The sequence below is a fragment of the Legionella sp. JM-2024 genome (genome assembly GCF_055389095.1).
This window is the reverse complement of the sequence record NZ_AP039388.1, coordinates 3,257,714-3,314,778: the sequence shown is the minus strand read 5'-3', so window position 1 is coordinate 3,314,778 and position 57,065 is coordinate 3,257,714. Positions and strand designations below refer to the sequence as shown.

Below are 57,065 nucleotides of genomic sequence, written 5' to 3'. Positions count from 1 at the left end.
CCCGCGGCTAGACGGAAAGACCCCGTGAACCTTTACTATAGTTTTGCACTGGACTTTGATGATGACTGTGTAGGATAGGTGGGAGGCTGTGAAGTGAGGACGCTAGTTCTCATGGAGCCACCCTTGAAATACCACCCTGTTGTTATTGAGGTTCTAACTTGGTCCAGTAATCCTGGATGAGGACAGTGTATGATGGGTAGTTTGACTGGGGCGGTCTCCTCCCAAAGAGTAACGGAGGAGCACAAAGGTACCCTCGGTACGGTCGGACATCGTACCAAGAGTGTAAAGGCATAAGGGTGCTTGACTGCGAGAGTGACGGCTCGAGCAGGAACGAAAGTTGGTCTTAGTGATCCGGTGGTTCTGAATGGAAGGGCCATCGCTCAACGGATAAAAGGTACTCCGGGGATAACAGGCTGATACCGCCCAAGAGTTCATATCGACGGCGGTGTTTGGCACCTCGATGTCGGCTCATCACATCCTGGGGCTGAAGCAGGTCCCAAGGGTATGGCTGTTCGCCATTTAAAGTGGTACGCGAGCTGGGTTTAGAACGTCGTGAGACAGTTCGGTCCCTATCTGCCGTGGGCGTAGGAAAATTGAGAGGAGCTGCTCCTAGTACGAGAGGACCGGAGTGGACGAACCTCTGGTGTACCGGTTGTCACGCCAGTGGCATTGCCGGGTAGCTAAGTTCGGACGGGATAACCGCTGAAAGCATCTAAGCGGGAAGCCTCCCTCAAGATGAGTTTTCCCATGAAGCCCGTTGAAGACTACGACGTTGATAGGCAAGGTGTGGAAGCGTAGTAATGCGTGAAGCTAACTTGTACTAATTGGCTGATTGTCTTGACCATATAATCTGAGTGACTTCAGATTGTAGTAAGCGAACTGAATACCTAAACAAAATGTGTGACTCGAATTCTTTACCAGACCAAAGGCTTATTGAAAATAATTAATACATAAGCCAATGGCAACCAGTTTTCCTGGCGACTATAGCGATTTGGAACCACCTGATCCCTTCTCGAACTCAGTAGTGAAACAAATCCGCGCCAATGATAGTGTGAGGTCTCCTCATGCGAAAGTAGGTCATCGCCAGGGTTTTATTCCTAAAAGCGGCTTTTATGCCGCTTTTTTTTTATCTATTCAAGATTGTCGTTACACCAACAACTTATTGAATAATTTATAAAAATAAAATTATTATGTAACACACCTGTTTAATGTATTATTGTTCAACGCATTTTTGTTGGAAATGCTTATAGATTCAATTTTGGTTTAAGGATAGGCTGAAGATTGTAATGTTAGTACAACACATTCGTAAATTTATTAAAGAATTAGGGGAATCGAAATCCCCCATCCCCTGCGATAAAAAATTCGTAACTATTTTGTCAGAACGTTTTAGTCACAGGGATGATCCGGAGACATTAACTCATGATGATATTCAATTCATTTTGCAGTGTTTTAGAGAGCGATGGATCGCAGATACTGATACTGATTATCTGATTAATCCTTCTGCTGTAAATCAAATATGGATTAAATTCGCTCATGAATTGGAGCCATTTTCAGAAAAAAATTATTTGCAAATCTTGCTGCCTCATATAACCAATCAAGTTGATTTTAATAATTTAACTCCACTGAGTGAAACAGTTCGATTGGAAAATTTTTATCTTGGCTATGATAGTAAAACTTTATATAGAAAAAGAGGATTATGTGAACATTTACTTGATAATCAATTTGAATTGTCAACTTGTAGAACCTTATCAATTAAAAAATTTGAACCCTTTACTATTGAGGAGTTAACGAGATTATATAGAAGCAGCCAATCTAAAGCCGAATTTTCTATTAGTGAGGAAAGGTTTGATAATTTTTGGGATTTTTTAAAGAAAAAGGTTTTTCCTCGTATGCAATCGAAGGGGCAAGTTCCATTGGAAATATTGCCACAGTTATTTGGGTTAATTGAAAATTATTATTCTTTAAAAACTTCTCATGCTGATATTCAATTTTTTAAAATGGAAGTGCAAAAATTTTTTAAAGCATTGTATCAGTTCGATCTGGAGAGTATTAATTTTCTTTATGGGACTAAAATTCCATACCAGGGTAGAGATTATTATCTATTAGAATTGCTTATTTCAATTAATATGATGCAATCCTATGATGTGGATGAACAAATTGAAGCCATTGCTGGTTGGATGTTTCAATTTAATCCCAGATTGAAATCTGCAAGGAAAGAGTTAATACCTTTTTATCATGAATTAAAAGCTGTGAACTTGCAGGAGAATAGTGTAGCAAGTAATAGAGATAATTTATTATATCGGGTTAAAACTTTGCTGGTTTCATTGTTGGTTGTACCATTCGAAATTTTTCCTTTTTCGGGGAAAGTAATTAGCCTGTGGGATATCAAAAATACAGTTTTTTCAGAAGCTCAAGAGATATATAACCAGTTTGCTCCTTATTTGATTTCAAATAGGGTTGAAGAGTTGCTATCAGTCTATAACAAAGTATTGAAAGAAAGTATTAAACACAGCCAAAAGGACAAAGATATTTATACTTGGCTGACACATTACAAATCAACACTTGATTGGTATCAGCTTGTTGAAGTCGGTGATCTATCTAAAATGGATGTTTATTGGTTTGAACCTGAATTGCTATTACATGTTTTGTCACACCTTAAAGTGGTTAATAAATCATTGAACGCTAAAATCGTTAATTTTTTGGATGAATTGATACATACTTGTTCTCAAAACAATAATGAGTTGCTGATTCAACTAAGAGTTAATATTTTATTTACTAAGTTTTTAAAAAGTCTTAATGAGCAACAGAAAAGAAATTTAATTTTAACCCTTCAAATGTTTGATCAAGTCGATGCTAAAAATAAATTCTTAGCTAATTGTATTGATTATGTGGCAAACCGCTTATTGTACATTAGTACGTATCTGACGGAGACTTCAAATAATTTTTTTGGAGCTTACCGGAGCATTGAGAGTAAGAAACTTTTCATTAATAAAGCAGATGTAAAGCAAGTAAGCGATATTTTAGAGAGTTTTAAAGAAATATTGCACTCATTAAAAGAGAGTTACAAGGGAGAACAACTGGAAAATATGCTTATTTATCTAAGAAAAATAAGTCGCCCTATTTTAACTGTAGCAGAAGTGGAGGAAGCACAGCAATCTGCAAGAACGTTAGACTATATTGGTTCTCCAACTTAAACCAGGTAATAAAGGGCAGACTAATATTGCCCAGGCATGGCAATTAGATTATAATTAGTCCAATTTGATAATTATTTGTTTTCTGAAGTGCAGTTGTAATATGCCTAATATAAGAGATCTAGCCTTAAGAAATGCGGTTCTTGATAGAACAAAACTTTTGAGTCATGCACAAAAAATTAAATTTTTAAATCATTATGATGAAACATTTGTTGAGGGATTAACATCGTTAGATATGATAAACGAGATTGATAGTTATGTCGCTTCCTTAACCTATCTTGAAATGACTGATAAATACACTCAGGAAGAAAAGAGGCAATTAGTAGGCATAATCTTATCAATTCACAATGATCGTTTTATTTCATGCAAACATTTACATCCTCAGTTATATCAAAAATTGATGAAAGAAAGATTTTTATCAATTTTCTTTTCAAATCTGTACATACTTCCCGACATCACTGCAGGATCTGAAAAGCTGGCCTATGTGACTGTAAGTACCAACAATAAAATGAAAATGGAGCCATCAAAGTTATATGGCCATTATGAATATTATCAATGTTCTATAGCACTAGTAACAAAAGTTGATGGCTCTCAATATTTTTATCATTTGAATCCTAATCGTATTTTTGGTGATTATATGGGTAGCATACCCTTGGAATTATCCGGTAAGGAACTTAACGACATACGTGATGTTGTATTCATCCTCCATCCACGCAGTATGATTGCCTATCGAGAATTTCAAGAATTGCAAGAGAAGAGTATTCCATTTAAGACAATTCGCCTACCTGTTGGATCAATGTCAGTGTCACTTAGTTATGATACAGGTAAAGACGTATTAATCATTAATAATATTGAGGGAGGGCAAATGGTAACTTATAACAATTTGTTGCAGCCTCCTAAATATAATAGATATCAATGCACTCCTGAACAATATTTTATTAGTCAACTAAATAATGGCAGAACTTGGTCTGAAGCACTTGATTGTGCTCTGGATAAATATATTGCTACAAGGAAAGAAGGAGCAACGTGGTGGGATCTTAGACCATTATTTTTTAATACGACCACTACAAAAGCCAATATGATTGCTGCAGCGAGAATCAAAAAGGAAATTAAGGCAGGAGCTACAGAGTTTGATTTTGGAGAAGTAACCAAGAATGGATTGTTGAATCAATTATTATCAACAGCACTTGGATATCAGTCAGAGTATCGGAAACTCATGCTAAATGATGAAGCTCTAACTATAGCTCCGTATATGAGAACTTCATTGCACTGATAGTATCTCATTAGCTTGATGGGAATCCTCGGATTTTCTCTTTTACTTTATTAAATTGCGTACATAATTTTATAAAATTTTCATATCTGTGGATTGAAATTTCCCCTTTGCTTACAGCAGTAATAACACCGCATTGAGGAGTATCGATATGTGTACAATTACGGAATTTGCAAAGAGATAAATAGGGTTTGAATTCTTTATATCCCTGAGCAATTGTGGAGTAATCAATATCCCATAGGCTAAATTCCCGAACCCCCGGCGAATCTATCAAGGCACCACCACTAGGTAAATGATAATAACGTGAATTTCTTGTGGTGTGTTTACCTAATTCAGAACCAGTTGATATTTTATTGATTGTTATATTTTGTTCATGAGGTAATAGGCTTGAAATTAGTGAAGATTTTCCTACCCCGGACTGACCAACAAAAACACTAATTTGGTTATCTAAGGCTTTTTTTAATGGCTCTATAGTATCCGGTATTTGATTACTGGCCATAATGACAGGGTAGCCTAACGAATGATAATCTGTTGTTAGTCGTTCCTGAAGTACTTGACCAGGGAGATCGATTTTATTAAGGATGATCACCACATGCAATTGAAGTATCTCAGCCATGATCAAATAACTATCAAGTAGTGGCCAACTGACTTCAGGTTTTGGGGCAATTACTACAACCATTTGAGTGATGTTTGCTGCTATTGGTTTCTTTAGACCTTTTTGACTCGGCCTTGCGAGAACACTTCCTCTGGGGTAGATGCTTACAACCACACCTTGTGCCTCTCCTTCCATCTGCCAAATTATTCTATCACCAGCAACCAGCGTATTGAGATTAGGCCGGATAGAACAAAGAATTCGCTTTCCTTCGTTGTCTTCAATCTCTACATGTCGACTGAATCGAGTAATTACCAAACCATCAGCTAAACTATCAGAGTTGTTTTCCATGTTGTCATGATAGGTTTTCTGGATTTTGGCTATACGGGCAGATTGCTGCTTATTGATTCGTCTTTTACTCATAGTGTCAATCTATACTATAATTGATGCGATTAATAATACAGTATGAAGGTAAATCTTATTTAATGAAAGTCTACTTAGTCGGTGGTGCAGTTCGTGATCAATTATTGGGAATTCCTGTTCTGGAACGGGACTGGGTAGTTGTTGGGGCAACACCAGAAGAGTTATTAAAGAAAAAATACAGACAGGTAGGCCGCGACTTCCCTGTTTTTTTGCATCCTGAAACCAACGAAGAATACGCATTAGCGCGGACAGAACGTAAATCTGCACCTGGATATTATGGTTTTACTTGTGATTTTAGTAAATCAGTTACCTTGGAGGAAGATTTAGCAAGACGGGACTTAACAATTAATGCAATGGCGATGGATGAGCGAGGGCATTTAATTGATCCTTATCAGGGACGTCGTGATATTAAAGAGAAATTATTACGTCATGTATCTCCAGCTTTTATTGAAGATCCGGTTCGAGTTTTACGTGTTGCTCGTTTTGCCAGCAGATTCCACCATCTTGGGTTTAGAATAGCGAAAGAGACTCGTTTATTAATGTATTCTATGGTAAAGCGAGGTGAGTTATCTCATTTAGTCCCTGAGCGTGTCTGGCTGGAATGGCAAAAAAGCCTTGTAGAGAAGAATCCAGAACAATTCATTCTTTCTTTACGGTCTTGTGATGCCTTAAGAGTGGTTTTACCTGAACTTAATTCATTATTTGGAGTGCCTAATCCTTATCGATATCACCAGGAAATAGATAGCGGCATTCATTCTCTAATGGCATTACAAGTCTCATCCAAGCTAAGCCAAGACCCATTAATACGATTTGCTACTTTAGTTCATGATTTAGGCAAAGCGTCCACACCAATGCAATCATGGCCTAAACATCATGAGCATGAAGAGAAAGGTGTTAAACTAATTCAGACTTTATGCTCTCGTTTGCATATCCCTAATGATTATCGTGATTTAGCAATTATTGTGTCACGGGCTCATTTAAATATTCATAGAATATCCGAGTTACGTCCTAATACTGTTGTTAAGATTTTGGAACAGGTAGATGCTTTTAGACGACCGCAATTATTTTATAAATTATTAATCGCCTGTCAGGCAGATGCCGAGAGCTGTGGAAAAACGGTTACGTATCACCAGAATCGTTTATGGAATGAAATATTATCTCAATGTGTTAAAGTGTCACCACAGACATTTATAGCGCAGGGTTTCGAAGGGAAAGCCATTAAGGAGGCCATGCATCAAAGTCGCGTGGCTTGTGTAGAGCAAATTTTGACTTCTTGGAAATCAAATGAAAAATAATCAAAATTTAATTTGGATTGATTTAGAAATGACGGGCCTTGATCCAGAACAAGATAGAATTATAGAAATTGCTACGATTGTAACTGATCCACAGCTAAATATTATTGCAGAGGGGCCAGTATTAGCAGTATCACAATCTAAAGTTCTTCTTGGTAGTATGGATGCATGGAATACAAAACAGCACAATCAATCAGGCTTGGTCAAACGAGTGTTGGAAAGTGACGTCAGTGAGTCTCAGGCAGAACAATTAACAATTGAATTTTTAAGACAGCATATTGATAAAGGAAAATCCCCTATGTGTGGTAATAGCATTTGCCAAGACAGGAGATTCTTATATAAATATATGCCCGAGTTAGCGGCCTATTTTCATTATCGGAATTTGGATGTCAGTACATTGAAGGAACTAGCGCTGCGCTGGCGCCCAGAATTAATGAGTGGAGTAGTTAAGGAGTCAAAACATCTTGCCCTGGATGATATAAAAGATTCCATTAATGAGTTGGGTTATTACCGCCAACATTTTATTAATTTGCCGGAAGTAAAAAAATGACATTTAGAGAACGGTTAGAATTACCTAATGGTGCAAAAAAATTATTACTACATTCCTGTTGTGCCCCTTGCTCAGGCGAAGTGATGGAGGCACTAATTTTTTCCGAGATTGAATTTGCCATATTTTTCTATAATCCCAATATTCATCCTCTTCAAGAATATGAAATAAGAAAAGAAGAAAATATTAAATTTGCAAAAAAACATGGTGTCTCCTTTATCGATGCTGATTACGATAAAGAAAATTGGTTTGAACGAGCTAAGGGATTAGAGTGGGAGCCTGAACGAGGAAAGCGTTGCACCATGTGTTTTGATATGAGATTTGAACGGACAGCATTATATGCTCATGAGCATGGGTTTCCCGTTATCAGCAGTTCTCTAGGTATTTCCCGTTGGAAAGATATGAACCAGATAAATGATTGTGGGGTACGAGCTGCAAGTCATTACCCAGAGTTGACATATTGGACCTATAACTGGCGTAAAAATGGTGGTTCCGAACGAATGTATGAAATTGCCAAAAGAGAAGAGTTTTATAAACAAGAATATTGCGGATGTGTTTATTCTTTACGAGATACAAACGTCTGGCGTAAACAAAAGGCACGAGATCGAATTAAAATTGGAATAAATTATTATTCTGAAGGTAAAAACGAAGGAGAGCTATGAGTAAGCATTCGCATGATGGTTCGCATCATCATGATCATGGCGAAGTGACTTATGATAAAGCTTTTATAATTGCAATTACTGCAAATGGCCTTTTTGTTGTGATGCAAATTATTTTTGCTTCGTTGGCGAACTCTACCAGCTTATTAGCAGATGCTTTTCATAATTTGGGTGATGTATTGGGACTGATTTTAGCATGGATAGCAACAGGGCTAATGAAGAGAAAACCTACCCCAAAAGCGACTTATGGGTTTAAAAAAACCACCATTTTAGCGGCATTGATGAATGGTGCACTGTTAGTATTTACTTGTGGAGTAATTGCCACTGATGCTATGTATAAGTTATTTGCACCCGTTGAAATTAAAGCAGTATCTGTGATGATTGTTGCCGGGATTGGTATAGTTATAAATTCTGCGACTGCGGTTCTGTTTATGAGAGGTTCGGATGATCTCAATATTCGTGGGGCCTATTTGCATTTATTTTATGATGCATTGATATCAGTAGGAGTAGTTTTATCAGCTGCCATTTTATATGTAACAGGATGGATATGGATAGATCCGGTTGTCGGCTTATTAATTGCAATAATCATTTTAAAAGGCACTTGGTCATTATTTGCAGATAGTTTCAGATTAATTATTGACGGTGTTCCTCGCGATATTTCATGGATTAATGTGAGTAATTTCCTCTTGGGTATACCAGGTGTAAAATCTATACATGATTTACATATTTGGGCAATAAGTACGAAAGAAAATGCACTTTCGGTTCATTTGTATATGCCTGGGGAAACCTTAACCGATGCTTTGCGCAGAGAGTTGGTTGAGAAACTGAAAAAAGATTTTAGTATCCAGCATGTAACCATCCAGGTTGAAAAAACAGAAACGGAATGTAACGACGCATGCCATAATCCAAGAATAATAATTTAATCAGGGCTCAAAGACTTCTTTCGAAACTCTGCTGCAGCGAATTTCGAAGTAGTCATTCACGAGCTTAATGTTAGCATTAACTAATTTATTAGATTAATTATGCCATATGGGATTCATCAGGCCGCGACCATAAGGAAACGGATATAGTTGACACGTAAAATAACCGGTTATGTTGCACAGTATATGAACTCTATTTTTAAACACGGCCTGTGAACGATTACATTTCGAAAGAGGTATAATTCCCTTGCTTCCCCCCTCCATTAATTTGCTTTTTGAGATAATTCATCTTTTGTTATTAATTCCAGACCTTTTTTATAGCAGACTCCCCCAGATAAGGGGTCATTCAGTTTCTCATGCAGATTACCAAGCGCTATAAACGCTGTGGGGGTTGGGTTAAGCTCAATGGACTGTTCAAGATAGTGCTTGGCTTTTCCCCACAAATGCCGAGCAAGGCAGATACGTCCTAAACATAAATACAATGCTGCAGAGTGAGGATTTTTTTTAAGTAATGATTCAGCAAACAATAATTGATTTTCTTCACACGGAAGCAGGCTATAAAGTTCAATTAACTTATTATCAAATTCCTTGCGAAGACATCGTCTTAGATTATATTCAGCTTCCTCAAACTCCTGGTTCTTAATTAAAAAACGAGTATATTCTGCAACAATTTTTGCATTATTAACCAGGGATTTGGGTAGAGAGTGATAAAGATTGGTAATGTTCTCTGATTGGTTGTGTTTTTCTAAATCAATCATGGCGTGCAAATAAGTGTTTTGTTGTAGTTGTTCAAAAGCTTGATCAGAAATTATATGGTTTCTTTTTAAATCTGGTAAAAGAGCAATGAGTTGTTGCCAGTCTTTGATTTCTTCGTAAAGACTCATTAATAATTTTAATACATAAGGATGGCGAGGCGCCAAATCTTGAAGATGTTTTAATGTGGCCAATGCTTGTTCCCATTGGTGATTGGCAAGTTGTAATTGCGCTTGGGTTAATTCGACAGCAATTTTTGCTTCTGGCATGGATTGTTGTGCTTCTCGAAGATAATGATCGCGAAGTTTACTATCCCCCATTTTTTGAGCAGCCCTGGCTGCTGTTAAATAATTTAGCAAAGGGGTGTCGGTATTGGGTAGGGCTTGTATTAAATGATTTTTTGCTTTTTGCCAATAACCTTCACTGTATTCTATTAAGCCCTTACGAGTAGTGGCTTGGGCTTTTTGTGTTAAGCGACGAGAATGCCATTTGTTTATCATACTGGGGGTTCTTGTAATTTTATTACAAAATTGGACAAAACCATAAGTTAAAACAAACAGAAAAAGTAAGCCAAAAACAGCAATCCATAAGGTAGTTTCTATAGTCCAATTATTAATGGCTATTAATACATAGCCCGGATCCTTATTAAGTTGGATACCCAGAAAGACAGAGAGCAGTAAAATAATAAAAGCTAACAGAACACGTATCATTCTCAATTTTCTCCTTTCCCACTGTTTATTTGATCGACAGGTAATTCCTTATTATCAATCATTTGATTGAGCAGTGAGATTGCTTGCCCAATGACAGGTTTTTCTTGAGTTAATTTTATATTTTGGAGGTCATTCAATTGCTTAATTAAAGCAGCAGTGTTATGAGAAGTTACATTAAATGCTCTTTTAATGTTAGTAATAGCCTGATTTAACGCAAGCTGATAGACTGCGGGATTATTGTTTAGAACTGCCCATTGTGCTTCCTGAAGATTAAGACGAATACTTTCCTTTAATGCAGATTCATACAAAGGAGATATTAAAGGTTGGATATTTTCATTGTTACGGCGAATAACAACTAATTTCTCCAAAAAGCTCATACTATCTTGCATTCGACGACGCCACCCGGTTTTGCTGGACTTTTCTGGCGTTGAATTATTGTTTTTTACTTCATGCTGTTCAACAAGGGATTGGATAGACAGAGTATTAATACTCAATTGAGCAGCATCTAATTGACTCAGGATCCCTGCAATATCAATGATAGGGATAGACTTTAATTGAGCAATTTCTTTGGCAATGGCTTGGCGAATTGTAAATATTTTGGAGGCGTTTATGTGCTTTAAAAGTTCATCAGCTTGCTGTAAAAGTGCTACAGTAGTGTTAAAATTGTCACTCCAATGGGCATTAATTTGAGCCAGTTCAAGGCAATATCGTACCTTAAGAAGTAGCCAATCATTATTTTGATAAAGTTTTTGCTTCATGGCGGTTTGCAATTCTTTATTTAAGCCATCAATTTTTTTTATGAAATCATTTTGGACTTGTTGTAGGCTATTGGCATTCGTATCTACCATCTTTTGAACATTGTTTTGCTCTTCTTTTACTTTATTTAATTCAGAAGCTAATTCTTTGTTTTCAATAATCAGGTAATTTTGAAATTGTTTGTTAAATTGAATGGAATAAATAGAAGTGGCGATAGCAATAATGGCAAGAAGTAATGCCAATCCGGTTATCAAGGATTTATTTTTATCAACAGAAGAAGGAGTCGTAGTTTGCGATTGGATACTGGTCTCCACTTTAGGTGTTTGTTTCGTTTGAGTAGTTTTTTTTTGTTCTTCATTGCTATTGGCCATGGATTAATCCTTATAGTCAAATAACGTACTTATCATCCTTTCTGGATGGCTAATGAGAATCTTTTTAATGCCGAATAAAGTAGCGACTTTAGCAAGACGGTCACTAATGACCAGGCAAGGTTTGTTTTGTAACCATTCTTGCCTTTCACTGCCAAACATTTTAAAAAGATTATGTATGGATTGCTCACTTGTTAACAGTATAATGTCCACCAAGTCATCGCGCCACAAAGAATTAATAAATTCTTTGTCGATTATTGGCATGGCACGCTTATATACTGATAGAATACATGCCTTTGCTCCTTTAAGCATTAAATATTCCTCAACCAGTTTTCTTCCTCCTTCTCCTTTTACTAAAAGGATTTCCTGGTTTTTTATTTGCTGCAACGAATCAAGAGTCAATAAATGCTCACTGTCAGGTAACTCAGGCACATCATTAACTTGAATATTTAACTCATTGAGTACTCTAGCAGTCCCTTTACCAATAGCAATCACTCGGATGCTATTGGGCCAATTAATTCCTCTTGATGTCAGTTCCTTCATGCAACAGCGAACTGCGTTTGGGCTGATGAAAATCGCTTGGGTTACTGAATTTAAGTCAGGTAATTTGTCTATCCAATTGGTTTGAGAAGGGATTATTTCCAAGGTAGGGCAATCAATAGGCATACCACCAGCCTCAATAATTTTTTTATTAAGTAATTGGGCTTGTTCTTTTGGTCTTGTGTTTAAGATACGCAAACCATTCAGTGTTTCAGTCATGATGATATAGTATCGAGTAGATTTGTTGCTCCTTTGGCGAGTAAGGCTTGAGTACATTTATCTGCAATGCTTTCAGCTTCCTCTATATTTCCTTGTTGCTTATCATAAATTATTTGGGTTCCATCCAGATTAAGTATTTTTGCTCTTAAAAAAAGTTGGTTTTCTGCAGTAAGCGAGCAATAAACAGCAAGGGGGACATGGCAATTACCGCCTAATTTGGCATTGACTCGTCTTTCTGTGTGGACACAAAGAGCGGAGAGAGGGTCATTTAAACCATTAATGAGCGCCTGAATCTCTATGTTGTCAGTTCGGCATTCTATGCATAAAGCGCCCTGGCCACAGGTCGGCAGCATAATGCCATCGGGTATGACTTCAGTAATGAGATGTTCTAACCCCATTCTTTCCAAGCCTGCGGCAGCAAGAATAATGGCTTGGTATTCTCCAGATTCTAGTTTGCTCAATCTGGTGTTGATGTTTCCTCGTAAGGTTTTGATTTGCAGATCTGGTCTAAATGCTAATAATTGAGACTGGCGTCTAAGGCTTGATGTGCCAATAATTGCATTTTGAGGTAAAGTTTCCAGATTTTTAAACTCTTTACTTATTAAAGCATCAAAAGGATTGTGTCTTTTGCAAATTGCAGCTAAGGAAAGGCCATCTGGAAGCTCTGCAGGCATGTCTTTAGTCGAATGGACTGCTAAATCAGCTCTTTTATCTAATAATGCCTCTTCTAGCTCCTTAACAAATAATCCTTTTCCTCCAGCGGCTAATAATTTGTCTTTAAGAAATTGGTCGCCTGAGGTTATCATGGGTAACAACTCAATGGTTAGATTTGGCCATAGCTTTAAAAGCATTTCCCGTACATGATTGGCTTGCCATAAAGCGAGTGGGCTTTGTCTTGTTGCAATGCGTATGATTTTTGAACTCATGGAATACAGGGTATTTGTTGAATAATTAAGAATCATAACATTGATTCCGCTTTAAAAAGAACCCTGTAAGGAAAGATACTGTAATTTGGCCTGATGATTGGTTTTATAGGATTAAGCCGTATCGTTTTGACAAGATCAAAGTATCCTATAATTATTACTCATAAATTTTATGATAGGTTCTCTTGGATATATGTTAAGGATTAAAAATGTGGCAACTAAAAAAATAGTGAAGCATTTAGACGAATCAATGCAGCGTAGTTTGTCCAATTCGGCTCATCAATTGGTTGCAGTCGGAGCCATAGCCTTTGTGGGGTTTCCGCTGTTTTATATAATTTGGGCTTTCTGGTTACCTCAACCCTATGAGAATCTTCCCTTACGTCTTATAGGAAGCCTATTAGGTTTGGGTTTGATGCTCACTCCCTTCTGGCCATTAAAATGGAAGCAATATTTATCTTGGTATTGGTTTTTAACCCTCTTGTTTACTTTACCGTACTTTTTTACTTTTTTGTTTTTAATGAATCAAGCAAGCGTTATTTCGGCAATGTCTTTACTGTGTGGGATATTTTTACTGGTTTTGCTCGTTGATTTATTGAGTTTAACCATTGTATTGTTATTAGGGGCTAGCTTGGCACTGGTTAGTTACTATCTTTATTCTCCGCAAATGTATTTTGGAGAAGAGCATATACAAATGACCTTGGTTATTGTTTTTACTATCATTGCGGGCTCTACCTTAAATTATAAAACGGCTATGTTACAACAACAAAAATTAGCTGGCATGGCAGCTGCTGCAGGTATGATTGCGCATGAATTACGTTCACCATTGTTGGGAATAAAAAGTGGTTCTCAAGCTTTAGTGCAATATTTACCAAGGTTAATCGAAGGTTATCAACTAGCTAAAAAACAAGGGTTGATGTCATCTCCTTTACGCGAGAGATTGTTGTTGCAACTTGGAGGAGTCAGCAATCGAATAGTGAGTGAAATTGATTATGCGAACACGATCATTGATATGTTATTAATAAAAGCAAGTCGCGATAATATTTTACAAAATTGCATTTTAGAGATTTGTTCTATAGCAGAGTGTTTATCCGAAGCAATAACCAGGTATCCATTTCAGTCACCAAGAGAAAGAACATTAATCACTTGGACTGGGAGCTTTCAATTCAAAGGCTCCAAGCTGTTGATGCAACATATTTTGTTCAATTTGATAAAAAATGCACTTTATGTCATTGCAACGGCTCAACGTGGCGAAATTAAGATTTGGACTGAGTCTGGCGACAGGTATCATTATTTATATTTTAAAGACACAGCCAAAGGAATGACTAGCCAACAATTAAGTCGATTATTTAATCATTTTTACACAACAACGTTTATGGGGACAGGAATAGGTTTATCCTTCTGTAAATTGGTTATGAATGGTTTTGGTGGTGATATTGTTTGTGAGTCCAAGGAAGGAGAGTATGCCCTGTTTATTTTGAGTTTTCCTATTTCAGAGTGAAGCCGATTATCTGAAACAGAAAAAAAACAGAGCTATTCAATCCCCAATATCTTAAGTATTTTCGTTGCAATGCAATGCATTTTTTAGGTTTAACTAGAGTTTGGCTGTTTTAACTGAGATAGCAATAAATATATAAGTCCAGCCGGTGACGATCAATTCAATCGCAATAAAAAGGCCAATTACCCATAACCCACTAATAGGCCACTGAATTAAAATTAGTATGCCAAGAATTATGGCAGTAACTCCTGCTAATAATAACCATCCCCAACCTTTAGAGTCTCTTAAAGCAATAGCCATAATAATTCGTGTGAGCCCAATCACAATCAGAACTGCTGCAAGAAATGCGGTGATTAAAGTAGATGCTAAAAATGGGTCATATAGAACAATACAACCAGCAGCAATATACAGCACTGCAATGAGTGCTTGCCATATCATTCCTTTCCATTCTTTATATTTGAACACATCTATAACATGACTTATTCCGCCAATGATTAATAAAGCACCAAAAAAGAACATGCTTACTAGAGTTAGGCCAACCACCATTCCAAGACCTATGCAGCCTAGAACAATAAAAAGTATTCCAAACCCTAAAATCCAACCCCAGTTGCGTTTTAATTCATTAATTGGTGGTTGGTAAAATTCTTGAGAATTGGCCATATCAATATCCTTATTAGATTTGGTAGCATGAGATTAGGTTCTTATTTAATAATATAGACTTACATTCAATAAATTGTCTAATTTTGGGGTTTAAGAGTAATACTTTTGAGATTGGCTTCAAAGCCTAATGTATATAAAACGTAAATAATTTGGTTATAATAGGCAATCATGATATTTTATCATCAGGTTAGCCAGGTTCGGTTATTGGATAAAGGACCGTCGCTTATTAATGGTTCACATAAGGGATATATAACATTGGAACGTTTTGCTCAGGAGGAGCTATGCAACATTTCTCTATACCTACCTGTTACTTTCCAAGTACCGCGGTTTTTGTAGACGACAGCCGAGATTTTTTGCTTAATTTCGTTTTACAGTTAGATGAAAGTTTGGCCTACCGTGTATTTGATTCGCCTTTCGATGCTTTAGATTGTATTAAACAAAAACGGTGTGAACTTGAATTATTGAGCGAGCGCTGTATCAGTGAATACACTGAGGCGAAAAACTGTCCATTAACTAATCATACTATTAATCTTGATTTAGCAACTATTCATGCGGAGGTTTATAATTCTCGGCGATTTTCTGAAATTTCTGTGGTGGTTGTTGATTATGCGATGCCTGGCATGGATGGGTTAGAATTTTGCAGGCGAATCGAAGATACAAACATTAAAAAAATTTTGTTAACTGGACAAGCCGATGAGACGCTTGCAATAGCGGCTTTTAATGAAGGATTAATCCACAGATATATTAAAAAGAGTGATCCAGATGTTGCATACCTCATTACCCAGAGTATTCATGATTTGCAGTTACAATATTTTCAAAGTATGTCAGATATGATTGTACGAATGCTCTCAGTGACGTCCCCGAATTGTTTACATGATAAAAAGTATGCGGAGTTGTTTTGGAATTTATGTAAGGAAAAAGGAATAGTTGAGTTTTACCTGGCTGATAACTCAGGCAGTTTTTTGATGTTAGATGATGATGCCAATATTAGCTTTTTAATTGTGAAAAATGAAGGCGATATGCGTCTACATTATGATTTGGCTTTAGATAATGGAGCCAGTGAGGAAGTATTGGATCAATTGTATAATGGAGAAAAAATCCCTTGTTTTTGGCAATCTAATTTAGTGACTCCCCAATGGAATGAGTGGTCTCATTGTCTGGTACCAGCAAACCGATTTGTTTCTGATGAAACCTATCATTACGCCTACGTTCAGGGTGCTGTTTTGTTTGATCTGCGTTTGGATAAAATTCTTTCCTACCATCAATATCTAGAGGAATTGGATGCAGAAGAAATGTTTCTTAACTAACGTGAGTTCGACATAAAAGACATTTATGACTTTTATGTCGCTAAACGAACGTTATCCCGTAAAAAAGCGAAGCTTTTTGTACGGGATCCATTCAAAATATCCAGTTCGATATAAGCAAAACCTTGGATTTTGCTTATATCGAACTCACGTTAATTAACTTCCAAATAGGCCATTTCAAAGCAAATAATTCCTATTATTAAGGGGGCAAACTCAAAAGAAGCGAGTCCTTATTTATTATAGGTGTTGCGATATTTTAATTATTTCTTAAAAAGTGGAATTTCAGGCTTTTTTCTTGCTAGCTTAGATAAGCAATCAATGACCTGGATTAAATCTGCTTTTTCGTGATTTGCAGTAATAGATAAACGAATCAGATTTTTGTTTTTTGGTGTTGCCGGTGAGCAGAATACAGCACCGAAAATATCTGCCTTTTCTAATTCATTTCTTAACCAAATAGTATTGGCTTCACTTCCGGTTACCAAAGGGATTATTTGAGATTGGCTATCACCTATGTTAAATCCCTCATTTAACAATGAATCACGTAAAAATTGGGTATTAGTCTGTAATTTTTTTCTTCTCCATTCTTCTTTAGCAATGATTTCCAATGATGTGCTAAACCCAGCTAAATCATGAGGCATCAAAGCGGAACTGAAAATAGAAGGAAGTGAAGAGTACCTTAGAAATTCTATCATTTGCGCATTTCCACTAATGATGCCTCCTCGCCCTGAAAATGCTTTGGCCAGACTTGCGGTTATGATATCCACATGCTCCGATAACCCCAATTTAGATACTAAACCTTTGCCATGAGGGCCATGAGTACCTAATGAATGAGATTCATCGACAATAAGTAAGCATTTGAATTTTCTTGCGATTTCGGCGTACTCAATCAATGGACTAACTGTTCCTAAAGTACTGTAAATGGAATCTATAGCAATGATTCCTGGACCATAGCGTTTAATTCTTTTTTGGAGTGAATCAATGGAATTGTGTTGAAAGGGTATTGGTTTAGCTCTTGCCGCCTTTACTCCAGACCAGAATGACATATGAGTATAAAAATCCAGGTAAATTGGCACATCATGTTTTGACAAAGCTTGGATGAGGCCTGCATTAGCACTCCATCCTGATTGAGTGAGTAAGGTCGAAGAGTAATTTAAGAAGGAACTGAATTTTTTTTCGCATTGAGTGAGTAGCAAACTATTGTTGCTTAAAAATACAGCTGATTGCATTTGACCATTACCATATTTTTTCATGGTGGCTATCTGAGCATTAATTAATTGAGGATGTTGACTGATGCTTAAATAATCGTTGCTAGAAAAAATCAGAGATGTTGTAGTGGGTATTTTCCCATTAAGTATGTGTTTTCCTTGCCAGGATTTATTGACTCGCTCTTCATAATATTTTTCGATGGTTTCTTTAATAAACTCTGGATAAACATCTCCCTGATTGGTTTCCTGATCATTTTCATATGGAGTAATATTGATATTTTTTTGATATTCTTTTGCGCTCATCCATAACTCAGATTTTTTTCCATTGTTTGCATTTTAACACAATCATTGACAATGAGAGATCCAATCATAATTTATGGTTTAATTGTTATTCAATTGGTTGGATATATTGAAATCTTTCTGGAAAAAAAACTCACTTATCGGTATGATTTTTAAATAGTTATTAGAGGATGGATAAATATGAGGTTGAGTATTGTGCTGGCGTTGTCTTTTATTTCATTCATACTTTATGCGATGGATGATATGGATGAGCAACAAATTTTACAAAGAATTCAACCTGTTGGAAAAGTAAGAGTTCAAGAGGAAAAGAATAGCGCAGTCGAAGTTACTAAAAAAACCACTGTTGTTACAGAGGATAAAAAAGAACCTGGCCAAGAAATATATGAAAAATATTGTGTGGTTTGTCATAGAGATGGTTTGGCTGGAGCACCTAAATTTCAATCTGAAGCAGATTGGAAGTCTCGTTTGGCTAGTAAAAAAATAGACGATTTACTAGCTACGGCAATTAAAGGGTTGAATGCAATGCCGCCTAAAGGAACTTGTACAGAATGTTCTGATGCCGAATTAAAAGATGCCATACAATATATGTTGCCAAAATCATGAGAAAGCTTGCTTACAGAAAAATACAATCCTTTCAAGCAATTATTACTGTATTTGTACTATTTGCCTCTTTTTATTTTGAATACGCTATGGGGTTACAGCCCTGTCCTTTGTGTGTGATGCAACGAATTTGTGTTTTTGTTCTGTTGGGTTTAATGGGATTATCTCTAAGGACTTTGAAAAAAGCGCATATTGTAAGCTTTATGCAATTTTTAGTGGCTTGTGCAGGATTGTATTTTTCATTAAGACAATTATGGTTGCAATCCTTGCCACCTGAGCAAGCTCCGGCCTGCATGCCTGGCCTTGATGTATTAATTCAATACTTCCCATGGCAGACTATTGCTAAAGCACTATTTTGGGGTGCTGGGGATTGTGCTGAAGTAACGTGGACTATGTTTGGAATTTCAATGCCAGGATGGACTGCAATGTATTTTCTATTTATGGCGATAATGGGCTTGTTTTTATTTTTTCGTACCCGAACAATGAATTAATTTCTGGCAATAAATTATTGCTTTGGTTATCATTAGCCGTTTTATCCCATTGTTTACTATGAATGAACACTTTTTCATGTGAAGTGCTTTATCAGCATTCAAGTACTAAAGCACGTGTTACACGTGTTATTACCCCTCATGGTGAATTTATCACGCCAGTATTTATGCCCGTAGGAACTCGTGCTGGTGTAAATAATATGACGCCGCCCGAGTTGTATGCGGCAGGGACTCAGATTATTTTGGGGGGCAATACCTACCATATGTTATGTGCACCTGGTATGCAAGTAATAGAAAATGCTGGTGGTATGCATCGTTTTATGGGTTGGCATGGCCCTATGTTAACAGATAGTGGTGGTTTTCAGGTCTTTAGTTTATCTAAAAACAAAGAGATTTGCTCCATAGATGAGCATGGGGCTCATTTTAAATTACCTGGCAGTAAAGGCATTATTCATATGACTCCGGAGATGTCTCTTGAGACTCAGAAAATAATTGGTGCGGATATTATAATGGCATTTGACCAGTGCACTCCGGATAGTTGTTCTAAAGACGAAGTAAGTCAAATCATGATTCGTACACACCGATGGCTAAAACAATCCATTGATTATCATCAGCAGTCACCTGATTCACGATATGGGTACAAACAGGCTTTATTTGGCATTGTTCAGGGAGGAGTTTTTCAGGATTTACGACGCGAAAGTGCTGATTTTGTTACTTCAATGAGTACTGATGGTATAGCTATAGGCGGAGAAACCATTGGTTTTGATATGAATACTACGGTTGAAGTCATTCGTTGGGTGCATGAGTATCTTCCTGAAAATAAACCCCGTTATACTATGGGTGTCGGAATGTCGCCCCAGGATCTATTGGATGTTGTGGCAGAAGGTATCGATATGTTTGACTGTGTAGCACCGACGCGCAATGCTCGGCATGGTGCGCTGTATTGTGGTCAATTAGTAAGAGAAGGGGATTGGCTAAGATTTCAAAGTGAACATGACAATGAACGAATTCAAATTAAAAAATCATGTTTTGCTGATGATTTGGCCCCTATAATGGAGAGTTGTTCTTGTTATACTTGTCTTAACTATTCAAGATCCTATTTACATCATTTATCAAAACAAAAAGCAAATGTATTTACTGCTCTCGCAAGTATTCATAATGTTCATGTTTTGCATGATGTTTGTGACAAGATGCGTCATTTGATAATAAATTCTTAATTAATGTGAGTTCGATATCAAAAAATGATGCTATTTTTTGATATCGAACTAGATTATTTGGGAGTAGATCCCGTCTAAATGCTACGCATTTTACGGGATAACATTCGTTTAGCGATATAAAAAGCTTTTCTATGCTTTTATATCGAACTCACGTTAATTATTTGAAACTAAGAGGTGAAATAATGGTTTTAATTTGTACATCAATGGGTGATATTCAAATTAAGTTGGATACAGAAAATACTCCTTTGACTGCAGAAAACTTCCTAAATTATGTTCGTAAAGGTTTTTATAATGATACGATTTTTCATCGTGTCATTGACGGTTTTATGATTCAGGGTGGTGGTTTAAATGCAAATATGGAGCAAAAACCAACAGATTCTCCAATTGAGAATGAAGCAAAAATAGCGAAGCCTAACAAACGAGGAACCATTGCCATGGCAAGAACTATGGATCCGCATTCCGCAACTGCTCAATTTTTTATTAATGTTGCTGATAATGGATTTCTGAATTATAGCGGCGATCATCCGCAAGGTTATGGTTACTGCGTGTTTGGTGAGGTGGTTGAAGGAATGGATGTGGTTGATGCTATTGTTAAAGTGAAAACCGGCCAACGACACGGTCATGCTGATGTTCCTTTAGAAGAAGTAAGTATTACCGAAGTGAAAGAAGTATAAATGATATTATGGGAGTAGATTGTCACTGAATATTTCTTTTGTCAGGGGCAAATACTGTGAAGTCTGGCACTTCGAGGACATATGAAACACTCCATGGTCGAGGCAAAAAAGATTTTTAATTTGCTTATTTAGTTTGTCTTCCCTCATTAAAAATCTTTTTTGTCTCGACCATGGAGTACTAAGTTCGAAACTTGTTTCCTTTATTTTTGTCGTTTTTTTATGCTTTCAGAGTAATCAAAAATTGGAATTTCAATATGGAAGAAAATCGCCAATAACCGGGCAGTAAAAATACATAACAAAGTAATAATAATGTTCAGGTTATGAGGAACAAGAAAATAGTCAAGTGTTATAAACAGCAAAGCTCCTAAAAGAGCAATAACAGCATATAATTCCTTTCTTAAAACCAGGGGAATATCGTTACATAATATATCTCGCAACATTCCACCACAAATGCCAGTTATCATGCCACTAATTATTGCAACACTAGGAGACATGCCATGGGAGAGAACTTTTTGAGTACCTATAATAACAAATGTCGAAAGCCCAAGAGCATCAAGAATTAAGAATACTTTCATTATTCTGACTAGTGAATGAGCAATGAATATAGTTAGAAAAGCGCATATGGAAGTATATAACAGGTATTCGGGGTGAGCTACCCAGGTCAGAGGATAGGTATTAAATAGAGTATCCCTTACGGTACCCCCTCCTAAAGCGGTGATAGAAGCGATAAGTAGGACTCCAAAGAAATCCATTTTTTTACGACCAGCTGCCAGTGCTCCTGTAATAGCTTCTACACAAATGCCCATGATAAATAGATAATGGAGTAGCATATGATTTACTGTTGTTTAAAAAGGCAATGATAACACTAATAATACAAATGGAGAAATGCTGTACTTTGGCTAGAATTTAATAGTAAGGTTCCAATTATTTGATGGGAGTATATTGATGAACAAAAGTAACGATAATCAATCACAAGAAGCATTAACTAATTTTGATGAAGATACGCCTGACAGTATTATTCAATTAGATAGGAAGTTAAGGGATATGAGAAGCGAAGTTGAGATGAAATTAAATGATCCCTCTTTATATAATGGTGATAATAAAGAAGTTTATTTTCAAAAATTGAATAAACTTTCTGAGGAAATAAATGAAGCGATTATAAGTTTGGAAACTTTGGTTCAGATGGTTGATACACAAGATGAGGAATTTAAAAAAGAATTTTATCAGAGTGATTTGATGAAGGATTTTAATGAATCTGTAATCAAAAGTTTCGAGAAATTACCTGACATGTAAATGAGTCTCAGATTGTTTCTTGATTTTAATGCTATAGAAAACCTAAATAACTGCATTTTAGGTCATTATTTGCTCCTGTGTGAGGTATTATCTGTCGCAAGAATACTCTAATAACTCTAATGCTTTTTCCAGGTAATATGCTATGAGTGGTTTAGAAAACAGATAATCTGTTAAGTTAGGTAACAAATTATTTCTGGCTTCCTTATAGGCATTACTCCATTCAGACACCTCAAAATCTCCCCTCCCTATATACATTAATGTTAATAAGTCAGTTTGTTGATCGGGATCAAGACTCTCTATGGCTTTACTAACTTCCAAATAGGATAGGTCATCGGCATGATCAGCTAAAATCTGAGACCAATCGTATTCATACTCTGAGTCTGGAATTGGTTCGCTGAAGGTAACTTCTTCTTTGGCATGAAATTCTTTCGCCTTAGCAATAATAAAACATACAGTTTCAGGGTTAATATTCAAAATATCCGTATTCAGCATAGGTATCTCCTATAAAGATTATTAATGTTTTTTCTATGCCTCTTTTCATCATATTGGGTAACTTCAAGCTTCAATTTGTAATTATTTGATGTTTTTTTGTTATTACTCGAATCTTATAATATTAAGATTAAACAATATATATAAAATTTCAACATTTGAGGGGATATTGCTCTAAGTAATTATGAGCATCCGTTATATTGACATATCGAGATAATCCGATATAATAGAAATTATGAACATTTTAATTATATTAAAAGCGCTTTCTAATGAAAAGCGATTACAGATTGTTAGATGGCTAAAAGAGCCTGATAAACATTTTAGTTCCTCACATTGTGATGTGAGCAAGGATGGTGTGTGTGTTGGTTTGATTGAAAAAAAATCCGGCTTATCGCAGTCTACCGCGTCTCAATATCTATCTCAATTACAACAGGCAGGTTTGATATCCACTGAGCGTAGAGGACAATGGACTTATTGTAAACTGAATACTAGTCTTATTAATGAGTTTATAAAAGAATTGAAGGCTATTATTTAAAAATTTTTACCCAATTAAATCGAATATTTGCGATATTCCAATATTCAATTGTAATGAAAATGAAAAGGAGATTACTTATGTTTGGTACTGATCTTATTTTAAGTCCTTATCAGCTTAATGAAAAAATTATATTGAAGAATCGGGTTATTATGGCACCGATGACTCGTAATATGGCTAATAACGATTTTAGTCCAACAAGACAGATGGCAGATTATTATGCTCGACGAGCAGATGCGGGATTGATTATTACTGAAGGGACTATAATTAGTCCTGATGGCCAAGGTTACAGTAATGCCCCTGGAATATTTACTCAAGCACATATCGATGGCTGGAAAATGGTAACCAATGCTGTGCATGGACATGGAGGCAAAATATTTTTACAAATTTGGCATGTCGGAAGAGTGTCGCATCCGATTTTTTTAAATGGTTTATTACCAATTTCTGCTTCAGAAACAATGATGACTGGGAAAGTTCCGCGTGCGAATGATCTTTATTATGGGAAAGCAAGAGCAGCAACATTAGAAGAAGTTAGTGGATTAGTCCAAAAATATGCTTTGGCTGCAACAAGAGCGATGGAGGCTGGATTTGATGGTATTGAAATTCATGGTGCAAATGGATATTTAATTGATCAATTTTTGCATTTTCATACCAATCAGCGTAATGATTCTTATGGTCAACATCCGGAGAATATGGCTCGATTTGCACTGGAAGTGGTGAAAGCCTGTATACAAGAGATAGGTGCGCAATCAGTAGGATTAAGACTTTCTCCAGGCACTTATCTGAATGAAATTGTAGGTGATCCCAGAGATGCTTCAGTATTCCAATACTTATTGGAGAAATTGAATGATTATGGAATAGCTTACGTTCATACAGGTAACTTTGATGATGGTGTTAAATTTAAAGAATTGGGATATAAAACAATGACTGAGTTTATGCGTATTCACTATAAAGGAACATTAATTGCTAGTGGCAGTTATACACTTCATCAGGCAATGCAAGATATTCAAGATAAAAAATATGATTTAATCGCGTTGGGAAGACCTTTTATAGCCAATTCTGATTTAATAGAGCGTATAAAATTAAACTCTGATTTTATACCCTATGAGAATAAAATGTTAGAAACTTTATTTTAAATACCAAACGCACATTCTTAATTTAATTTTTAATAAAAGGCGGTTCAAAAAATTATTCTATTAAATGTTAATATCCTGAGAAGTAATTTTGATTTCACCCTCCACTTGATTGGCGAAAATCAAAGTATACTCGGGAACTTCAAGCCAGGTGGTAGTATTTTCTGTCAATGGCTCAGAAGCAATAATAATACTTGAATTAACTGAACCTCCTTTCATTTTATATTCATTTTCATAAAAACCATATCGTTCTCCATAAGTGTACCATAAAGAATGATAGGTAAAATGTGTCGATTGAGGCGCCTCTTTGGGTTTCCAACCATAATCCAGACAAAATCTGGTTGCAGCAATAAAATCACCGTTGGTTAAGAAGAGATTGACTGGTGAATTGATTATAATATTGTTTTGCTGGCGTACCTGCTTTAAAATTTTTAAAGTTGCAATCACAGCATCAATAATTTCAGATGCATTGAAATTACCCTCAGGGTTTTCCAATTGGGAAAGAAAAACAGCGTATATCCATTCACTATCCGTCGTGCCTTTGATGTATTTTCTATAATCCGTTTTAATGTATTTAAGCAACTCATATCGCATGATTTCGAAACTATGGAGCATACCATTATGTGCTAAAGCAATATTAGTTATGGGGTACAGAAATGGATGTACGTTTTGATCGGTAACTACTTGTTTATCGTGATAGGAAACTCCACGTAAATGAGCGAGAAGACAGTGTGGAGCGATTTTTGCTGCTAAATTATGTAAATTTTCATCATAAAAAGGGAGTTTTGATGTTTTATAGACATAAGCTTGTAAGGGGTTAATAGAACTGCGATCCCAAGCAGCCATACCAAATCCTGCCAAATTCAGCAGATAAGGCAAATACTTTGGATGGTAACTCTGCTTAATGAATGAGTTATCCGGTTTATAAAGCAATTCTTCGACAATTGTAGGTTGTCCAAGGTAAGACAATATTCTGCACATAACACCTCACTGATTGTATTTTTCTATGTTGAGTCGTATGTCCAATTTATTTAAGGAACGAGCAAGTGAAATGATCGATCCACATATTAAATTAAATAATTTGTACCAGATTATAGGTTTGTTTTTTTGAAAATATTGGAGTTCCTCTTCGGATATTTTTAATAAAGTTGCTGATTCACAGGTAATAAATGTGATTGAAAATTTGGTGTCTCTTAAAAAGCATGCGGTACTGGCAAATAACGAGTCAGGACCAATAACAGACAATTTGGCAATTTTACTATCTTGTATGACACTGGATTGCACGGCTCCGTAAATGACTATATAACACATGGGTATTGTTTCATTCTCACGAATTAATACACAATTTTTATTGGCAGTTAGAAGCGTAGCATGTTGCAGCAATTCATTAGTTTCCTCTTGAGTAAAAGCGTACAACAATATTTTTTTGGGAATGAGATCGCTATCAATTTTATTTTCCGCCAGGGTAAATGTTTTAGGTTGAGTGAAAGTATGTATGAAGCGCCCCAAAAAAGACAAACTTTGCATATCAGAGCGAGAAATAAAAGTAATTATTATATCGTGTAATCGTTTTAAACGCCCACAAACCTGATACCCAATTCCTTTTATGATTTTATATTTTGCTTCGGGAGAAAACGCGGACATGAGTTCAAAATAGGTGGAGGGAATAAACAAACATTTCACATCATCCTTAGCAATAGCCGATGTTGAGCTAGGTTCATTTAGTAGAAAAGAAGTTTCGCCCAAAAAATCACCAGCAATACATGTTTCTATTTTGGTCACTCCTTTGCCTAACGTTCTAGCGATCAGTTCGACAGCTCCTTTTATAATAATATAAATGCCCTTTATTCTATCTCCTTGATGAAACACAACATCATTCATAGAAAATGGAACAATCGTACAGATTGCCAGCATATTCTCCAGTTCTTGATATCCCAGAATGTTACCGAACGCACTTTCCATTAAAGGTTTGATTTCCTGGATTTTTTCTTTTGTGTTTAAGAAGGTTGAATTATCCATTTCTTATCCTTTGAATCACTTAACCAAATTTCACACTGTGCAGCTACTAGTTTAGAGAATGAGTCAACTTGTTTATAAATCCTATTTAAGAGAACACTATCATTTCGTTTATTGATGATGTCCTGATGGAGTTCCTCAATATATTCAGAGTTTCCAAGTTTATTGCTGTACTTTTCTATTATTTTTATTGTCTCAATTATGTCTTCCATAATGGATATATGCTTGTCATTATCCGTGTTAATTATTTCTCCTTCCAGTCCATGTCTGCTGGCTTGGAATCTGTTGTAATTATAGACATAATATAAATCGTGAGACAGTTGAATTGGTTTTTCTTCCAGAAGATAGAGCGCTAATGTCTGAATATAGGCTGTCATGAGAATTGATTTTCTAAGTGTTAAAGGGGTATCACAAACTCTTATTTCAATTGTACCAAGTTCTGGTTTTGGCCTAATATCCCAATAAAAATCCTTCATACTTTCAATAATTTCCCAGTGATACATTTTGTAGTAATAATCAGAGAACTCCTTCCAATTTTTGAGGTAAGGAATCACTCCACTTAGTGGAAACGCATTAAAAATAGTGGAACGTGATGAACAATAATTTGTATTAATGCCTTGGTAAAAGGGTGAAGAGGCACTGATAGCAATAAAATGGGGAACATACCTCGCAAAGGCATGAATTAGATAAATGGCATCATCTCCTGTTGCACAACCTATATGGATATGTTGTCCAAAAACGGTTGCACGCTTGCTAAGATAGCGATATTGATTAAATTTCTTTTTGAACCGTTTTGACGGAAAAATTTTTTGCATGCTCCATTGTTGAAATGGATGAGTCCCTCCTCCACAGAACATAATGTCAATGGGAGTCGCTGCTTCAATTAAAATTCCTTGTAATTCCAATAGCTCATCATACATTTTTTTCGGTGTATTATGAATTGATGAATTGATTTCTATCATGCTTTGAGTTATTTCTGGTTTAATTCGCGTACGATAACCCATGTTTTGCAAGGATCTCATAAGTTCTTTCGAGCGAGAAATCAAAGAGAGTGAGTTGCGATCAATAATCTGAAATTCCAGCTCAGTTCCAATTGAAACAATGTTGGATTTTTTAAAGGATAATAACCTCATTCCATTCTCTGATTATTATTTTCCTTGTTTAAGTATAGCAGAGAGGGTGTTTTGTCAGCCGATAATTAATTTGAACTTGGTATAGAAATTTTTTGATTTTTCAAGACGTAGCGTATCAAAGCATAGTTTCATTTCAGCACTACGTAATTTATTCTTCACCTTTAACGTTAATTGCGTTAATTTAATACACTTAATGTGGTTGCTCAGGAAGTTAAAATTTGTTATTTCCCGCCAGGAGTATATTTTTTTCTAATAGGAATATTTTTTCACTTGCTAGCGTAATCATTAAACCTCTTAGGAAACTCGCCATAGCGAGTTTCGAAAGAGGTCTATTGAATGGATTAATCAATGACAAAACGTCTTATAAATAAGAATGTGGATATATATAGCTATCCTAGTGAATTCGAAAATAATTTAGGCTCCATTTCATTAGGAGATTTGCATGGCAATTCAATAAAACTGATTCATTTTCTTTTTCGTCATAAAATAATTAAATTTAAACAAGAAGTTACAAATTTTCAGGAGGCTTATCAACAATTTTTAACAATTTATGAACAATATGGTGATATTGTTCAAGAGTATTTAGAAATTCGCACTCTTCTCCAGCTTGCAGAAGTAAAAAAAACAAATACAAAACAAAAAATTTTGAGTATTGATAAAGAGTTGTTGCTTGAAAAGGGCATTGACACAGAGCGTTCTCAATCAGTATCGCAACTCAAGAAACAACTGGAAGTTAATTTACAAACAGCTCTAACTAATGAAATGAGATTGGAGCACCAATTAACTGAGCTGAAAAAAAAGTTACCTTTATGCCTCGATCAATTTAATCAGTTCATGATTAAGTTAGAAGTTAATGATATTAAAACAGTTCTCCGATTGATTGGTGATGAGGTAGCTGATCGGGGTAATTGTGATTATTTTACTTTAAGAATACTGGATTTTCTTTATCAAAATCAGGTACCAATGAATATAGTTTTCTCCAATCATGGGTATGAATTTATATACGCTTATGAAAAACTCATGGTTGGTCAACCATTTAAACCCAAGGGTAATATTGGCGACATTCAAACTAAATCCATTTGGGGTATTCAATTATTATTGGAACAAGGTGTTATTAGTCAGGATGAATTAATAAGGATAATCGATCGAACTTATAAACCGACTTTAAAACTGATCGATTATTCTTTAAGTGGGGATGGTATTACCCTCTATAGTCATGCTCCCATACGATTTGATAGTATTCGATTGGTAGCCAAACACTTAGGGGTCACTTATGATGACTCAACCCAAGAAGCATTAGCTGCAACCATAGACCAAATTAATAACCATTTCCAGGTTTTTATAAAGAGTAATAAGCTTCATTTGTTATTCGAAAATAATGAGATCAAAGATCTAACCAATATGAGCGAAGAAGAAAGAGTCAAATGGCCATTAACCTATCTAATATGGAATCGCTGGAATGAGAGTAAAGAGACGGAGGATGCTCGACCAGCAAAACACAATGGCTATAACCTCACTTATGTTCATGGTCATGACCCCTTTCAAAGTCCATTACCACATATTTACAATCTAGACACGTTGTGTGGTAAAGACTCGAGAAAAAACGAAGAGGAGCAAATCAATAGAGCATTTCAATTTTTGGCTGAAAATCGAGATACAATCGTTGATAAAACTGCGAGTGAATACCTGCTTCGTAATATATCCAGGTATAAAGTACTTGATTCTGATGAGTGTACTTTGAATCACAAAGAGGTTAGTAAGCTAAAAAAATTGTTAGCGGAGACTCTTCTGGAAAGTAAAATTAATGACAATTTAAGAGAACTTGGCCTGTTTAAAAGGCCAGATGCGGCATCTACCTCAGGTCGGGATTTTTCTACTGCTAATAAGGGGGTGTCTGGAGAAATTATTACCTCTCTCCATCTATAATGAAGATAAACTGCTTCTTAGCACATTATTTTTAATCTGAGGCTTAAAAGAATTTTTGACTTAAGAGTCCCGCTTATAATCTTAGGAGGCACCCCTAATCGCCCAGTCGAAAATGTTTTTAATTTGCCCATTTAGCCCATCCGAAATACTTAATTAAAAACATTTTTTGCCTTGACCTTGGATTGTTGTGCAAGTACTCATAGATAAGGGCTAATTATAGAGTTTACAAACTTTTTGCTTTGGATAAAATTTGACTCTCATAAAAATTAAGGGAAATAAGATGTATGATCTTATCAAGCAACCAGCTTATAAAATTGTTGAATTAATAAAAACAAAAGTAGTTTCATCAGAAGAGGTGACGAGAGCATTTCTTCATCGTATTCAGGAAATAAACCCTTCTCTGAATGCGGTTATACAACTCGATGAAGAACAATCCCTACAAATTGCCAAAAAAGCTGATATGGCCATTGCTCGGGGCGAGGCATTGGGATTATTACATGGGTTACCAATCACAATTAAGGATACTATTAACATTTTTGGTTATAAAAACACCTATGGCTCTCATTTATATGATGGTTATAAACCGGAACAAGAAGGAACCTGTATTACTCGACTTCGCGCAGCAGGCGCAGTTATTTTGGGTCTGACTAATAGCCCTGAACTTCTCACTGCTTACGAATCAGATAATCTTATCTACGGAAAAACGAATAATCCATACGATCAAAACCGTTCATCAGGCGGAAGTTCTGGTGGAGAAGCTGCTATTATCTCTGTAAATGGATCACCGCTAGGACTGGGTACTGATGGTGGAGGTAGTATTCGGGTACCGGCTCACTATTGTGGAATATCAGGGCTTAAACCAACTCAGGGATTGATCCCCTTAACAGGTATTGCTTTGCCGGGCGCTGGAGCTGGATGTTTGCAAGCCTTTGGTACATGTGGTCCAATGGCTCGGTTTGTTGACGATTTAACGTTAGCATTATCGGTTTTAAGTGGGCCAGATGCTTTTGACCCAACTTCTCCACCGGTAGTAATTGGTAACCCGTTTGAAGTTGATGTTAGTCAGCTCAAAATTGCTTATTTTACTGACAATGGAATTGTTACTCCAAGTCAAGACATTGTTGAGACAACATTAAATGCTGTACGTGTGCTAGCTGATTTAGGAGCCAAGGTAGAAGAAGCAAGACCAGAAAACATTGAAAGAACTTTTGAACTTCACTGGGAGCCTTTTTTCACAATGTGTGATGGCGGGGAAAGCGTTAACGGATTTTTAAAGTGCTTGTCTGATGACATGATCTCCCCATTAAGAAAACAATTTAATCGAGATGCCAAAAAATACAATTTAACAAGTGCTCAATTAAATCAACGTCTTGCTGAAATCGCTAAATTTAAGTGGGATACTTATCATTTTTTAAATCAATATGATTTGATTATTTGTCCGCCCTGTGCAACAACAGCCAAATTACATGGACAATGCTTAGATGAAATTAAAGACTTTACTTATACAATGTCATTTAATAATAGTGGTTCGCCAGCTGCAGTTATACCATTTGCCATTTCAAAAGCGGGTCTTCCTATCGGAGTTCAAATCGTTTCTAACTTATGGAAAGACCATGTGGTTCTTGCTGTAGCAAAAGTATTAGAGAATGACTATCTTTCAAGAGCTAACATCAAAAGTCATCTTGTCTATCCGCTTGCATGACACAAATGCTCCGCTTATGCCGGAGCATTATTATTCCAGTTCGCATTTGCACTGTTTCAGTAATTTAACTCATCGATGATCTATTCAGATGTGGTAAATTTATTTGTGTTGTACAAGTGAAAAAGTTCATTGAGCCATTGCTTGTTTTAAATTATCAAAATGCCTTCTAATGTATAAGTTAGCTTATACTGAAAATAAATGTTGTGGAGGGGAATCATCGTAATGACTAAAAAATGGGTTCAGCATGTTGGAGCAGTATTGCCCAATTTTGTAAAAATCTTCTTGATGGGTAGAAAATAGTTCGCGAGTATAAGAACAGGATTTATGACTTGCTATGGAATAAATGACATAATGGCCATTCATCTTGGTTGCAAGAGATAAACCAATTGGGAAACCATGTTTAATTTGTTTAAGATAATACAACTCATCGTAGCGTTTTTTTGTATATAGGGTTTGCCAAGAATCCTGGGCACATAATGTAAACCATTTGGGGTTATAGGTTAGGTCGTATTTCCAAAGAAAACTGTTAAATAAATTAAATTCCATGGCAGGGGTAGAGGACAGTGTCAGCAATTCATTGTGCTTATTAATACGTGTTAAGGCAATATGATGAATTTCATGTATCCCCAATACATCCCTAAACACATTGGAAACCTTACTTTTAAAAGTGAAGAGAATCTCCAAAAGTTGAGTGTGGAGTACTAAATTTTTATGGCTGTTTTCCATGAATACTTCTTATTCTACGTTCCCTGTGGATGGCTAAAATGCTTCACTGAAGCGATAGCCAGGTCTATAATTTTCTTGGTTTGCTCTTCGGTAGCATTGATTAGACTGATGTCATTAATCAAATCTATCAAAAAGTCAGGCACTTCATTTTCCATGAGCTTGTGATTATATAGACAAGCAGCTTTTGTGAAAATATAGTGAAGTAAATTTTTGCTTATTGTTAAACGATCGTGAGATTTTCCGTACTCATTATTAGCGTCTCCGAATAATAACCATCCTGGTGAAACATTCAGTTTCGATGCAATTTCTACTAATTTGACCGGTTCAGGAATGGCTTCACCACGAAGGTATTTTCTGCATATTTGTACAGAGTAGCCTGTCATTTCAGCCAATTTATGAATACATACTCCAGATGTAGAGCGTTGAGAATTGTATCCTGCAGCTATCATTGCATCACGCAAACGGTAAGCAAACTGTTTTGTTAGGTTAACTTTTTCCATTGGGGTGCAATAATCTTAAGTATTGGGGATTGGCAAAAGTGTAACAAAGGGCAGTTAAACCTGCAAATAAAGACATAAATGGAAACTATATGTTTCTATTGGAAATTAAATGTTGACATTATGCCTCATATAATTATAATAACTAATGAAGCGTCCTAAAGCGTTTCATTCAGTCCAAACTGGACATTGAAGTGACCTGATGGAATAGGTACTACAGTCCAATCAATAGGAAAAGTGGTTTAACCATAGTGGTTAACCTCGCACTAACATGGCTTGAATGACCCCCTTCATTCAGGCCATTCTAAGTAACCCTCAAGTCAGAGCGTTTACTGAAAACTGTAATTTATTAAGGTTATTTAATGGCTTTCATCTAATGTTCTGTATAAGCTATCCAAGTGTTTTTAAGGCAACCACAAGGGTTGTCATTTAAGAAGTTTACAAAGTTGGCTGATTTAAAAAACAACAAACCTTTTCTGATAAAGGCAGTTTTATTAATTTGTGTCGGCTATTTTTTCCTTTAATTAATTCTATTTGGGTTTTGGGAATTTTAAAAAGTTGTGATATAAAAGTTAAAAGCTCAATATTCGCAGCACCTTCGTGAGGTTTGGCATGGATGGCGATATGTAAGGCATTATCGGTGATAGCCACTAACTGGGTATGTTTGGCATTAGGCTTGGCATAAATAGCAATCTCTACACACTCATTTATAATTTTGAACCACATGTTATGATCCGTATGCTCCATGAATATGACATTATAACCGTTAATTTTATATATTATGTTGTATATAGTGTAAATTCCTTGATAAAAATCAAGTCGTCTAAAACATTGCATTTTCTGTGAGCTTGGGTATATAATTCAAGCCAATTTTCATTCAGATTGAATTATAGGCACGTAGCTCAGTGGTAGAGCACCACCTTGACATGGTGGTGGTCGGTGGTTCGATCCCACTCGTGCCTACCATGATATTTGAATTTCCAGTAAGATTATTTACTGCACTGAATTAAAAGGTTTAAACCCTGCCCTGCAGGGTTTTTTTTTAAACAAGAACCTGACTGAAGGGAAGACGGATAAGATTATGCCAAGCGTTAAATTACCGGATGGAAGTGTAAAACATTTTGAAATGCCCCTCACTATTTATGATGTGGCACATCACATTGGTCCTGGATTAGCTAAGGCAGCTATAGCAGGCCGAGTTGATGGTCGTTTGGTGGACACCTCCTACCTTATTAAAGAAGATTGCTCATTAATTATTCTTACTGATAAAAATGATGACAGTCTTGAAGTGATTAGGCATTCAACCGCTCATCTACTAGCTCAGGCGGTGAAATCTGTTTTTCCATCTGCTCAAGTGACCATCGGTCCGGTCATTGAAGATGGATTTTATTATGACTTTGCTTTCGAGCGCTCTTTTACTCCTGAAGATTTGAGCTTAATTGAAGCTAAGATGCATGAACTGGCAAAGGCTAACTTACCAATTACGCGTCGGGAATTACCTCGAAACGAAGCAATACAATATTTCATGGCGCTAGGGGAAGAATATAAGGCGAAAATTATTGCTGATATACCTGCGAATGAAGTTCTTTCCCTTTATAAACAAGGTGATTTTGAAGATTTATGTCGTGGTCCTCATGTTCCCTCTACTGGTTTTTTAAAAGCGTTTAAACTGACGAAAGTGGCAGGTGCCTATTGGCGTGGCGACTCAAATAATGAAATGTTGCAACGAATTTATGGTACTGCCTGGCCTGATAAAAAATCATTGGAAGATTATTTATTCCGTTTGGAAGAAGCAGAAAAACGTGATCACCGTAAGTTAGGAAAGGCTTTGGATTTATTTCACTTTCAAGATATTGCTCCAGGGATGGTTTTTTGGCATCCCAAAGGATGGACTATTTATCAAGAATTAGAGCATTATATGCGAAATCGCTTGGTAGACTTTGGTTATCAGGAAATCAGAACACCACAATTAGTCGATAGATCTTTGTGGGAAAAGTCTGGTCATTGGGCAAACTTTAGGGATGAAATGTTTGTTACTGAGACAGAAAATCGTCACTATGCAGTCAAACCTATGAGTTGTCCCTGTCATGTTCAAGTTTATAATCAGGGTTTAAAAAGTTACAGAGATCTTCCACTAAGATTATCTGAATTTGGAAATTGCCATCGCTGTGAACCCTCGGGGGCTTTGCATGGGTTAATGCGTGTTCGCAATATGGTTCAGGATGATGCTCATATTTTTTGTACTGAGGATCAAATTCAGTCTGAAGTGGCTATGATGCTGGAGTTAGTACAATCCGTATATAAAGACTTTGGCTTTACTGAAATAAAATATCGATTGGCTTTGCGTCCTGAAAAACGTGTTGGTTCAGATGAAGTTTGGGATAAAGCTGAAACTGCATTGAAATTAGCAATGCAAGGAAGAAATATTGAGTGGATAGATGCACCCGGAGAAGGTGCATTTTATGGGCCAAAAATTGAATGTTCTTTATCAGATTGTTTAGGTAGAATTTGGCAATGTGGAACGATCCAGGTCGATTTTTCAATGCCTGACCGATTGGAAGCAAGTTATATTGCTGAAGACGGAAGTAAGCAAACCCCTGTGATGTTACATAGAGCAATTTTAGGTTCTCTAGAACGATTCATGGGTATATTAATAGAACATTATGCTGGAAAATTGCCTTTATGGTTGTCGCCTATCCAAGCCGTTGTGCTTACTATTAGCGAAAAGCAGAATGAATATGCAGTAAAAGTGAATAAAACTTTGCAAAAAAGAGGGATTCGTGCCAATTTTGACTTGAGAAATGAGAAGATTGGTTTTAAAATTCGCGAGCATACTTTACAAAGAATTCCTTATTTATTGGTTGTAGGCGATAAAGAAGTTGAAAATTGTCAAGTAGCTGTTCGCTCCCGTGATGGCGTTGACATGGGTGTGATGACATTAGATACAATTTGTGATACCTTAACGCAAGAAATTATCCGTAAAGGATCAATATAAAACGAACTGGAGGATTAAACCATTAGTGCACCAACTAAGCGTGAAAATGATCGCGCACGAATTAATGAACAGATCACTGTACCTGAGGTACGCTTAATTGATGTCGATGGTAACCAGGCAGGAATTGTATCAACGCGAGAAGCATTACGGGCAGCAGAAGAAAGTGGACTGGATCTGGTGGAAATATCTCCCACAGCCAAGCCTCCTGTTTGTCGTATTATGGATTATGGTAAATTTCTCTTTGAACTGAGTAAAAAACAAGCTGAAGCTAGAAAAAAGCAAAAACAAATTCAGGTCAAAGAATTAAAATTCCGTCCAACGACGGAAGATGGAGATTATCAGGTCAAGCTACGCAACCTGATCCGTTTCCTCAATCATGGTGATAAGGTCAAAATCACGTTACGTTTTCGTGGTCGTGAAATGGCACATCAAGAACTCGGTATGAAAATTCTTGAGCGTTTGCAAGCTGATACTGCTGATGTAGCAATAATAGAACAGCATGCGAAGCGTGAGGGAAGACAATTACTGATGGTATTATCACCCAAAAAAACCAAGTAACGAATGCGGAGTATATTGTTATGCCGAAGTTAAAGTCACATCGTGGAGCATCTAAACGCTTCCGAAAGACAGCAAGTGGAGCGATTAAACGTCGCGGCGCTTATAGAAATCATATCCTCACCAAAAAATCTACCAAGCAAAAGCGTCATTTGCGTGTAGAAGCTGGTACTTTGAAGCCATGCGATGCGCGTTTGGCTGAACGTATGTTGCACGGTAGTTAAAGAGGAGATTGAACAATGCCAAGAGTAAAACGTGGTGTGACAGCGAAAGCACGTCACAAGAAAATTTTAGACCAAGCAAAAGGTTACTATGGTGCCCGTAGCCGAACCTATCGAGTTGCTAAACAGGCTGTCATTAAAGCCGGTCAATATGCTTATCGCGATAGACGGCAGAAAAAGCGACAGTTTCGTGCTTTATGGATTACGCGCATAAATGCTCAAGCACGTGAGTGTGGGTTGTCTTATAGTCGATTGATTGATGGTTTGAAGAAGGCTTCCATCGAGCTGGATAGAAAAATCCTGGCCGATATGGCGGTTCATGATAAAGTTGCTTTTGCAGCGGTTGCTGAACAAGCTAAAGCGGCTCTAGCAGGTTAATTTTAAGCCCGCTTTGTTTATTGTTATTTCTTCTTTTACAACACGAAATTTGGAATGGCAATCTAAATACAAATAGGCTGTAAAATAAATGATTGAGGAGGCTAAGGCCTCCTTTTTACTTGTGGGTAGAATTATGCTGGTATTTATAGACACCATACAAGAACAAGCTTCAAAAGCAATCAAGCAAGCCAAGGATATAGTTGCTCTTGAGCAAATTCGCGTTGATTTTTTGGGCAAAAAGGGCAAACTTACAGAAATGTTAAAACACCTTGCCAATTTGCCTGCGGAAGAAAAACCCAAGATAGGTCAAGTTGTCAATCAAGCAAAACAGGGAATTAGTGCTTTGATTGAAACCAAAATGGTTGAGTTGAAAGAAAAGCAATTATTAGATAAATTGGCATTTGAGCAAATAGATGTCACCCTTCCTGGTCGCAATCGTCATACAGGTTCTTTACATCCTGTTACTCAAGTAAAGCAAATCATTAATGATTTTTTCAGTCGTTTAGGTTTTGATATTGTTGAAGGACCTGAAGTTGAAACAGAATTTTATAATTTTGAAGCATTGAATATACCAGGACATCATCCAGCACGAGCCATGCATGATACTTTTTATTTTGGAGATGGACGTTTGCTAAGAACTCATACTTCTCCTGTACAAATTCGAACAATGGAGCAGCGTAAGCCTCCATTTCGTCTGATTGCCCCTGGCCGAGTTTATCGCTGTGATTCTGATGTAACGCATACACCAATGTTTCACCAGGTAGAAGGATTATTAATTGATAAACAAGCTACATTGGCTGGATTAAAAGGTTTATTGCAAGATTTCTTCGCTCACTTTTTTGGCAGAGAATTGGCCTTGAGATTCAGACCTTCCTATTTCCCTTTTACAGAGCCTTCTGCCGAAGTGGATATAGAATGTACTCAATGTAGCGGTAAGGGCTGTCGTTCTTGTAAATTTACTGGTTGGCTTGAAGTATTAGGTTGTGGCATGGTTCATCCTAATGTATTAACAGCAGTTAATATAGCACCAGATGAATATCACGGATGGGCTTTTGGTATGGGTATCGACAGGCTAGCCATGTTGTATTATGGCATAGATGATTTGCGTCTATTATTTGAAAATGATTTAACTTTTTTACGACAATTTTGACATTATTCATAAAATAATTTGTCCTGAATTTTACTTTTTATGTTTTTTCAGGTTGGTCTGTATCATATAGCGAATCATTGCAGTCCGGATCAGACGAAGTCAATCTGGAAGGGGTGTGGGTTGTCCCCCGTATTATGATTCACTAATGCAGTACGTAAATCATTTTATCTTTATGATAAGGCTGAAATCAGCATTAGAAACTATTGAGTCAAGTGAACAGTTACAGAGATGAGGACTTTAAATGAAAGTAAGTAAGTTATGGTTACGTGAATGGGTTAACTTCTCATTAACTGAAAAAGAGTTGGCTGATCAATTGACTATGGCTGGTTTGGAAGTCGATGCAGTAAGTCCTGTAGCAGGAAACTTTACTCAAGTAATAGTTGCTGAAGTTTTAAGTACCAAATCTCATCCAGATGCTGATAAATTAACTCTATGTGAAGTGAATGCCAATAAAGACAAACCTTTGAAAATTGTTTGTGGTGCTACGAATGTAAGACCAGGTTTGAAAGTTGCCTTGGCGATGATAGGCGCACATTTGCCCGGCGATCTTCAAATTAAAGAATCGAAGTTACGAGGAGAATTATCTCAAGGTATGCTATGTTCAGCAACGGAGTTAGGGCTGTCTGAACACTCAGAAGGCATAATTGAGCTGGATAATGATGCACCAATTGGAATGGATTTACGTGAGTATCTGGCTCTTGATGATCATGTATTTGACATTGATCTCACTCCTAATCGTGCCGATTGTTTTAGTGTTTTAGGTGTTGCCAGGGAAGTAGCCGTCATCAATAAACTGCCCTTGATAGAGCATCCAGTCACTACAATACCTCCGGAAATCGACGATATTCTTAGTGTTAATTTGAAAAATCCTGATGCCTGTCCAAGATATTGTGGGCGTATTATTCGAAATATAAATCCCGAAGCAACAACGCCTGTATGGATGGTCGAACGGCTTCGTCGCGGCGGAATCAGAACTCTGCACCCAATAGTGGATGTGATGAATTATGTGATGCTGGAGTTGGGCCAACCTATGCATGCCTTTGATTTATCGAAAATTAGCGGCGAAATTAATGTACGATTTAGCAATTCAGCAGAACAGTTAGAGTTATTAGATGGCCAAGAAATTACCTTAAATGAAAATGTTCTGGTGATTGCTGATAGTGAAAAGCCGCTTGCTATGGCGGGAATAATGGGGGGGCTTGCTAGCGCAGTTCAAGAGAGTACTCAAAATGTATTTTTGGAGAGTGCTTATTTTAATCCTGTTACAATCGCAGGTGTCGCCAGGAAATATGGTTTATTTAGTGATTCATCGCAACGATATGAGCGAGGAGTAGACCCTTGCTTGCAGACTAAAGCATTAGAAAGAGCAACAGAATTAGTTTTATCTATTGCAGGAGGAGTGCCTGGCCCAGTTATAGAATCTTGTGACAAAAAGTTTTTGCCAGGAACAGTTTCATTTTTATTTGACACAACAAAGGTTAAAAAATTAACTGGATTAAGCATTCCTCTGAGTGAGATGAAAAAACTTTTAGAAGGGCTTGGTATCGTAATCACAAAAGAAACAAATCATTTTTTTGAAGTAACGATTCCTTCTCATCGAGTAGATTTACAACAAGATGCCGATCTGGTTGAGGAAACTATTCGCTTGTATGGCTATGATAAGTTACATGCTCAGCCAATGAATACATCGATACAAGCGGGAGTAACCAGTGCTAAAGAAAAAATTACAGCACGCGTTTCATCCTGGTTTAGTGCGAAAGGATATCATGAAACCATAAGCTATAGCTTTGTAGATCCAGAGTTACAAGAAGCGCTTTATCCACAAAAAGAATTTATGAAACTGCTTAACCCGATATCTTCTGAATTATCACAAATGCGAGCAGGTATGTGGCCAGGGCTAATCGCATCTATGATTTATAACGTCCATAGACAACAAACTGCAGTTAAACTTTTTGAAATAGGTGTGGTATTTGACCTGGAAGAAGGACGTTTAAAAGAACGTCCCTGTGTTGCTGGAATTTTAATGGGCGATCAAGGTCATTTGAATTGGAGTGAACCCACTCGGTTGTTTGATTTTTATGATTTAAAAGGAGATCTCCAATCTTTATTTTCATTATTGAAGTTGGATAATGTTGAATTTATACAATCGCCTCACCATGCTTTACACCCCGGTCAATCAGCCCAGATTGTGATCAATGGTAAGCACTCTGGATGGATTGGAGTATTGCATCCTCGGCTATCAGACGCTTTTGATCTTCAGCAAGATGTAATTCTGTTTGAATTGAACCTTGAATCATTAATCAATCCTACTACACCTTTATATAAATCCATCTCTAAATACCCTCAAATAAGGAGAGATTTGTCTTTCTTGGTTGATAGGCAAATCAGCGCAATGCAAATTGAGCGTGTTGTCAGAAATACAGTGAAAGAAGATTGGCTAAAATCGTTTGACGTGTTCGATGTCTATATGGGTAAAGGTATTCCAGAAGGTAAAAAAAGCCTGGCTATATCTATGACACTCAAGGACGATACCCGGACATTGATTGATACTGAGATCAATTTGGTAATTAGTGCTATAATCAAGAAACTGGAAAATGAATTTTCAATCCTTTTGAGGGAATAATCGTGAACGCATTGAGCAAAGCAATAATGGCAGAGACCCTGTGTGATGAGTTGAAATTACCGAAGCCAATAGCCAAGGAAATGGTTGAAAATTTTTTTGAAGAATTACGCCATGCCCTTGAAAACGGTCAGCATGTAAAATTATCAGGTTTTGGTAATTTTACGTTAAGAGACAAACCGCAGAGACCGGGAAGAAACCCAAAGACAGGTGAAGAAATTCCTGTCGAAGCCAGAAGAGTTGTCACCTTTAAACCAGGTTTGAAATTAAAAACAAAAATTGAAAAAATAGGAAAGTAGTTTGTTGTCTCATTATACCAAGCATATATTTATATGTACAAATCAGAAAGCTCCTGGAAAGCAGTGCTGCGCTAACTCTGGGGGAGAAGAATATTTTGCTTTCATGAAAGCAAAATTGTTAGAATTAGATCTACATGGCCCGGGAAAAATTCGAGTTAGTAAATCCGGATGTCTTGGCCGATGTAGTTCTGGTCCTTGTATTGTTATTTATCCTGAGGGGGTTTGGTATACTTATTCCTCCTTTTCCGATATTGAGCAAATTATCAAGAGCCATTTAATTGATGGCGAGATAGTCGAGCAACTTTTACTTGATATATAACTATTTTGGGAAAATAAATCCTTTAATGTCTATTGGCATTTAAAGGAATTAGACTTCTCCGGAAATTCTAATGCGGTGACGAATTGTTTCGTCGATGCTGTGCTCGAATCCTCATGTACTAGTTGTGTACACTCCGGTTCTGCGCCCCGCTTGTCTTCGCACTTCGCTCACCGCAGCGATTTTCCGGGGAAGTCTCTTGTAATTTTATGGATTTCGCGTAAGGCAACTTACGCCAAAATAATGATAAAATTTTTCACATTTAGTCATTAATTTGATGTTTTTATTGAGATTTGATTAATTGTACATATTTTTTTATCCATTATACTTGTAGGTTGTTTCTGTTTTGGTTAAAATCGCCCGTCCATGATAGAAAGATTACCCATTGAGGCGGTTCGGAGTTTATTTAATGAAGACATTTAGTGCAAAAGGCAATGAAGTCAAGCGTGACTGGTTTGTTGTCGATGCAAGTGAAAAAGTTTTGGGTCGCTTAGCAACCGAGATTGCCCGTCGTTTACGCGGCAAGCATAAAGCTGAGTATACCCCCCATGTTGATACAGGCGATTACATTGTAGTTACCAATGCGGAAAAAGTTATTGTGACTGGCCGTAAGTTTAAAAACAAAATGTATCATCACCACACCGGGTTTCCTGGAGGAATCAAATCGACTTCCTTTGAAAAATTACAGGAAAAAAATCCTATAAAGATTATTGAGATTGCTGTAAAAGGCATGTTGCCAAAAAATCCATTAGGTAGAGAGATGTATCGTAAGTTGAAGGTATATGTTGGCAGCGAGCATCCACATACTGCGCAGCAACCGAAACAACTTGAGATTGAGGAATAAGTATAATGGCTGAAATCAAGCAATATTATGGCACCGGCCGTAGAAAAAGTTCAATTGCACGAGTGTTTTTACGTCCTGGAAAAGGCGAGATTAAAGTAAATGATAGAACTTTGCAGGAGTATTTTTGTCGTGAAACTTCCTGTATGGTTGTCATGCAACCCTTGGAAACAGTCGACCTTCTTAGTAAATTTGATATCTACGTTACTGTAACAGGTGGTGGTATATCCGGTCAGGCAGGAGCTGTTCGCCTGGGAATAGCCAGAGCATTAGTTGCTTATGATGAGGATGGATTAGCAGAGGGAGCTGAGCCAAGTCCCGATTCTTTCCGTCGAAAACTTCGTGCTCGTGGATTGTTGACTCGTGATTCCAGACGTGTGGAAAGAAAGAAAGTGGGATTGCACAAGGCACGCCGAGCTACCCAATACTCCAAACGTTAATCCTATTATTTTTGATAAAGCCTCGTTTTATACGAGGCTTTTTTTTATTTTCCAAGAATAGATTATCCAACCATTTGAAAAATTGTTATTCTTTGTTATAACTAACGTGAGTTATAGAATTTGGGGAACTGAATCCAGTTCATTAATTATAATCAGGATGATAACGCAGTGAGCGAAATGACTGATCTCAATCAGGATGTAAGTGATAATAATCAAGACGATCAATTAGATGAAGAGAGACGTCGATTTTTGTTAACTACTACTTGTGTTATAGGTGGTGTAGGCGCTGCTTGCGCATTAACTCCTTTTATCTCCTCATGGTTACCAAGCTCTAAAGCACAAGCAGCTGGTGCTCCAGTTAAAGTAGATGTCAGTAAAATGGAGCCAGGTGAGCAAGCCATCATTGAATGGCGTGGTAAGCCAGTTTGGATCATCAAACGTACCAAAGACATGCTTCACCAATTACAAAAAGAAGATGAGTCTCAATTAAGAGATCCAGATTCCCTGGTGGATCAACAACCAGAATATGCACAAAACCAATACCGCTCTATTAATCCGGAGTTTCTGGTTTTAATAGGAATTTGCACGCATTTAGGTTGTTCACCTAAATACAAACCTAATCTTGGTGAGTTGGGCCCTGATTGGCCTGGAGGCTTTTTTTGCCCATGTCATGGTTCGATGTTTGATCTTTCAGGCAGAGTATTTAAGGGCGTTCCAGCCCCAATCAATTTGGAAGTACCTCCGTATCACTTTTTAGATGAACATACTATTGTGATAGGTGAGGATGCGAAATAAGGATTAAGGCATGAATGGGTTAGGCAATTGGTTAGATGAACGTTTCCCTCTTGTTAGTACTTGGAAAGCGCATTTTAGTAATTATTATGCACCTAAAAATTTTAATTTCCTTTATTTTTTTGGGTCCCTGGCATTGATGGTTTTGATTAATCAAATCATTACTGGCTTATGGCTTACCATGTTTTATACACCAAATGCAGAACAAGCATTCTCTTCCGTTGAGTTTATTATGCGGGACGTCAATTTTGGCTGGCTGCTGCGTTATATGCATTCTACAGGCGCTTCTGCCTTTTTTATTGTTATCTATTTACATATGTTCCGTGGCGTACTTTATGGTTCATACCAAAAGCCTCGAGAGTTAGTTTGGTTGTTGGGTATGTTTTTGTACCTTTTGTTAATGGCAGAAGCATTTTTTGGTTATTTACTGCCCTGGGGACAGATGTCTTACTGGGGTGCGGAGGTAATTACTTCTTTGTTTGGCGCTATACCATATATTGGCAAAGGTTTAGTTGTATGGTTGAGAGGGGATTATTCTGTTGCTAATGCAACCTTACAGCGCTTTTTTGCCTTACATGTCATCGGTATTCCTCTTTTAATGATCATTATCGTGTTTTTGCATATTGTGGCTTTACATAAAGTGGGCTCAAATAACCCAGAGGGGATTGAAATTAAGAAGGTGCTTGATGAAAATGGTAAACCCTTGGATGGTATTCCTTTTCACCCTTATTATACAGTAAAGGATTTTGTCGGTGTTATCGTCTTTTCAATTTTATTTTTTGCAGTAGTATTTTTTGCTCCTGAGATGGGCGGATTTTTTTTAGAACATGCCAATTTTGTTCCTGCTAATCCTATGGTGACTCCAGACCATATTGCTCCAGTGTGGTATTTGGCTCCTTTTTACGCCATTTTAAGGGCTATTCCTGATAAATTAATAGGAGTTGCATGTATGGCAGCTGCTATATTATTACTTTTCTTTTTGCCTTGGCTAGATAAAAGCAGGGTTCGTTCCATAAGATATAAAGGGATATATTCCAAAGTAAGTATCACTTTGTTTGCTATTAGTTTGCTGCTTTTAGGTTATTTGGGTACAACTCCAGTGACACCTGTGAGATTGGCATTAGCACGTATTGCTACTGTTATTTACTTTTCTTACTTTGTCTTGATGCCTATTTATAGTCGTTTTGAGAGAACTCGACCAGTACCTACAAGAATAGGTGAAAAATGATGAAAAAGAGAGGATTATTAGTTACCTTGGCATGTCTCATATTAACAACTCAGATTGCATTTTCGGAAAATTTACCAATGGAGCATGTATCGGTTGATGTAAGTGACAAAGAGAGTTTGCAAAGAGGGGCAAAAATATTTATGAATTATTGCTCTGGGTGCCATTCCCTAAAATACATGCGTTACAATCGCATGGCTCAGGATCTTGGTTTAATTACTTTTGATGGGCAGGTTGCTGAAGATTTATTAAAAAATAATTTAATATTTACTCAGGCTAGTATTTATGACCCTATCCAAATTGCAATGTCTCCTGAGGATGCAAAACAATGGTTTGGTATGGTTCCTCCCGATCTGTCTTTAAGCGCGCGTGATAGGGGTCCCAGTTGGATATATAATTATCTAAAGAGTTTTTACAGCGACCCGTCAAGGCCTTTTGGTACAAATAATTTGCTAATCCCTGATGTGGCTATGCCCAATGTTTTAGAACCATTGATTGGAAAAATTATTTTAGTTAAAAACAAAAATTCACATTCTGATCCTGGTCGTTTATTACTGGTGAAACGAGGTGAAATGTTTGAAGGCCAATTGGATAGTGCGTTGAGGGACTTGGTGAATTTTTTAGTTTATGTAGGCGAGCCTGCCAAGTTGATTCGTTATAAATTAGGTGTGTTTGTTATTTTGTTTTTCTGTATTTTCCTTGTAGCAGCATATTCACTAAAGAAAGCTTACTGGAAACAATTAAGATAATCGGAATCTACTAGTCTTTTGCTTAACCAATTCTTAACTTGGAAGTTAAGTATTGTGTTTTGCTTTTTTGGTCCAATTTATTTTGAGATAAATGGAATTCTTTAAACTCTAACGATTTATTCTTGTGTTTTCGTCAGAGAGTTCATCAGTCGAGCTACTGCTTTTGTCGCTTCTTTGTTCTACCTTCCCACTTGTAAATTTTTCAAAGGGTGTGTTATCCAATTTACTTTCGAATGCGTACGCTTTTACTTTACGAGGTATTCTTCCAGTGACAGATTGTTTTCTGTTACTCATGATATGCTCCTCTGATTGGACATATTCTAATTGTAGAACAACGCCTCTACATGATCAAAGTAAAACACTGTGATTGTTATTTTTACTTCTTTTTTAATGGACATCGTTATGTAAAAATAACACTATTTTTATACGAGTTCTAATTCAAAATAGCCCAGTTTGACATAAGAAAATAGACCTGGTTTTTTATGTCAAACTCGCATTAAAATAAGAAGATTTGACACAAAGTAACCCAGAAGATTAAAAATATGGTAGAATATCTGCTTTTGTACCATAGAATATCTCAAGCCACTTTAATAGGCTTAAATGAATTGATAGGAGTAGGTAATGGCAATCGTTGCAAAGCGCACCATAATGTCTTTATTTTCTGATGTAGATAATGTTTATAGTCACCAAGTTCGTATCGTTCTAGCAGAAAAAGGTGTCAATGTTGAAATCCTTGCAGTAAAGCAAGATGAACCTGGCTCTGACTTATTGTCTATTAATCCTTATGGAACTGTACCTACTTTAATTGATAGAGAGCTTGTATTATATGAAGCCCGAATTATTATGGAATACTTAGATGAGCGCTTTCCTCATCCTCCTTTATTACCAGTTTATCCAGTTGCTCGTGCTGAAACCCGTAAAATGATGCATAGAATTGAACAAGATTGGTATTATTTAATGAACTCTATATTGCAAGACGAATCTGCTGAACAGGCGAGGGCTAATTTACTTGAGAGCTTAACGAGTTTGGATCCTGTGTTTTCAGATAAACCGTATTTTTTAAGTGATGAGTTTTCATTATTAGATTGTGCCTTGGCTCCTTTATTGTGGCGATTACCTAAATTAGGATTGGAAATTGCCCCTAATTTTAAAGGAATAATTTCCTACATGCAGCGTGTGTTTAAACGTGAATCTTTCCAAACCAGTTTGACTGACGCTGAGAGACAAATAAGAGCAGCATAAATTATGGCAATGACATCAAATAGACCTTACTTGATTCGTGCTTTCTACGATTGGATTGTAGATAATGATCTAACTCCTTACATCCTGGTAGATGCATCATATCCTAATGTGCAAGTCCCAAATGAGCATGTTCGTCATGACCGGATTGTATTAAATATTTCTCCATCGGCGACGCGCGGGCTATTATTGGAGAATGATCGTATAGTATTTACGGCGCGTTTCTCTGGGCAAACAGAGCAAATTTTTGTTGTTCCAAACGCAGTATTAGAAATTTATGCAAAAGAAAATGGTAGAGGGATTGCTTTTTCAATTGAAGAAGGTGATGAGCCACCACCTAAAACTTCTTCACCATCTGAAGGTAATAATAAAAACAAGCCGTCTTTGAAGTTGGTAAAGTAGAGGACTTATTTATATTGCACTGGATCCTGTCTAAAAAGCAATGTTTTATACAGGATAACATTCACTTGGCGATATCAAGAAAAAATAGAGTATCCTTTTTATATCGAACTCACATTAATTTGGAGCTAAAAGGTGGACAAGTTAGAAAATGCTCTATATCGTTGTGAACAAATCAGAGCTTGTGAGCAACAGGCAGTAAATTTGTATCAAAAAGATGAGAATGCACTCATGGCTCAGGCAGGAGCAGAGGCATTTTCTTACTTACAAAAACTCTATCCTCATGTAAAACATATAGCAGTCTTCTGTGGCTCTGGAAATAACGCGGGCGATGGTTATGTTTTGGCCAGACTGGCTCATGAGCAAGGATTCTCTGTTACTGTATATCAATGCAAATCTTTAGAAGACTTACCTTCTGCGGCCAGGAATGCTGCACGCTTAGCTTTGGCAGCAGGGGTAGATTGCCAATCGGCAGATGAACCCCTGGATAGTGAAGCCGAATTAATTGTTGATGCTCTGTTAGGTATTGGTATAAAAGGGCCAGTTCATGGAATTATTGCTAATGCGATTCATCAAATTAATGCAAGTGGATTACCTGTTTTATCGATAGACATTCCATCTGGCCTTAATGCTGACACAGGATTAGTTGAGAATTTTTGCGTCAATGCGACTGCCACAATAACCTTCATAGGCCTTAAAACAGGCATGTATACTTTGGATGGTCCAGATTATTGTGGTGTTATACAGTGCAGTCATTTAAATTTAGAGACTTGTAGAACCAAATTAACACCTTATGCTTCTCTGTTAAGAGACTCCACTTTGCCCTTACCTCTAGCATCCAGAAAAATGAATTCTCACAAAGGAGATTATGGTCATGTTTTAATAATAGGAGGAGGACCAGGGATGCCAGGGGCAGTAAGTTTGGCGGCAAAAGCAGCATTGAGAACTGGAGCTGGCGTTGTAAGTGTAGCAACTTGGCCGGAACATGTGAAAGGTGCTTTGCCATTGACTCCTGAAGCAATGATTTGGGGTATTAAAACAGCAAAAGAATTGATGCCTCTGTTAGCAAAAGCTACGGTTTGTGTTATTGGACCTGGGTTGGGAGATAGTGATTGGGCCAAGAGCTTATTTTTAGCTGCAATCACATCACAGTTACCAATGATTATTGATGCTTCTGCGTTGCGATTGCTCGCTCAACATCCTCAAATGGATGATAATTGGATTTTAACGCCTCATCCCGGTGAGGCTAGCAGTTTGCTTGCGTGTTCAGTAAGAGACGTTCAAATGGATAGGTACCATGCTGCGTCCAATCTACAGCAGCAATATGGTGGTGTTGTAGTGTTGAAAGGGGTAGGAACAATTGTTCAAACGGCCGAAAGAAATATTTTTGTTTGCCCTAAAGGCAATCCCGGAATGGCCACAGCAGGTATGGGAGATATTTTAAGTGGTATTATTGCCGCTTTTTGTGCCCAAGGCTTTTCCTTGTCAGATGCAGCAAAATTGGGTGTTTGGGTTCATGCTGTTGCAGGAGATAAAGCTGCTGAAAAGTTAGGCGAGGTTGGATTATTGGCAAGTGATTTACTGGATTATATCCCTGATATTTTGAATTGCAGATAGTGTGAGGCTCAAATTCCTAATCGTAAATGGGGTAAAACCATTTTAGTGATCTTTGTTAGTTGATTGTTAATCAATAAAAATTGTTAATTAAATTTTGAAAAGCTGTTGTTCAGAATTGCTTTGCTACTACTCCCTAAGAAGTTGTGATTTCCGGGAATGGATCTCTTTCGAAATTCGCTGCAGCGAGTCAAGTGTTGGAAGGTGCCAGCGCGTAAAATCTAAGTGTACATATTATAAGTACATGAGGATTCGAGAGCTGTCACAATTTCAATAATTGACCAATACAGCAGTGTTTCGAAAAAGGTCGAGTGTAGAAATCTATCACAAATTGGAGTGTGGTGTGTCTCTAAGGATGGACCCTCGTATTTATGGGGATGACAAATTCTTTTCTACTATGTTAGCCCTTGTAGAGGGATTAAGTGTTTGCAAAAATACCCTCTGTATTTATTTAAAAATGAATAATCCTTTTTCTAAACAGGTTCATTATAAAGTGTTCTTAATATGACAATTGATGATGGTGATAAATTAATAATCTTGGATTTGGCAAATGAGCAGGCTAGTGAACAATTTGCAAAAAAATTGGCGTATTGTATAACAGCACCTATGGTGATCACATTTAGTGGAGATATAGGAACTGGAAAAACCACTATTATTCGGGCCATGCTCAAATCATTAGGGGTGGATTCTGCCATTAAGAGCCCGACTTTTTCATTAGTTGAGAGTTATGTATGCAATAAATTACATATTCATCACTTTGATTTGTATCGTATTCATCAAGAGGAGGAATTAGATTACTTGGGGTTTAGAGACTATTTTTCCAAACAGAGTGTTTGTTGTATCGAATGGCCAGAGCATGCTGGAAAAACATTGCCTCCGGTCGATATTCGGTTTAACTTAATAATGAAAGGTACTGGGCGCCTAATGCAAATGTCCGCATTAAGTGTAGCCGGTAAAAGAATTTTGGCTTGCCTAGGGTGAATCATGATCAAGCGAGCATGGGTGTTAAGTCTAATATTGTATCTATTAAGTTCTTTTGCTGTGTTGGCTGCACAATTAAAAAATATTTCTGTGTCGCAGCAATCGGGTATCACATCTCTTTATTTTACTATACAAGGGCCATTTACCCATAAACTGTTTATTTTAAGGAATCCTAATCGAGTGGTTTTGGATTTAAGCGATACCCATTTAAATGTGAATATAAACCAATTAAATTTAATCAATTCACTTATTCAACAAGTGAGAAGTGGTACTCCTGTCCAGAATACTCTTAGACTTGTTATGGATGTTCAGCAACCCGTCAAAGTAAGTTCTTCTCCATGGAAACCTCAAGGAGGGTTTAATGGGATTAGAATTGATCTTGTTAGTGATGGTCCTCCGATTATAAATAGCCATAATAAATCAGACAATTCCATTAAATATCCTTCTCCCCAGAACCAAACAAAAGTACTTGGCCAGCCATCAGAACATAGAATAGCACATACAACTCCTATTCAAGTGCCGCATAATCCTTCGAATAAGCCTTTGCGTGATGTAGTGGTTGTATTGGATGCAGGACATGGAGGTAAAGATCCGGGTGCGAGAGGCCCGAGACGTAGCAACGAAAAGGATGTGGTGTTAGCCATTACTTTAAAATTAAAACGACTAATAGACAGGCAACCAGGTATGCGTGCCGTCTTGACGCGTTCAGGCGATTATTATGTTGGACTTAGGCAGCGACTAAATATTGCCAGAAAATACAATGGAGATGTATTTATTTCTATTCATGCGGATGCATTTAATAATCCTCATTCTAATGGCGCTTCAGTATTTGCCTTATCACAAAGAGGAGCTACTAGTGAGGCTGCTCGCTGGCTAGCTGAAAAAGAGAATTACTCCGAATTGGGCGGGGTGAATTTAGGAGAATTGGATGATAGCAATGGAGTTGTGCGCTCGGTTTTGATTGATTTATCTCAAACTGCCACTATAAATGCCGGTTTGGAAATGGGCGGGAAAGTATTAGGACAATTGGATAATTTCACTACCTTGCACAACATCAAAGTGGAACAAGCGCGTTTTGTTGTTCTAAAATCTCCCGATATTCCTTCTATATTAGTTGAAACAGGGTTTATATCAAATCCTCGAGAGGAAAGGAATTTGACTAATCCTGCCTATCAGGAGCGGTTAAGTCAGGCGATATTTCAAGGGCTAAAAGGCTATTTTTGGGATCATCCACCTCATGGGACACGAATCGAGGCAATGACTTCCTCTAATCTTCATATAGTTAAAAGAGGTGAGACTCTTCCTGGAATTGCTGCTCGATATCGAGTATCTGTCAGCGCATTACAATCTATTAATCATCTGAACAGTAGAGTAAGACTGATGCCTGGGCAAAAATTGGTGATACCCAGCACATGGTCATGAGAATACATCAACTACCACCAGCAATAGCCAATCAGATAGCAGCTGGAGAGGTTATTGAAAGGCCTGCTTCAGTGGTTAAGGAATTGTTGGAAAATTCTTTAGATGCAGGAGCGAGTGTCATTACTGTCGAGGTCAATTATGGGGGACTTCTTCAGATTACAGTTAGCGATAATGGTTCAGGAATAGTTAGTGACGACTTGCCTTTGGCTATCACCGCTCATGCCACGAGTAAAATTAGAACTCTCAATGATTTGTATGCCATTAATAGTATGGGTTTTAGAGGAGAGGCATTGGCAAGTATTGCTTCAGTAGCTAAAGTTACTATTATTTCCAAGCCGGAAGGGCAGGAAAACGCAATGATGCTGCGAGTTGAGGGATCTGATATAACGCTTTCTCCTTGCGCACGAACTATTGGAACTACCATCGATGTTTCAGATTTGTTTTATAATGCCGCAGTGCGCAAGCGATTTTTAAAAGGTGAAAAACTAGAGTTTCAGGCCATTGAAATGGTTGTTAAACGCTTTGCATTAAGTGCACCAATGATTGGATTAACACTTAAGCATAATCAAAAACCGATTTTTTCTTTACCGCCAGCCTTGAGCGAACAAGCAAAAGAAATTCGCATGAATCGAATTCTTGGTAGTACCTTCATGAAAGAATCAATATTTCTTGAAGTGGCACAAGGAGGTATGAGTCTTTATGGTTGGATCAGTGGACGGAATTTGCAACGCAGTCAAAACGATAGGCAGTGGATTTATGTTAATCAAAGAATGGTTAAAGATAAGTTGCTTCAGCATGCGTTAAAGCAGTCTTACGATGGATTACTGTATCCAGGCAGATTCCCGGTTTGTTTATTGTATTTTTCACTACCTAGTTCTGAAGTGGATGTTAATGTTCATCCTACAAAGCATGAAGTAAGATTTCAGCAACCACGTTTGGTACACGATTTTTTTATTTCTCAATTAACTAAAGCATTGCATTCAGAGCCTGTTAACCCTCAATCAGGAGAATATGAATATGCAACTGTTTCTAGAAATGAACAGACGAAGGTTGTTTCTGAACCTGCCATTTATCAAAATGATACGGGTTCTAATAGATTTCGAAGCAATTTATTTGTTAATGAGAACTCATTACAACCTATCAAAACCAATAAGACCCAGGATTCTTGGAGTAGGCCAAGCTCTGTAAGCTCCTCTGAAATAGAAACATCCTGGATTGTATTGAATGAGAAGTTTGTTTTAGTATTTATCAGTCAACAACCCTATCTTGTGGATGCTATAGCTGTTTTCCAAAAGTGGATACAAAAACAATTAATTAGCAAGGTATTGCCTTTGGAGCACAGGCCTTTACTGATCCCTCTCCACTATCCTTTATCTGAAAAATGGAAGCGCAATTTAGACGACTTAAGTCATGGGTTAGCTCAAGTAGGGATACAAATTGAGTATTCAAAGGCGGGTGACTTGTTAATCCGCAGTATTCCTTTGGGAGCACCTTATTTAGATATCCGTCTTTTTCTGGCCTCTCTTCAGGATTTAGAGTCCTTTCAGACTGATAAATTGTTGGAATTGGTCAGTTGTTCACAAGTTTTTGATCTTAAACAATTAACAGTTGAAGAACGAATTGAGATGGATCAATTGATATTTGAGCTGTCTTCTAAGAAAGGCCAACAAAAAAATATATGTAAAGCGTTAACTATTAATGATTGTCGGATGTTATTGCATGAATAATATGGTGTTTTGTTTGATGGGGCCAACCGCTTCAGGAAAAACTGGCTTGGCGTGTGAGTTGGTGACTCATTTCCCTTTTGAAATTATTAGTGTTGATTCTGCAATGATTTACAGGGATATGAATATTGGCACAGCAAAACCTTCAGCCCAAGAGTTAGAGGCAGCCCCTCATTTTTTAATCGATATTAAAGATCCAGTCGAATCCTATTCCGCAGCTCAATTTTGTACTGATGCCTTGTCTTTGTGTGAGGCAATAATTCAGAGAGGCAACATCCCTTTGTTGGCAGGGGGAACTATGATGTATTTTAATGCATTGCAAAAGGGCCTGGCTGTTTTGCCTGAAGCGGATGAGACGATTCGTAAGCAGCTGGAAGAGGAGGCTTCGTCACATGGTTGGAATTTCCTTCATCAAAAGCTAAGCCAGATAGACCCGGTTGCTGCTGCTCGTATTCATACTCATGATACACAAAGAATTCAACGAGCCCTGGAAGTGTATTACTTGACTGGCTCACCATTATCCACTTATCTGACAGAACACATTGATCGGCCTGACTATTATTTTATTAACTTTGCTCTTTTCCCCGAACACAGAGTCTGGCTGCATGAACGTATTGAAAAACGCTTTGATTCAATGCTTTTAGATGGTTTCATCGAAGAAGTTCAACAATTACAAGAAAAATGGCATGTGCAAATCAATTTGCCTTCCATGCGTTGTGTAGGCTATAGGCAAATTCTGGAGTATCTACGAGGGCATTATGATTATGAAACCATGCGGGCAAAAGGTATTGCAGCAACAAGGCAATTGGCTAAACGGCAATTAACCTGGCTCAGGCATTGGGATGGGGCATTATTTTATGATTCGCAAAAAAAGAGTTTTAATACAGATATTATAGCGAAAATAAAGGAAATATTAGATAATAATGTCTCTTAATGACATCATGCCGCAAAGGAACAACATGAGGAAGACACAAAAAGAAACTGCAAGTACTAAAAAAAATTATGTAGTACATAGAAATGAATTACCACTGAGTTGCCCAACGGATGATATGGAATTGTGGAATTCCCATCCCAAGGTTTATTTGCCGATAGAGAAAACTGGTGTAGAGGTATGCCCTTATTGCGGCTCTCGCTTTGTATTACAGAATGATTAAATCGATTTGCATTATAAGACTTTCTGCTTTAGGGGATGTTTTGATGTTGGTTCCCTTGATAAGAACCCTGCAAAACAAATTACCTGGTATTCAATTGACCTGGATCATTTCTAAACCCGCTTTTTATTTGGTAGAAGGAATGGAGGGGGTTGAATTTATCGTCATTGATAAGCCCAAGACTTTTGCAGATTACTGGCAGTTCAGAAAAAGAATGCTACCCCACCAGTTTGATGTATTATTAGCGCCTCAAGCTAGTTTTAGAACCAATTTGTTGATTCCATTAATCAAAGCCAGGCGTAAAGTGGGGTATGATGCTCACAGGGCGAATGATGGACATCGTTTATTTGTTAAAGAAAATATTACTCCAGGTCTTGAGCATACGCTGGAGGGTTTTTTAAAATTTGCTGAACCTTTAGGTGTCAGTGAAAAAATAATACGTTGGGATCTGCCAATTACTCAAACTGACTATGAATGGGCTCGGAATCATTTGTCAGAACAACAAGAGCCAATTTTGGTTGTTAATCCTGCGGCCAGTAAACCTGAGCGCAGTTGGTTAGCTGAGAGATATATTGAGGTTCTGAGGCAGGCTCAGACCAAGTGGAATGTCAAAGTGGTTTTGACCGGTGGCCCTGGCGAGCATGATAGATTGTTAGCTGAACAAATAATGAAAGAGATTCCGGCTGTTAATTTGGTTGGAAAAACGAAACCAAAACAATTATTGGCAGTGATTAGTAAAGCAAAAGCGGTACTGTGTCCTGATACAGGGCCATCGCATATGGCAGCTGCAGTAGGAACACCTGTTGTAGCCTTGCATGCGGTAACTAACCCATCTATTTCTGGCCCCTATACTTTTCAACATCTGGTAGTGAATAGATATCCTGACGCTGTTCAAAAGGTATTGGGAATTGGTTTTGAAAAGAATGTCTGGGGTACCCAAGTGCATGGAGATGAGGCGATGAAATTAATTACTGTTGATGATGTATTGGAAAAATTAGCGAAGATATTTTGATTTTTTAGGGACAAAGAATGCAGCTTTCTAGTGATCAATGTGATTTTTTTTTCACAAATGGGTATTTGGTAATAAACGATTTCTTTCCAGAATCTGTTTGTAATATTTTAAAACAAAGAATAGAGACTCTTATTAAAGGTAATCAGGAAACTATCCCTAAAACCATATTTTCTACTCAAACGAATGAGCATGCGAAAAAACAATATTTCCTGGATTCTGGGGATAAAATTCATTATTTTTTTGAACCAGGGGCATTTGATGAAAAAGGGAATTGTACACTGCCTTTTGATCAATCGATTAATAAAATAGGACATGGCCTGCATGAATTAGATCCTGTTTTTAGAAAATATTCCCGAGATCAACGAATTAAAAACATAGCTCATCAACTTGGCTTAAAGAACCTTGGTTTGGTTCAATCCATGTATATTTTTAAACAACCAGGGATTGGTGCTGAAGTGCTTTGCCATCAGGACAGTACCTATATTTTTGGAGAAGACAGTGATGCTTTAGGGTTCTGGTTTGCTCTGGAAGATGCTACTTTAGAAAATGGTTGTTTGGAAGTGATACCTGGTCCTTATACTACAACTCCTTTAAAACGAAGGATGTTTCGCCAGGGAAGTGAAATCTATTTTGAGGATTATGACGCAAGTCCCTGGCCAGAAGAAAACAGTATTCCTTTACCTGTTAAGAAAGGTACGTTGATTGTACTGCATGGTAGAGTCCCTCATAAAAGTCAGGCCAATTTTTCAGAGGCATCCAGACATGCTTATACTTTGCATTTGGTTGATCTTTCTTTACCTTACCCTGAGAAAAATTGGTTGCAATGGCCTAACGGGATTCCCGGTTTATAACTTCTATACTTTATATATATAGGACTTTTGAGTAAAGAATTTAGAAAATCAGGACTTACGAAAGATTACAATCAACTGATTAAAAAGGTTTTTTAAGTCGGTCATTTGGTTTTTTTAAACTCCCTTATTTAAAAAATTTTTTTGTCTCGATCTCGAAGTGTTTGTAAGTCCAAAGTAATGTAGAGATATGAAATGGATAATAACAGTTTGCTTGCCATATTGAATAATTGGTCAGCCACACATTATGCAAAAGGCAACTATATCCTGAAAGAAATATCGAATAGGTTTCTTCAGAAAATACCTGTCCATTCAAGTCATTATTTGCTTGATGCCGGTTGTGGTGATGGCAGCTTTACAGCAATCATAGCAAATCTCGTCCCAAACGGAGGTGTTCTCGGTTTGGATAGATCAAAAGCCATGATAGATTATGCGAACAAACATTATAAGAATGATCACCTGCATTTTGATATAGGGGATATTCAAGAGTCTATCATTTATGGGCCATTTGATAATATTTTATCATTTTGGTGTCTCCATTGGACGAACTTGGAAAAATCCTTATCTAATTTATACCAAGTCTTAAAACCTGGTGGAAAAATTTATGCCATTTTTTCTTCAGGTAAGCAAAGTACGTTATTTGAGGTATTAAACAGTTTACAATATCAAAACGAGTATCCGGATATAGCTCAAAATGTTGTTCAATCGAAAATGAGGAGAGAGCATTTTTCTATAGGATGTAAAAAATCACTGGAAAATTTGTCATTTAAAAACATTTCTTACGTTGTGGAACCTTGCCAGGTTGAATTGCCAAGCATGGAAATATTTGAAAATTTTATTCATGGGGCACCTTTATTTAAGGATCTTTCTGTCAATATTTATCAGGATGTCGTCAATAGAATGGTGCAGTTTTTTTGGGAGTATTGTAAAGAAAAACACGGAAATAAATTAGTATACGAGACTACTCCTTATTTTTTGACAATAACCAAGGAATAAAGCTTAATTCTTACTGAAATAGTTTTTCTTTAGTTCGTTAGTTAGGCTGTAATGATAAACAGTTACACAATTTTAGCCGCAGTCTCGAAATCAGATTTCCTACCTACCTCATCCAAATCGATGGTGATTTTATTGGGAACACTTGGAGTAAAACAAGATGCCAGGCATTTGGCAATTTGTTTATTAAGGCAAACACCAGCACATATAGAGAAACAAATAGTAGCAGGTATAGTACAGATAAAAGTCGTTTGGACTGAAGGGTCAACATCTGCTGCTTTCAGTATGTAATAAATTCCTACATGCACTCCACTTAAAAATGTGGCAAGAGTAAAACTCGAACATTTAGCGAAACAACTATCGGAGCTAAGAGTTGAACTGCATTTTTCAACTTTTTCCTCTCTGGCTTCTACTTTTATTTGATATTCTTTTGTGACTTGATTAGTCAAGGTTTGTAATTTTGGATCAATGAACGCTTTTTTTATTTCTAGATCAGTTTCAAGTGATTGCAGTCTGAAAAATAGATTAGGGTTTGATTTTTGAATTTC

Annotated in this window: 58 protein-coding genes, 1 tRNA gene and 2 rRNA genes (2 of these 61 running past the window's edge); 44 read left to right on the top strand and 17 right to left on the bottom strand. The window is 37.0% G+C overall.

Annotation, left to right across the window (positions count from 1 at the left end):
* The 4 genes from ACZ5EK_RS14510 to ACZ5EK_RS14495 all read left to right on the top strand — a co-directional run.
* Nucleotides 1-845 (top strand): 23S ribosomal RNA (locus tag ACZ5EK_RS14510); it begins 2,051 nt to the left of the window's first position.
* 128 nt (nt 846-973) lie between these two features.
* A 5S ribosomal RNA gene (gene rrf / locus ACZ5EK_RS14505) occupies nt 974-1,089 on the top strand.
* Nucleotides 1,090-1,640: 551 nt separating this feature from the next.
* Complete coding sequence (locus tag ACZ5EK_RS14500) at nt 1,641-3,194, top strand: lpg2745 family Dot/Icm T4SS effector (RefSeq protein WP_464430420.1); 1,554 nt, start codon at nt 1,641-1,643, stop codon at nt 3,192-3,194.
* 100 nt (nt 3,195-3,294) lie between these two features.
* Nucleotides 3,295-4,464 carry a lpg2744 family Dot/Icm T4SS effector gene (locus tag ACZ5EK_RS14495; protein ID WP_464430419.1) on the top strand — a complete coding sequence of 390 codons (1,170 nt, stop codon included), beginning with the start codon at nt 3,295-3,297 and terminating at the stop codon, nt 4,462-4,464.
* A gap of 10 nt (nt 4,465-4,474) precedes the next feature.
* Here the strand turns inward: ACZ5EK_RS14495 and rsgA are convergent, their stop codons facing one another.
* The gene (gene rsgA, locus ACZ5EK_RS14490) at nt 4,475-5,476 is read right to left on the bottom strand and encodes a ribosome small subunit-dependent GTPase A (protein ID WP_464430418.1); all 1,002 of its coding nucleotides are present in this window, start codon (nt 5,474-5,476) and stop codon (nt 4,475-4,477) included.
* A 62-nt stretch (nt 5,477-5,538) separates the two neighbouring features.
* Between rsgA and ACZ5EK_RS14485 the strand changes: the two genes are divergently transcribed.
* Genes ACZ5EK_RS14485 through ACZ5EK_RS14470 form a run of 4 tightly spaced genes read left to right on the top strand, consistent with a single transcriptional unit; the run spans nt 5,539 to nt 8,897 of the window.
* The gene (locus ACZ5EK_RS14485) at nt 5,539-6,771 is read left to right on the top strand and encodes a multifunctional CCA addition/repair protein (RefSeq protein ID WP_464430417.1); all 1,233 of its coding nucleotides are present in this window, start codon (nt 5,539-5,541) and stop codon (nt 6,769-6,771) included.
* Nucleotides 6,761-7,318 (top strand): oligoribonuclease, encoded by a 558-nt coding sequence (gene orn / locus ACZ5EK_RS14480; RefSeq protein ID WP_464430415.1) that lies wholly within the window; start codon nt 6,761-6,763, stop codon nt 7,316-7,318. The genes ACZ5EK_RS14485 and orn overlap by 11 nt, the downstream gene beginning before the upstream one ends.
* Entirely contained in the window at nt 7,315-7,977 is a 663-nt protein-coding gene (locus tag ACZ5EK_RS14475; protein ID WP_464430414.1) for an epoxyqueuosine reductase QueH, read from the top strand. Before orn ends, ACZ5EK_RS14475 begins: the two co-directional genes overlap by 4 nt.
* Complete coding sequence (locus ACZ5EK_RS14470) at nt 7,974-8,897, top strand: cation diffusion facilitator family transporter (protein ID WP_464430413.1); 924 nt, start codon at nt 7,974-7,976, stop codon at nt 8,895-8,897. The genes ACZ5EK_RS14475 and ACZ5EK_RS14470 overlap by 4 nt, the downstream gene beginning before the upstream one ends.
* Before the next feature lie 260 nt (nt 8,898-9,157).
* Here ACZ5EK_RS14470 and ACZ5EK_RS14465 read toward each other — a convergent pair whose 3' ends face one another.
* Genes ACZ5EK_RS14465 through hemC form a run of 4 tightly spaced genes read right to left on the bottom strand, consistent with a single transcriptional unit; the run spans nt 9,158 to nt 13,166 of the window.
* Nucleotides 9,158-10,357: a heme biosynthesis HemY N-terminal domain-containing protein gene (locus ACZ5EK_RS14465; protein ID WP_464430412.1), complete on the bottom strand. Its 1,200-nt coding sequence runs from the start codon at nt 10,355-10,357 to the stop codon at nt 9,158-9,160.
* A gap of 2 nt (nt 10,358-10,359) precedes the next feature.
* Nucleotides 10,360-11,484 (bottom strand): uroporphyrinogen-III C-methyltransferase, encoded by a 1,125-nt coding sequence (locus ACZ5EK_RS14460; protein ID WP_464430411.1) that lies wholly within the window; start codon nt 11,482-11,484, stop codon nt 10,360-10,362.
* A 3-nt stretch (nt 11,485-11,487) separates the two neighbouring features.
* Nucleotides 11,488-12,240, bottom strand: a complete 753-nt coding sequence (locus ACZ5EK_RS14455; RefSeq protein ID WP_464430410.1) for a uroporphyrinogen-III synthase — start codon at nt 12,238-12,240, stop codon at nt 11,488-11,490.
* Complete coding sequence (gene hemC / locus ACZ5EK_RS14450; protein ID WP_464432509.1) at nt 12,237-13,166, bottom strand: hydroxymethylbilane synthase; 930 nt, start codon at nt 13,164-13,166, stop codon at nt 12,237-12,239. The genes ACZ5EK_RS14455 and hemC overlap by 4 nt, the downstream gene beginning before the upstream one ends.
* A gap of 208 nt (nt 13,167-13,374) precedes the next feature.
* Between hemC and ACZ5EK_RS14445 the strand changes: the two genes are divergently transcribed.
* The gene (locus ACZ5EK_RS14445) at nt 13,375-14,661 is read left to right on the top strand and encodes a sensor histidine kinase (protein WP_464430409.1); all 1,287 of its coding nucleotides are present in this window, start codon (nt 13,375-13,377) and stop codon (nt 14,659-14,661) included.
* 93 nt (nt 14,662-14,754) lie between these two features.
* On the opposite strand, the gene ACZ5EK_RS14440 is transcribed toward ACZ5EK_RS14445, so the two are convergent.
* A complete protein-coding gene (locus ACZ5EK_RS14440) occupies nt 14,755-15,318 on the bottom strand; it encodes an HdeD family acid-resistance protein (protein WP_464430407.1) in 564 nt (187 codons plus the stop codon).
* A 281-nt stretch (nt 15,319-15,599) separates the two neighbouring features.
* Between ACZ5EK_RS14440 and ACZ5EK_RS14435 the strand changes: the two genes are divergently transcribed.
* On the top strand, nt 15,600-16,625 hold the full coding sequence (locus tag ACZ5EK_RS14435; RefSeq protein WP_464430406.1) for a response regulator: 1,026 nt from the start codon (nt 15,600-15,602) through the stop codon (nt 16,623-16,625).
* 257 nt (nt 16,626-16,882) lie between these two features.
* On the opposite strand, the gene cqsA is transcribed toward ACZ5EK_RS14435, so the two are convergent.
* Nucleotides 16,883-18,130, bottom strand: coding sequence for an alpha-hydroxyketone-type quorum-sensing autoinducer synthase (gene cqsA, locus ACZ5EK_RS14430; protein WP_464430405.1), 1,248 nt, complete (start codon nt 18,128-18,130; stop codon nt 16,883-16,885).
* A 177-nt stretch (nt 18,131-18,307) separates the two neighbouring features.
* Between cqsA and ACZ5EK_RS14425 the strand changes: the two genes are divergently transcribed.
* From ACZ5EK_RS14425 to ACZ5EK_RS14410, 4 genes are all read left to right on the top strand, one after another.
* The gene (locus ACZ5EK_RS14425; protein WP_464430404.1) at nt 18,308-18,730 is read left to right on the top strand and encodes a c-type cytochrome; all 423 of its coding nucleotides are present in this window, start codon (nt 18,308-18,310) and stop codon (nt 18,728-18,730) included.
* The gene (locus tag ACZ5EK_RS14420) at nt 18,727-19,218 is read left to right on the top strand and encodes a disulfide bond formation protein B (protein ID WP_464430403.1); all 492 of its coding nucleotides are present in this window, start codon (nt 18,727-18,729) and stop codon (nt 19,216-19,218) included. The genes ACZ5EK_RS14425 and ACZ5EK_RS14420 overlap by 4 nt, the downstream gene beginning before the upstream one ends.
* A 62-nt stretch (nt 19,219-19,280) precedes the next feature.
* Nucleotides 19,281-20,432 (top strand): tRNA guanosine(34) transglycosylase Tgt, encoded by a 1,152-nt coding sequence (gene tgt / locus ACZ5EK_RS14415; RefSeq protein ID WP_464430402.1) that lies wholly within the window; start codon nt 19,281-19,283, stop codon nt 20,430-20,432.
* A 182-nt stretch (nt 20,433-20,614) separates the two neighbouring features.
* Nucleotides 20,615-21,106 (top strand): peptidylprolyl isomerase, encoded by a 492-nt coding sequence (locus tag ACZ5EK_RS14410; protein WP_464430401.1) that lies wholly within the window; start codon nt 20,615-20,617, stop codon nt 21,104-21,106.
* A 200-nt stretch (nt 21,107-21,306) separates the two neighbouring features.
* Here the strand turns inward: ACZ5EK_RS14410 and ACZ5EK_RS14405 are convergent, their stop codons facing one another.
* A complete protein-coding gene (locus ACZ5EK_RS14405) occupies nt 21,307-21,936 on the bottom strand; it encodes a trimeric intracellular cation channel family protein (protein ID WP_464430399.1) in 630 nt (209 codons plus the stop codon).
* Nucleotides 21,937-22,051: 115 nt separating this feature from the next.
* On the opposite strand from ACZ5EK_RS14405, the gene ACZ5EK_RS14400 reads away from it, so the two are divergent.
* The gene (locus tag ACZ5EK_RS14400) at nt 22,052-22,399 is read left to right on the top strand and encodes a hypothetical protein (RefSeq protein WP_464430398.1); all 348 of its coding nucleotides are present in this window, start codon (nt 22,052-22,054) and stop codon (nt 22,397-22,399) included.
* A gap of 87 nt (nt 22,400-22,486) precedes the next feature.
* Here ACZ5EK_RS14400 and ACZ5EK_RS14395 read toward each other — a convergent pair whose 3' ends face one another.
* On the bottom strand, nt 22,487-22,891 hold the full coding sequence (locus ACZ5EK_RS14395; RefSeq protein WP_464430397.1) for a DUF3775 domain-containing protein: 405 nt from the start codon (nt 22,889-22,891) through the stop codon (nt 22,487-22,489).
* A 232-nt stretch (nt 22,892-23,123) separates the two neighbouring features.
* Between ACZ5EK_RS14395 and ACZ5EK_RS14390 the strand changes: the two genes are divergently transcribed.
* Nucleotides 23,124-23,423 (top strand): ArsR/SmtB family transcription factor, encoded by a 300-nt coding sequence (locus ACZ5EK_RS14390; RefSeq protein ID WP_464425455.1) that lies wholly within the window; start codon nt 23,124-23,126, stop codon nt 23,421-23,423.
* A 77-nt stretch (nt 23,424-23,500) separates the two neighbouring features.
* The gene (locus ACZ5EK_RS14385; protein WP_464430395.1) at nt 23,501-24,556 is read left to right on the top strand and encodes an alkene reductase; all 1,056 of its coding nucleotides are present in this window, start codon (nt 23,501-23,503) and stop codon (nt 24,554-24,556) included.
* A 60-nt stretch (nt 24,557-24,616) separates the two neighbouring features.
* On the opposite strand, the gene ACZ5EK_RS14380 is transcribed toward ACZ5EK_RS14385, so the two are convergent.
* Genes ACZ5EK_RS14380 through ACZ5EK_RS14370 form a run of 3 tightly spaced genes read right to left on the bottom strand, consistent with a single transcriptional unit; the run spans nt 24,617 to nt 27,702 of the window.
* Nucleotides 24,617-25,534, bottom strand: coding sequence for a class II glutamine amidotransferase (locus ACZ5EK_RS14380; RefSeq protein ID WP_464430394.1), 918 nt, complete (start codon nt 25,532-25,534; stop codon nt 24,617-24,619).
* Nucleotides 25,535-25,540: 6 nt separating this feature from the next.
* Entirely contained in the window at nt 25,541-26,572 is a 1,032-nt protein-coding gene (locus ACZ5EK_RS14375) for a cyclic nucleotide-binding domain-containing protein (RefSeq protein ID WP_464430393.1), read from the bottom strand.
* Complete coding sequence (locus tag ACZ5EK_RS14370; protein WP_464430390.1) at nt 26,551-27,702, bottom strand: YbdK family carboxylate-amine ligase; 1,152 nt, start codon at nt 27,700-27,702, stop codon at nt 26,551-26,553. The genes ACZ5EK_RS14375 and ACZ5EK_RS14370 overlap by 22 nt, the downstream gene beginning before the upstream one ends.
* A 348-nt stretch (nt 27,703-28,050) precedes the next feature.
* Here ACZ5EK_RS14370 and wip point away from each other — a divergent pair, with 348 nt between their 5' ends.
* Nucleotides 28,051-29,628, top strand: a complete 1,578-nt coding sequence (gene wip, locus ACZ5EK_RS14365; RefSeq protein WP_464430389.1) for a Dot/Icm T4SS effector Wip — start codon at nt 28,051-28,053, stop codon at nt 29,626-29,628.
* A 280-nt stretch (nt 29,629-29,908) separates the two neighbouring features.
* A complete protein-coding gene (locus ACZ5EK_RS14360; RefSeq protein WP_464430388.1) occupies nt 29,909-31,330 on the top strand; it encodes an amidase in 1,422 nt (473 codons plus the stop codon).
* A 183-nt stretch (nt 31,331-31,513) separates the two neighbouring features.
* Here the strand turns inward: ACZ5EK_RS14360 and ACZ5EK_RS14355 are convergent, their stop codons facing one another.
* From ACZ5EK_RS14355 to ACZ5EK_RS14345, 3 genes are all read right to left on the bottom strand, one after another.
* Nucleotides 31,514-32,056 carry a hypothetical protein gene (locus tag ACZ5EK_RS14355; protein ID WP_464430387.1) on the bottom strand — a complete coding sequence of 181 codons (543 nt, stop codon included), beginning with the start codon at nt 32,054-32,056 and terminating at the stop codon, nt 31,514-31,516.
* Nucleotides 32,057-32,070: 14 nt separating this feature from the next.
* Nucleotides 32,071-32,556, bottom strand: a complete 486-nt coding sequence (locus tag ACZ5EK_RS14350) for a helix-turn-helix domain-containing protein (protein ID WP_464430386.1) — start codon at nt 32,554-32,556, stop codon at nt 32,071-32,073.
* A 435-nt stretch (nt 32,557-32,991) separates the two neighbouring features.
* On the bottom strand, nt 32,992-33,279 hold the full coding sequence (locus tag ACZ5EK_RS14345; protein ID WP_464430385.1) for a DUF167 domain-containing protein: 288 nt from the start codon (nt 33,277-33,279) through the stop codon (nt 32,992-32,994).
* Nucleotides 33,280-33,444: 165 nt separating this feature from the next.
* Here ACZ5EK_RS14345 and ACZ5EK_RS14340 point away from each other — a divergent pair.
* The 14 genes from ACZ5EK_RS14340 to ACZ5EK_RS14275 all read left to right on the top strand — a co-directional run bounded on the left by ACZ5EK_RS14340 (nt 33,445) and on the right by ACZ5EK_RS14275 (nt 45,134).
* Nucleotides 33,445-33,519, top strand: a tRNA-Val gene (locus ACZ5EK_RS14340).
* Nucleotides 33,520-33,634: 115 nt separating this feature from the next.
* Entirely contained in the window at nt 33,635-35,548 is a 1,914-nt protein-coding gene (gene thrS / locus ACZ5EK_RS14335) for a threonine--tRNA ligase (protein WP_464430384.1), read from the top strand.
* A 21-nt stretch (nt 35,549-35,569) separates the two neighbouring features.
* Nucleotides 35,570-36,106 carry a translation initiation factor IF-3 gene (gene infC, locus ACZ5EK_RS14330; protein WP_464432508.1) on the top strand — a complete coding sequence of 179 codons (537 nt, stop codon included), beginning with the start codon at nt 35,570-35,572 and terminating at the stop codon, nt 36,104-36,106.
* Nucleotides 36,107-36,126: 20 nt separating this feature from the next.
* A complete protein-coding gene (rpmI, locus tag ACZ5EK_RS14325) occupies nt 36,127-36,327 on the top strand; it encodes a 50S ribosomal protein L35 (protein WP_027270874.1) in 201 nt (66 codons plus the stop codon).
* A gap of 15 nt (nt 36,328-36,342) precedes the next feature.
* Nucleotides 36,343-36,702, top strand: a complete 360-nt coding sequence (rplT, locus tag ACZ5EK_RS14320) for a 50S ribosomal protein L20 (RefSeq protein WP_464425433.1) — start codon at nt 36,343-36,345, stop codon at nt 36,700-36,702.
* 133 nt (nt 36,703-36,835) lie between these two features.
* On the top strand, nt 36,836-37,852 hold the full coding sequence (pheS, locus tag ACZ5EK_RS14315; RefSeq protein WP_464430383.1) for a phenylalanine--tRNA ligase subunit alpha: 1,017 nt from the start codon (nt 36,836-36,838) through the stop codon (nt 37,850-37,852).
* Between the two features lie 241 nt (nt 37,853-38,093).
* Nucleotides 38,094-40,475, top strand: a complete 2,382-nt coding sequence (gene pheT, locus ACZ5EK_RS14310; RefSeq protein ID WP_464430380.1) for a phenylalanine--tRNA ligase subunit beta — start codon at nt 38,094-38,096, stop codon at nt 40,473-40,475.
* A 2-nt stretch (nt 40,476-40,477) separates the two neighbouring features.
* The gene (locus tag ACZ5EK_RS14305) at nt 40,478-40,771 is read left to right on the top strand and encodes an integration host factor subunit alpha (RefSeq protein WP_464430379.1); all 294 of its coding nucleotides are present in this window, start codon (nt 40,478-40,480) and stop codon (nt 40,769-40,771) included.
* A gap of 1 nt (nt 40,772) precedes the next feature.
* Nucleotides 40,773-41,090: a (2Fe-2S) ferredoxin domain-containing protein gene (locus tag ACZ5EK_RS14300; RefSeq protein ID WP_464430378.1), complete on the top strand. Its 318-nt coding sequence runs from the start codon at nt 40,773-40,775 to the stop codon at nt 41,088-41,090.
* 406 nt (nt 41,091-41,496) lie between these two features.
* Nucleotides 41,497-41,931, top strand: a complete 435-nt coding sequence (gene rplM, locus ACZ5EK_RS14295; RefSeq protein ID WP_464425427.1) for a 50S ribosomal protein L13 — start codon at nt 41,497-41,499, stop codon at nt 41,929-41,931.
* 5 nt (nt 41,932-41,936) lie between these two features.
* Nucleotides 41,937-42,368 (top strand): 30S ribosomal protein S9, encoded by a 432-nt coding sequence (gene rpsI, locus ACZ5EK_RS14290; RefSeq protein ID WP_464430376.1) that lies wholly within the window; start codon nt 41,937-41,939, stop codon nt 42,366-42,368.
* A 177-nt stretch (nt 42,369-42,545) separates the two neighbouring features.
* Nucleotides 42,546-43,163, top strand: a complete 618-nt coding sequence (petA, locus tag ACZ5EK_RS14285) for a ubiquinol-cytochrome c reductase iron-sulfur subunit (RefSeq protein ID WP_464430375.1) — start codon at nt 42,546-42,548, stop codon at nt 43,161-43,163.
* Nucleotides 43,164-43,173: 10 nt separating this feature from the next.
* On the top strand, nt 43,174-44,388 hold the full coding sequence (locus ACZ5EK_RS14280) for a cytochrome b (RefSeq protein ID WP_464430373.1): 1,215 nt from the start codon (nt 43,174-43,176) through the stop codon (nt 44,386-44,388).
* Nucleotides 44,385-45,134, top strand: a complete 750-nt coding sequence (locus ACZ5EK_RS14275) for a cytochrome c1 (protein ID WP_464430372.1) — start codon at nt 44,385-44,387, stop codon at nt 45,132-45,134. Before ACZ5EK_RS14280 ends, ACZ5EK_RS14275 begins: the two co-directional genes overlap by 4 nt.
* A 108-nt stretch (nt 45,135-45,242) precedes the next feature.
* Here ACZ5EK_RS14275 and ACZ5EK_RS14270 read toward each other — a convergent pair whose 3' ends face one another.
* Complete coding sequence (locus ACZ5EK_RS14270; protein ID WP_464430370.1) at nt 45,243-45,428, bottom strand: hypothetical protein; 186 nt, start codon at nt 45,426-45,428, stop codon at nt 45,243-45,245.
* Nucleotides 45,429-45,755: 327 nt separating this feature from the next.
* On the opposite strand from ACZ5EK_RS14270, the gene sspA reads away from it, so the two are divergent.
* The 11 genes from sspA (at nt 45,756) to ACZ5EK_RS14215 (ending at nt 56,520) form a co-directional block, all read left to right on the top strand.
* The gene (gene sspA, locus ACZ5EK_RS14265) at nt 45,756-46,376 is read left to right on the top strand and encodes a stringent starvation protein SspA (protein ID WP_464425415.1); all 621 of its coding nucleotides are present in this window, start codon (nt 45,756-45,758) and stop codon (nt 46,374-46,376) included.
* 3 nt (nt 46,377-46,379) lie between these two features.
* Complete coding sequence (locus ACZ5EK_RS14260; protein WP_464425414.1) at nt 46,380-46,775, top strand: ClpXP protease specificity-enhancing factor; 396 nt, start codon at nt 46,380-46,382, stop codon at nt 46,773-46,775.
* Nucleotides 46,776-46,907: 132 nt separating this feature from the next.
* Entirely contained in the window at nt 46,908-48,389 is a 1,482-nt protein-coding gene (locus tag ACZ5EK_RS14255) for an NAD(P)H-hydrate dehydratase (RefSeq protein WP_464430369.1), read from the top strand.
* 501 nt (nt 48,390-48,890) lie between these two features.
* Complete coding sequence (gene tsaE / locus ACZ5EK_RS14250; protein ID WP_464430367.1) at nt 48,891-49,367, top strand: tRNA (adenosine(37)-N6)-threonylcarbamoyltransferase complex ATPase subunit type 1 TsaE; 477 nt, start codon at nt 48,891-48,893, stop codon at nt 49,365-49,367.
* 3 nt (nt 49,368-49,370) lie between these two features.
* Nucleotides 49,371-50,789 (top strand): N-acetylmuramoyl-L-alanine amidase, encoded by a 1,419-nt coding sequence (locus ACZ5EK_RS14245; RefSeq protein WP_464430366.1) that lies wholly within the window; start codon nt 49,371-49,373, stop codon nt 50,787-50,789.
* Entirely contained in the window at nt 50,780-52,516 is a 1,737-nt protein-coding gene (mutL, locus tag ACZ5EK_RS14240; protein WP_464430365.1) for a DNA mismatch repair endonuclease MutL, read from the top strand. Before ACZ5EK_RS14245 ends, mutL begins: the two co-directional genes overlap by 10 nt.
* A complete protein-coding gene (gene miaA, locus ACZ5EK_RS14235; RefSeq protein WP_464430364.1) occupies nt 52,509-53,447 on the top strand; it encodes a tRNA (adenosine(37)-N6)-dimethylallyltransferase MiaA in 939 nt (312 codons plus the stop codon). The genes mutL and miaA overlap by 8 nt, the downstream gene beginning before the upstream one ends.
* Before the next feature lie 25 nt (nt 53,448-53,472).
* Nucleotides 53,473-53,667 carry a zinc-finger domain-containing protein gene (locus tag ACZ5EK_RS14230; protein WP_464430363.1) on the top strand — a complete coding sequence of 65 codons (195 nt, stop codon included), beginning with the start codon at nt 53,473-53,475 and terminating at the stop codon, nt 53,665-53,667.
* Nucleotides 53,660-54,676, top strand: a complete 1,017-nt coding sequence (locus ACZ5EK_RS14225; protein WP_464430362.1) for a glycosyltransferase family 9 protein — start codon at nt 53,660-53,662, stop codon at nt 54,674-54,676. The genes ACZ5EK_RS14230 and ACZ5EK_RS14225 overlap by 8 nt, the downstream gene beginning before the upstream one ends.
* 17 nt (nt 54,677-54,693) lie before the next feature.
* Complete coding sequence (locus ACZ5EK_RS14220; RefSeq protein ID WP_464430361.1) at nt 54,694-55,527, top strand: phytanoyl-CoA dioxygenase family protein; 834 nt, start codon at nt 54,694-54,696, stop codon at nt 55,525-55,527.
* Between the two features lie 192 nt (nt 55,528-55,719).
* A complete protein-coding gene (locus ACZ5EK_RS14215; protein ID WP_464430360.1) occupies nt 55,720-56,520 on the top strand; it encodes a class I SAM-dependent methyltransferase in 801 nt (266 codons plus the stop codon).
* 62 nt (nt 56,521-56,582) lie between these two features.
* Here ACZ5EK_RS14215 and ACZ5EK_RS14210 read toward each other — a convergent pair whose 3' ends face one another.
* Nucleotides 56,583-57,065, bottom strand: partial view of a lpg2692 family Dot/Icm T4SS effector gene (locus ACZ5EK_RS14210; protein ID WP_464430359.1) — the 3' portion only. The gene runs 51 nt beyond the window's last position; only the last 483 of its 534 coding nucleotides appear in the window; its start codon lies beyond the right edge, outside the window; the stop codon is at nt 56,583-56,585.

What these genes read in the sequence shown, in the direction of transcription:
- rpsI (WP_464430376.1), top strand. Translation starts at nt 41,937, where the DNA reads ATGGCTGAAATCAAGCAATATTATGGCACCGGCCGTAGAAAAAGTTCA.
- sspA (WP_464425415.1), top strand. Translation starts at nt 45,756, where the DNA reads ATGGCAATCGTTGCAAAGCGCACCATAATGTCTTTATTTTCTGATGTA.
- ACZ5EK_RS14230 (WP_464430363.1), top strand. Translation starts at nt 53,473, where the DNA reads ATGAGGAAGACACAAAAAGAAACTGCAAGTACTAAAAAAAATTATGTA.
- pheS (WP_464430383.1), top strand. Translation starts at nt 36,836, where the DNA reads ATGCTGGTATTTATAGACACCATACAAGAACAAGCTTCAAAAGCAATC.
- pheT (WP_464430380.1), top strand. Translation starts at nt 38,094, where the DNA reads ATGAAAGTAAGTAAGTTATGGTTACGTGAATGGGTTAACTTCTCATTA.
- ACZ5EK_RS14465 (WP_464430412.1), bottom strand. Translation starts at nt 10,357, where the DNA reads ATGATACGTGTTCTGTTAGCTTTTATTATTTTACTGCTCTCTGTCTTT.
- ACZ5EK_RS14225 (WP_464430362.1), top strand. Translation starts at nt 53,660, where the DNA reads ATGATTAAATCGATTTGCATTATAAGACTTTCTGCTTTAGGGGATGTT.
- ACZ5EK_RS14280 (WP_464430373.1), top strand. Translation starts at nt 43,174, where the DNA reads ATGAATGGGTTAGGCAATTGGTTAGATGAACGTTTCCCTCTTGTTAGT.
- ACZ5EK_RS14390 (WP_464425455.1), top strand. Translation starts at nt 23,124, where the DNA reads ATGAACATTTTAATTATATTAAAAGCGCTTTCTAATGAAAAGCGATTA.
- ACZ5EK_RS14420 (WP_464430403.1), top strand. Translation starts at nt 18,727, where the DNA reads ATGAGAAAGCTTGCTTACAGAAAAATACAATCCTTTCAAGCAATTATT.
- ACZ5EK_RS14435 (WP_464430406.1), top strand. Translation starts at nt 15,600, where the DNA reads ATGCAACATTTCTCTATACCTACCTGTTACTTTCCAAGTACCGCGGTT.
- ACZ5EK_RS14485 (WP_464430417.1), top strand. Translation starts at nt 5,539, where the DNA reads ATGAAAGTCTACTTAGTCGGTGGTGCAGTTCGTGATCAATTATTGGGA.
- ACZ5EK_RS14470 (WP_464430413.1), top strand. Translation starts at nt 7,974, where the DNA reads ATGAGTAAGCATTCGCATGATGGTTCGCATCATCATGATCATGGCGAA.
- hemC (WP_464432509.1), bottom strand. Translation starts at nt 13,166, where the DNA reads ATGAGTTCAAAAATCATACGCATTGCAACAAGACAAAGCCCACTCGCT.
- rplT (WP_464425433.1), top strand. Translation starts at nt 36,343, where the DNA reads ATGCCAAGAGTAAAACGTGGTGTGACAGCGAAAGCACGTCACAAGAAA.
- ACZ5EK_RS14495 (WP_464430419.1), top strand. Translation starts at nt 3,295, where the DNA reads ATGCCTAATATAAGAGATCTAGCCTTAAGAAATGCGGTTCTTGATAGA.
- ACZ5EK_RS14220 (WP_464430361.1), top strand. Translation starts at nt 54,694, where the DNA reads ATGCAGCTTTCTAGTGATCAATGTGATTTTTTTTTCACAAATGGGTAT.
- ACZ5EK_RS14385 (WP_464430395.1), top strand. Translation starts at nt 23,501, where the DNA reads ATGTTTGGTACTGATCTTATTTTAAGTCCTTATCAGCTTAATGAAAAA.
- ACZ5EK_RS14380 (WP_464430394.1), bottom strand. Translation starts at nt 25,534, where the DNA reads ATGTGCAGAATATTGTCTTACCTTGGACAACCTACAATTGTCGAAGAA.
- rplM (WP_464425427.1), top strand. Translation starts at nt 41,497, where the DNA reads ATGAAGACATTTAGTGCAAAAGGCAATGAAGTCAAGCGTGACTGGTTT.
- ACZ5EK_RS14370 (WP_464430390.1), bottom strand. Translation starts at nt 27,702, where the DNA reads ATGAGGTTATTATCCTTTAAAAAATCCAACATTGTTTCAATTGGAACT.
- ACZ5EK_RS14350 (WP_464430386.1), bottom strand. Translation starts at nt 32,556, where the DNA reads ATGGAAAAAGTTAACCTAACAAAACAGTTTGCTTACCGTTTGCGTGAT.
- ACZ5EK_RS14425 (WP_464430404.1), top strand. Translation starts at nt 18,308, where the DNA reads ATGAGGTTGAGTATTGTGCTGGCGTTGTCTTTTATTTCATTCATACTT.
- ACZ5EK_RS14410 (WP_464430401.1), top strand. Translation starts at nt 20,615, where the DNA reads ATGGTTTTAATTTGTACATCAATGGGTGATATTCAAATTAAGTTGGAT.
- ACZ5EK_RS14260 (WP_464425414.1), top strand. Translation starts at nt 46,380, where the DNA reads ATGGCAATGACATCAAATAGACCTTACTTGATTCGTGCTTTCTACGAT.
- ACZ5EK_RS14215 (WP_464430360.1), top strand. Translation starts at nt 55,720, where the DNA reads ATGGATAATAACAGTTTGCTTGCCATATTGAATAATTGGTCAGCCACA.
- ACZ5EK_RS14270 (WP_464430370.1), bottom strand. Translation starts at nt 45,428, where the DNA reads ATGAGTAACAGAAAACAATCTGTCACTGGAAGAATACCTCGTAAAGTA.
- cqsA (WP_464430405.1), bottom strand. Translation starts at nt 18,130, where the DNA reads ATGAGCGCAAAAGAATATCAAAAAAATATCAATATTACTCCATATGAA.
- ACZ5EK_RS14405 (WP_464430399.1), bottom strand. Translation starts at nt 21,936, where the DNA reads ATGCTACTCCATTATCTATTTATCATGGGCATTTGTGTAGAAGCTATT.
- rpmI (WP_027270874.1), top strand. Translation starts at nt 36,127, where the DNA reads ATGCCGAAGTTAAAGTCACATCGTGGAGCATCTAAACGCTTCCGAAAG.
- tsaE (WP_464430367.1), top strand. Translation starts at nt 48,891, where the DNA reads ATGACAATTGATGATGGTGATAAATTAATAATCTTGGATTTGGCAAAT.
- wip (WP_464430389.1), top strand. Translation starts at nt 28,051, where the DNA reads ATGACAAAACGTCTTATAAATAAGAATGTGGATATATATAGCTATCCT.
- ACZ5EK_RS14475 (WP_464430414.1), top strand. Translation starts at nt 7,315, where the DNA reads ATGACATTTAGAGAACGGTTAGAATTACCTAATGGTGCAAAAAAATTA.
- miaA (WP_464430364.1), top strand. Translation starts at nt 52,509, where the DNA reads ATGAATAATATGGTGTTTTGTTTGATGGGGCCAACCGCTTCAGGAAAA.
- ACZ5EK_RS14345 (WP_464430385.1), bottom strand. Translation starts at nt 33,279, where the DNA reads ATGTGGTTCAAAATTATAAATGAGTGTGTAGAGATTGCTATTTATGCC.
- orn (WP_464430415.1), top strand. Translation starts at nt 6,761, where the DNA reads ATGAAAAATAATCAAAATTTAATTTGGATTGATTTAGAAATGACGGGC.
- mutL (WP_464430365.1), top strand. Translation starts at nt 50,780, where the DNA reads ATGGTCATGAGAATACATCAACTACCACCAGCAATAGCCAATCAGATA.
- ACZ5EK_RS14395 (WP_464430397.1), bottom strand. Translation starts at nt 22,891, where the DNA reads ATGCTGAATACGGATATTTTGAATATTAACCCTGAAACTGTATGTTTT.
- ACZ5EK_RS14460 (WP_464430411.1), bottom strand. Translation starts at nt 11,484, where the DNA reads ATGGCCAATAGCAATGAAGAACAAAAAAAAACTACTCAAACGAAACAA.
- ACZ5EK_RS14245 (WP_464430366.1), top strand. Translation starts at nt 49,371, where the DNA reads ATGATCAAGCGAGCATGGGTGTTAAGTCTAATATTGTATCTATTAAGT.
- ACZ5EK_RS14400 (WP_464430398.1), top strand. Translation starts at nt 22,052, where the DNA reads ATGAACAAAAGTAACGATAATCAATCACAAGAAGCATTAACTAATTTT.
- rsgA (WP_464430418.1), bottom strand. Translation starts at nt 5,476, where the DNA reads ATGAGTAAAAGACGAATCAATAAGCAGCAATCTGCCCGTATAGCCAAA.
- ACZ5EK_RS14355 (WP_464430387.1), bottom strand. Translation starts at nt 32,056, where the DNA reads ATGGAAAACAGCCATAAAAATTTAGTACTCCACACTCAACTTTTGGAG.
- thrS (WP_464430384.1), top strand. Translation starts at nt 33,635, where the DNA reads ATGCCAAGCGTTAAATTACCGGATGGAAGTGTAAAACATTTTGAAATG.
- ACZ5EK_RS14360 (WP_464430388.1), top strand. Translation starts at nt 29,909, where the DNA reads ATGTATGATCTTATCAAGCAACCAGCTTATAAAATTGTTGAATTAATA.
- ACZ5EK_RS14375 (WP_464430393.1), bottom strand. Translation starts at nt 26,572, where the DNA reads ATGGATAATTCAACCTTCTTAAACACAAAAGAAAAAATCCAGGAAATC.
- ACZ5EK_RS14440 (WP_464430407.1), bottom strand. Translation starts at nt 15,318, where the DNA reads ATGGCCAATTCTCAAGAATTTTACCAACCACCAATTAATGAATTAAAA.
- tgt (WP_464430402.1), top strand. Translation starts at nt 19,281, where the DNA reads ATGAACACTTTTTCATGTGAAGTGCTTTATCAGCATTCAAGTACTAAA.
- ACZ5EK_RS14275 (WP_464430372.1), top strand. Translation starts at nt 44,385, where the DNA reads ATGATGAAAAAGAGAGGATTATTAGTTACCTTGGCATGTCTCATATTA.
- ACZ5EK_RS14455 (WP_464430410.1), bottom strand. Translation starts at nt 12,240, where the DNA reads ATGACTGAAACACTGAATGGTTTGCGTATCTTAAACACAAGACCAAAA.
- petA (WP_464430375.1), top strand. Translation starts at nt 42,546, where the DNA reads ATGACTGATCTCAATCAGGATGTAAGTGATAATAATCAAGACGATCAA.